Source organism: Kineococcus sp. NBC_00420 (assembly GCF_036021035.1).
In the GTDB taxonomy this organism is placed as follows: Bacteria; Actinomycetota; Actinomycetes; order Actinomycetales; family Kineococcaceae; genus Kineococcus.
The window spans coordinates 5,336,525-5,394,195 of the sequence record NZ_CP107930.1 but is presented as its reverse complement, the minus strand read 5'-3'; the positions used below and the strand labels follow the sequence as shown (position 1 = coordinate 5,394,195).

At 69.1% G+C, this 57,671-nt stretch carries 48 protein-coding genes and 2 pseudogenes (2 of these 50 running past the window's edge); 22 read left to right on the top strand and 28 right to left on the bottom strand.

Annotated features, from left to right (window positions below; translation table 11 throughout):
- The 9 genes from OG218_RS26305 to OG218_RS26265 all read right to left on the bottom strand — a co-directional run.
- Positions 1-292, bottom strand: the 5' end (the start) of a protein-coding gene (locus tag OG218_RS26305; protein WP_328296176.1) for an ABC transporter permease. It extends 737 nt beyond the left edge of the window; only the first 292 of its 1,029 coding nucleotides appear in the window; the start codon lies at positions 290-292; the stop codon falls past the left edge of the window.
- Positions 289-1,224, bottom strand: a complete 936-nt coding sequence (locus OG218_RS26300) for an ABC transporter permease (protein ID WP_328296175.1) — start codon at positions 1,222-1,224, stop codon at positions 289-291. Before OG218_RS26300 ends, OG218_RS26305 begins: the two co-directional genes overlap by 4 nt.
- The gene (locus OG218_RS26295) at positions 1,217-1,876 is read right to left on the bottom strand and encodes a UbiX family flavin prenyltransferase (RefSeq protein WP_328296174.1); all 660 of its coding nucleotides are present in this window, start codon (positions 1,874-1,876) and stop codon (positions 1,217-1,219) included. Before OG218_RS26295 ends, OG218_RS26300 begins: the two co-directional genes overlap by 8 nt.
- On the bottom strand, positions 1,873-3,120 hold the full coding sequence (locus OG218_RS26290; protein WP_328296173.1) for a M20 family metallo-hydrolase: 1,248 nt from the start codon (positions 3,118-3,120) through the stop codon (positions 1,873-1,875). The genes OG218_RS26295 and OG218_RS26290 overlap by 4 nt, the downstream gene beginning before the upstream one ends.
- Positions 3,117-4,526, bottom strand: a complete 1,410-nt coding sequence (locus OG218_RS26285; protein ID WP_328296172.1) for a UbiD family decarboxylase — start codon at positions 4,524-4,526, stop codon at positions 3,117-3,119. Before OG218_RS26285 ends, OG218_RS26290 begins: the two co-directional genes overlap by 4 nt.
- Complete coding sequence (locus OG218_RS26280) at positions 4,526-5,893, bottom strand: dihydroorotase (protein ID WP_328296171.1); 1,368 nt, start codon at positions 5,891-5,893, stop codon at positions 4,526-4,528. The genes OG218_RS26285 and OG218_RS26280 overlap by 1 nt, the downstream gene beginning before the upstream one ends.
- The gene (locus OG218_RS26275; RefSeq protein ID WP_328296170.1) at positions 5,890-7,548 is read right to left on the bottom strand and encodes an HAL/PAL/TAL family ammonia-lyase; all 1,659 of its coding nucleotides are present in this window, start codon (positions 7,546-7,548) and stop codon (positions 5,890-5,892) included. The genes OG218_RS26280 and OG218_RS26275 overlap by 4 nt, the downstream gene beginning before the upstream one ends.
- Positions 7,549-7,612: 64 nt before the next feature.
- The gene (locus OG218_RS26270; RefSeq protein WP_328296169.1) at positions 7,613-8,536 is read right to left on the bottom strand and encodes an isocitrate lyase/PEP mutase family protein; all 924 of its coding nucleotides are present in this window, start codon (positions 8,534-8,536) and stop codon (positions 7,613-7,615) included.
- Between the two features lie 4 nt (positions 8,537-8,540).
- Positions 8,541-10,193 (bottom strand): peptide ABC transporter substrate-binding protein, encoded by a 1,653-nt coding sequence (locus OG218_RS26265; RefSeq protein ID WP_328296168.1) that lies wholly within the window; start codon positions 10,191-10,193, stop codon positions 8,541-8,543.
- 243 nt (positions 10,194-10,436) lie between these two features.
- On the opposite strand from OG218_RS26265, the gene OG218_RS26260 reads away from it, so the two are divergent.
- Positions 10,437-11,003, top strand: coding sequence for an Lrp/AsnC family transcriptional regulator (locus tag OG218_RS26260; protein ID WP_328296167.1), 567 nt, complete (start codon positions 10,437-10,439; stop codon positions 11,001-11,003).
- A 6-nt stretch (positions 11,004-11,009) separates the two neighbouring features.
- Here OG218_RS26260 and OG218_RS26255 read toward each other — a convergent pair whose 3' ends face one another.
- Positions 11,010-12,149, bottom strand: a complete 1,140-nt coding sequence (locus OG218_RS26255) for a dipeptidase (RefSeq protein WP_328296166.1) — start codon at positions 12,147-12,149, stop codon at positions 11,010-11,012.
- 277 nt (positions 12,150-12,426) lie between these two features.
- Between OG218_RS26255 and OG218_RS26750 the strand changes: the two genes are divergently transcribed.
- From OG218_RS26750 to OG218_RS26225, 6 genes are all read left to right on the top strand, one after another.
- Complete coding sequence (locus OG218_RS26750; RefSeq protein WP_442906430.1) at positions 12,427-12,945, top strand: Lsr2 dimerization domain-containing protein; 519 nt, start codon at positions 12,427-12,429, stop codon at positions 12,943-12,945.
- A gap of 298 nt (positions 12,946-13,243) precedes the next feature.
- Positions 13,244-14,806, top strand: a complete 1,563-nt coding sequence (gene istA / locus OG218_RS26245) for an IS21 family transposase (RefSeq protein ID WP_328296164.1) — start codon at positions 13,244-13,246, stop codon at positions 14,804-14,806.
- A 71-nt stretch (positions 14,807-14,877) separates the two neighbouring features.
- Positions 14,878-15,702 (top strand): IS21-like element helper ATPase IstB, encoded by an 825-nt coding sequence (gene istB / locus OG218_RS26240; RefSeq protein WP_442906566.1) that lies wholly within the window; start codon positions 14,878-14,880, stop codon positions 15,700-15,702.
- A gap of 199 nt (positions 15,703-15,901) precedes the next feature.
- The gene (locus OG218_RS26235; RefSeq protein WP_328296162.1) at positions 15,902-16,390 is read left to right on the top strand and encodes a hypothetical protein; all 489 of its coding nucleotides are present in this window, start codon (positions 15,902-15,904) and stop codon (positions 16,388-16,390) included.
- 257 nt (positions 16,391-16,647) lie between these two features.
- Complete coding sequence (locus tag OG218_RS26230; protein WP_328296161.1) at positions 16,648-17,013, top strand: hypothetical protein; 366 nt, start codon at positions 16,648-16,650, stop codon at positions 17,011-17,013.
- 408 nt (positions 17,014-17,421) lie between these two features.
- Complete coding sequence (locus OG218_RS26225; protein ID WP_328296160.1) at positions 17,422-18,600, top strand: PDDEXK nuclease domain-containing protein; 1,179 nt, start codon at positions 17,422-17,424, stop codon at positions 18,598-18,600.
- A 588-nt stretch (positions 18,601-19,188) separates the two neighbouring features.
- On the opposite strand, the gene OG218_RS26220 is transcribed toward OG218_RS26225, so the two are convergent.
- The gene (locus OG218_RS26220; protein ID WP_328296159.1) at positions 19,189-20,682 is read right to left on the bottom strand and encodes an IS1380 family transposase; all 1,494 of its coding nucleotides are present in this window, start codon (positions 20,680-20,682) and stop codon (positions 19,189-19,191) included.
- A 198-nt stretch (positions 20,683-20,880) separates the two neighbouring features.
- Between OG218_RS26220 and OG218_RS26215 the strand changes: the two genes are divergently transcribed.
- The 6 genes from OG218_RS26215 (at position 20,881) to OG218_RS26190 (ending at position 30,716) form a co-directional block, all read left to right on the top strand.
- Complete coding sequence (locus OG218_RS26215) at positions 20,881-22,317, top strand: SWIM zinc finger family protein (protein WP_328296158.1); 1,437 nt, start codon at positions 20,881-20,883, stop codon at positions 22,315-22,317.
- Positions 22,314-24,011 (top strand): DUF5691 domain-containing protein, encoded by a 1,698-nt coding sequence (locus OG218_RS26210; protein ID WP_328296157.1) that lies wholly within the window; start codon positions 22,314-22,316, stop codon positions 24,009-24,011. The genes OG218_RS26215 and OG218_RS26210 overlap by 4 nt, the downstream gene beginning before the upstream one ends.
- Entirely contained in the window at positions 24,008-25,117 is a 1,110-nt protein-coding gene (locus OG218_RS26205) for an ATP-binding protein (RefSeq protein ID WP_328296156.1), read from the top strand. The genes OG218_RS26210 and OG218_RS26205 overlap by 4 nt, the downstream gene beginning before the upstream one ends.
- Positions 25,118-25,284: 167 nt before the next feature.
- Positions 25,285-27,654: a DUF5682 family protein gene (locus OG218_RS26200; protein WP_442906565.1), complete on the top strand. Its 2,370-nt coding sequence runs from the start codon at positions 25,285-25,287 to the stop codon at positions 27,652-27,654.
- The gene (locus tag OG218_RS26195) at positions 27,651-28,937 is read left to right on the top strand and encodes a VWA domain-containing protein (protein WP_328296154.1); all 1,287 of its coding nucleotides are present in this window, start codon (positions 27,651-27,653) and stop codon (positions 28,935-28,937) included. Before OG218_RS26200 ends, OG218_RS26195 begins: the two co-directional genes overlap by 4 nt.
- Before the next feature lie 63 nt (positions 28,938-29,000).
- Positions 29,001-30,716, top strand: a complete 1,716-nt coding sequence (locus OG218_RS26190) for an IS1182 family transposase (RefSeq protein ID WP_328296153.1) — start codon at positions 29,001-29,003, stop codon at positions 30,714-30,716.
- A 524-nt stretch (positions 30,717-31,240) separates the two neighbouring features.
- Here OG218_RS26190 and OG218_RS26185 read toward each other — a convergent pair.
- From OG218_RS26185 to OG218_RS26170, 4 genes are read right to left on the bottom strand one after another with little or no spacing between them, the layout of a single operon-like run.
- Positions 31,241-33,334, bottom strand: a complete 2,094-nt coding sequence (locus OG218_RS26185) for a beta-galactosidase (protein WP_328296152.1) — start codon at positions 33,332-33,334, stop codon at positions 31,241-31,243.
- The gene (locus OG218_RS26180; protein ID WP_328296151.1) at positions 33,331-34,227 is read right to left on the bottom strand and encodes a carbohydrate ABC transporter permease; all 897 of its coding nucleotides are present in this window, start codon (positions 34,225-34,227) and stop codon (positions 33,331-33,333) included. Before OG218_RS26180 ends, OG218_RS26185 begins: the two co-directional genes overlap by 4 nt.
- Positions 34,227-35,177: a carbohydrate ABC transporter permease gene (locus OG218_RS26175; protein ID WP_328296150.1), complete on the bottom strand. Its 951-nt coding sequence runs from the start codon at positions 35,175-35,177 to the stop codon at positions 34,227-34,229. The genes OG218_RS26180 and OG218_RS26175 overlap by 1 nt, the downstream gene beginning before the upstream one ends.
- Positions 35,177-36,475: an ABC transporter substrate-binding protein gene (locus OG218_RS26170; protein WP_328296149.1), complete on the bottom strand. Its 1,299-nt coding sequence runs from the start codon at positions 36,473-36,475 to the stop codon at positions 35,177-35,179. Before OG218_RS26170 ends, OG218_RS26175 begins: the two co-directional genes overlap by 1 nt.
- Positions 36,476-36,681: 206 nt before the next feature.
- Between OG218_RS26170 and OG218_RS26165 the strand changes: the two genes are divergently transcribed.
- Positions 36,682-37,692, top strand: a complete 1,011-nt coding sequence (locus tag OG218_RS26165) for a LacI family DNA-binding transcriptional regulator (protein WP_328296148.1) — start codon at positions 36,682-36,684, stop codon at positions 37,690-37,692.
- Between the two features lie 183 nt (positions 37,693-37,875).
- On the opposite strand, the gene OG218_RS26160 is transcribed toward OG218_RS26165, so the two are convergent.
- From OG218_RS26160 to OG218_RS26150, 3 genes are all read right to left on the bottom strand, one after another.
- A complete protein-coding gene (locus OG218_RS26160; protein ID WP_328296147.1) occupies positions 37,876-39,162 on the bottom strand; it encodes a tyrosine-type recombinase/integrase in 1,287 nt (428 codons plus the stop codon).
- Positions 39,159-40,253 (bottom strand): tyrosine-type recombinase/integrase, encoded by a 1,095-nt coding sequence (locus OG218_RS26155; protein ID WP_328296146.1) that lies wholly within the window; start codon positions 40,251-40,253, stop codon positions 39,159-39,161. The genes OG218_RS26160 and OG218_RS26155 overlap by 4 nt, the downstream gene beginning before the upstream one ends.
- A gap of 201 nt (positions 40,254-40,454) precedes the next feature.
- A complete protein-coding gene (locus OG218_RS26150) occupies positions 40,455-41,126 on the bottom strand; it encodes a TetR/AcrR family transcriptional regulator (protein WP_328296145.1) in 672 nt (223 codons plus the stop codon).
- Between the two features lie 86 nt (positions 41,127-41,212).
- On the opposite strand from OG218_RS26150, the gene OG218_RS26145 reads away from it, so the two are divergent.
- On the top strand, positions 41,213-41,998 hold the full coding sequence (locus tag OG218_RS26145) for an SDR family NAD(P)-dependent oxidoreductase (protein WP_328296144.1): 786 nt from the start codon (positions 41,213-41,215) through the stop codon (positions 41,996-41,998).
- 127 nt (positions 41,999-42,125) lie between these two features.
- On the opposite strand, the gene OG218_RS26140 is transcribed toward OG218_RS26145, so the two are convergent.
- Together OG218_RS26140 and OG218_RS26135 are read right to left on the bottom strand one after the other, a co-directional pair.
- Positions 42,126-42,716, bottom strand: coding sequence for a DUF2306 domain-containing protein (locus OG218_RS26140; RefSeq protein WP_328296143.1), 591 nt, complete (start codon positions 42,714-42,716; stop codon positions 42,126-42,128).
- Positions 42,717-43,353: 637 nt separating this feature from the next.
- Entirely contained in the window at positions 43,354-44,004 is a 651-nt protein-coding gene (locus OG218_RS26135) for a TetR/AcrR family transcriptional regulator (protein ID WP_328296142.1), read from the bottom strand.
- Between the two features lie 220 nt (positions 44,005-44,224).
- On the opposite strand from OG218_RS26135, the gene OG218_RS26130 reads away from it, so the two are divergent.
- The gene (locus OG218_RS26130; protein ID WP_442906564.1) at positions 44,225-45,355 is read left to right on the top strand and encodes an FAD-dependent monooxygenase; all 1,131 of its coding nucleotides are present in this window, start codon (positions 44,225-44,227) and stop codon (positions 45,353-45,355) included.
- 605 nt (positions 45,356-45,960) lie between these two features.
- Here the strand turns inward: OG218_RS26130 and OG218_RS26125 are convergent.
- The gene (locus tag OG218_RS26125) at positions 45,961-46,401 is read right to left on the bottom strand and encodes a hypothetical protein (RefSeq protein WP_328296140.1); all 441 of its coding nucleotides are present in this window, start codon (positions 46,399-46,401) and stop codon (positions 45,961-45,963) included.
- Between the two features lie 175 nt (positions 46,402-46,576).
- Between OG218_RS26125 and OG218_RS26120 the strand changes: the two genes are divergently transcribed.
- The 5 genes and pseudogenes from OG218_RS26120 to OG218_RS26100 all read left to right on the top strand — a co-directional run.
- A complete protein-coding gene (locus tag OG218_RS26120) occupies positions 46,577-47,059 on the top strand; it encodes a GNAT family N-acetyltransferase (RefSeq protein ID WP_328296139.1) in 483 nt (160 codons plus the stop codon).
- A 168-nt stretch (positions 47,060-47,227) separates the two neighbouring features.
- Entirely contained in the window at positions 47,228-47,647 is a 420-nt protein-coding gene (locus tag OG218_RS26115; RefSeq protein ID WP_328296138.1) for a hypothetical protein, read from the top strand.
- Between the two features lie 216 nt (positions 47,648-47,863).
- Positions 47,864-48,358 carry a WapI family immunity protein gene (locus OG218_RS26110; protein WP_328296137.1) on the top strand — a complete coding sequence of 165 codons (495 nt, stop codon included), beginning with the start codon at positions 47,864-47,866 and terminating at the stop codon, positions 48,356-48,358.
- A gap of 140 nt (positions 48,359-48,498) precedes the next feature.
- Positions 48,499-49,791 carry an ISL3 family transposase gene (locus tag OG218_RS26105; protein ID WP_328296136.1) on the top strand — a complete coding sequence of 431 codons (1,293 nt, stop codon included), beginning with the start codon at positions 48,499-48,501 and terminating at the stop codon, positions 49,789-49,791.
- A 141-nt stretch (positions 49,792-49,932) separates the two neighbouring features.
- Positions 49,933-50,434 (top strand): annotated as a pseudogene (locus tag OG218_RS26100) (IS5 family transposase); the annotation flags it as partial.
- Between the two features lie 66 nt (positions 50,435-50,500).
- Here the strand turns inward: OG218_RS26100 and OG218_RS26095 are convergent.
- The 7 genes and pseudogenes from OG218_RS26095 to OG218_RS26065 form a co-directional block, all read right to left on the bottom strand.
- Positions 50,501-50,941, bottom strand: coding sequence for a hypothetical protein (locus tag OG218_RS26095; RefSeq protein WP_328296134.1), 441 nt, complete (start codon positions 50,939-50,941; stop codon positions 50,501-50,503).
- A 155-nt stretch (positions 50,942-51,096) separates the two neighbouring features.
- Positions 51,097-52,361 (bottom strand): annotated as a pseudogene (locus tag OG218_RS26090) (IS256 family transposase).
- A gap of 247 nt (positions 52,362-52,608) precedes the next feature.
- Entirely contained in the window at positions 52,609-53,412 is an 804-nt protein-coding gene (locus OG218_RS26085) for a nitroreductase family protein (RefSeq protein WP_328296133.1), read from the bottom strand.
- Between the two features lie 6 nt (positions 53,413-53,418).
- Positions 53,419-53,730, bottom strand: coding sequence for a hypothetical protein (locus tag OG218_RS26080; RefSeq protein ID WP_328296132.1), 312 nt, complete (start codon positions 53,728-53,730; stop codon positions 53,419-53,421).
- A gap of 34 nt (positions 53,731-53,764) precedes the next feature.
- Complete coding sequence (locus OG218_RS26075; RefSeq protein WP_328296131.1) at positions 53,765-53,941, bottom strand: DUF1059 domain-containing protein; 177 nt, start codon at positions 53,939-53,941, stop codon at positions 53,765-53,767.
- A 159-nt stretch (positions 53,942-54,100) separates the two neighbouring features.
- Entirely contained in the window at positions 54,101-55,117 is a 1,017-nt protein-coding gene (locus OG218_RS26070) for a TerC family protein (protein WP_328296130.1), read from the bottom strand.
- Between the two features lie 146 nt (positions 55,118-55,263).
- Positions 55,264-56,445, bottom strand: coding sequence for a PucR family transcriptional regulator (locus OG218_RS26065; protein ID WP_328296129.1), 1,182 nt, complete (start codon positions 56,443-56,445; stop codon positions 55,264-55,266).
- A 228-nt stretch (positions 56,446-56,673) separates the two neighbouring features.
- Here OG218_RS26065 and OG218_RS26060 point away from each other — a divergent pair, with 228 nt between their 5' ends.
- Positions 56,674-57,671 carry the 5' portion of a M15 family metallopeptidase gene (locus OG218_RS26060; RefSeq protein ID WP_328296128.1) on the top strand. It continues 289 nt past the right edge of the window, so 998 of the gene's 1,287 nt are visible here — the first part of the coding sequence; it begins with the start codon at positions 56,674-56,676; its stop codon lies beyond the right edge, outside the window.

The window sequence follows — 57,671 nt, the reverse complement described above, 5'->3', positions numbered from 1 at the left end:
CCAGGAGGCCCACGTGCTCCAGCAACGGCCACTTTGGCGGGAGGTAGCGGAAGGCGACGTCTTGGCCGCCGCCGGCGATCGGCAGGAAGGGCACGACGACGGCGAGCAGCACAACGACCGCGACGATGACCCCAGCGACCATCGTCCGACGGTCACGGCGCAGCCGGTTCCACAGGTCACGGCCTGACCCCCGGGCGGGACGGGTCGAGATGATCTCGACCGAGGCCGTCGGGGCCGACGCGAAACGGAGCTTGGAGAGGTCTACGGGGGGAACGGAGGTCGTGTCGCTCACGAGGGGCTCCCGGCGAGTCGGATGCGCGGGTCGATGACGCCGTACAACACGTCCACGAGCAACATGGAACCCACGTAGACGACGCTGTAGACGAGGCTGATCGCGATGATGATGTTGTAGTCGACGTTCTGGATGGCGGTGAGCAGCAACTGTCCCAGCCCGGGTGCGCCAAAGATCTGTTCCACGACGACTGACCCTGTGATGAGCCCGACCAGTAGCGGTGAGAGCACCGTGATGATCGAGACCAGGGTGTTGCGTAGCGCGTGCGACCCGACGACCTTGGTGTCTCCTAGGCCCTTAGCCCGGGCCAGCAAGATGTAGTCGCTCTCGAGGCAGTCCAGCATCTCTGAGCGTGCGTAGCGGGCTGTTACGGCCATGACGTAGGCCGCTAGCGAGATGGTGGGCATGATGCTCGATTCGAACGGGTTCTGCGCCGAGTACCGGATGGGCAGCAGCTTGAGCTGAAAACCCACGACGTAGACCAGTACGAGCGCCAAGACGTAGGACGGGATGCTGAACGCGACGACGCTGAGGAACGTCGAGGCGTTGTCGATCCAGCCGCGCCGGCGCACAGCCGAGAGGATCCCCAGCAGCAGGCCGACGACGACGCCCAGGACGAGAGCCTGCAAACCGATCCGGATCGTCACGGGTAGCCGCGTGGTCAGCATGTCCGAGACGGCCATGTCGGGGATGATGTTGTAGGACACACCGAAGTCACCCTGCACGAGGTTCGCCAGGTACACCCCGAGGCGCACCAGGACGGGCTGGTCCAGGCCGTACTTGGCCGCCATCAGGCTCTTCTGGACCGGGTCTAGCTTCTCGGAGTTGAACGGTGAACCCGGCAGGAGTTCCAGCAGCCCGAACATCACGATCGCGACGACGAACACCGTCACGATCGCGCTGAGCAGTCGCCTGCCGACGTAGCTACCCACGGGACACGCCCTCCCCCGGACCCGACGCGGAGAGGTCCAGGGCTGGCGGGTTCGACCGGTCCGCGGGCAAGCCCTTCCACTGGTTCCCACGGAACTGCGTGAGCCCCACCCGGACCAGGGCACGTCGGGCCAGCCCGTCGATGATGTCGTTCACGGAACTCGGGCGGGTGTAGAACGCCGGTACCGGTGGCGCGATGATGCCACCGGCCTTCGCGACGGCGTCCATCGCAGCGATGTGCCCGCGGTGCAGGGGTGACTCGCGTACCATCAGCAGCAGCGGGGTCCCCTCCTTGAGGCACACGTCGGCCGCGCGGGCGATGAGGTTCTCCGAGACACCCGTGGCGATCGCCGACAGCGTCCGCACTGTGCAGGGCGCGACGAGCATGGCTGCGACGGGCGTGGACCCGGAGGCGATCGAGGCGCCGATGTGCGACGGGCGGTGCGCCACGTCGGCCATCGCCTCGACGTCGGACTGGCTGAGGTCGCACTCCTGCTGCAGGGTCATGGCCCCGGCCTTGGAGATGACGACGTGGCTGGTGATGCCCGGGTCCTGCCGCAGCAGGTCGAGCATCCGGACGCCGATCCCGACGCCGCTGGCGCCGGTGATGGCCACGACGACGCGGCTGGGGGGTTCTTGGCGGTTGAGGCTCATGAGAGTCCTTCCTGGTCGAGGTTCACCACGCTCTGGGCGAGGGCGTGCACGCCCACGGCGATCTGTTTGGAGTCCGTGAACTCCTCCGGGCAGTGGCTGCGGCCTCCTACCGAGGGGATGAAGATCATCCCGACCGGACCGAGCCTGGCCATCTGGACGCCGTCGTGGCCCGCGCCGGAGTAGAGCTGGGCGGCGGGATGGCCCAGCTGCCTGATCGACGTCCCGATGATCCCGGACAGCCGCGGGTCCATCGCGGTGGGGCGTTCCCACGGTGACCACTCGAGCGAGTGCGTCAGTCCACGGCGGGCGGACTGCGTCGCGGCGGCCTCGGCGATCTGCTCGCGGGCGAGGGTGAACCAGCCTTCGTCGGGGCTGCGGAACTCTGCGGTCAGCAACGCGCTCTCGGTGACGACCGAGGTCGCCTCGGGCGTGAACGTCACGGAACCGACAGTGCCGACAGCCTGCTCGGCGGAGGACGCGATCTCCTCGACAGCGAGCACGACCCCCGCGGCCGCGCAGCCCGCGTCGTGCCGGGAGGTCATCGGGGTGGTGCCGGCGTGGTCGCGCTGCCCGGAGAACAGCGCGCGGAACCGGGAGATCCCGCAGATCGAGGTGACGACCCCCAGCGGTAGACCCTGACGCTCCAGGACCGGACCCTGTTCGACGTGCAGTTCCAGGAAGCCCAGGACTTCGTCGTCGGCCCAGCGGGTCTGGTCCAGCTGCGGGTCCCAGCCAGCGGCGGAGAGTGTGTCGCCTAGCGTCCGGCCGCGGTCGTCGGTCGTGGCCAGGTGGCTCGCGGTGAGGGTCCCGGCCATCGCCCGGCTGCCCAGGCAGGACAGTTCGAAGCGGTTGACCTCCTCGTTGTAGAAGTCGACGATCTGCAGGTCGTGCTCGAGCTGGATCCCGGACTCGCGGATCAGCCGCACGACCTCGAGACCGCCCACGACGCCGACGATCCCGTCGTAGCGCCCGCCGCCGTCGACGGTGTCGGTGTGCGAGCCCACGACGATGGCCTTGCGCCGCGATCCCCTGCCGCGCAACGTGCCGATGACGTTACCGATGCCGTCGACGCGGACATCGAGGCCTTCGGCGCGCATCCGCTCGGCGACCCAGTACCGCGACTGGGTGTCGACCTCGGTCATCGCGACCCGGCTCCACCCGGGACGGGAGGAGTCAACGAGGTCGGCCAGGCCGTCCAGGTCCAGCACCAACCGCTCGACCTGCGGGAAGTGGACGTCGATCACAGGGTTCCTCCCCGTCCGGTCAGCGAACCGTGCAGCACCAGCGCCGGCGCGAGCTGCTGCGCGAGCCCGCGCGAGCGCAGCTCTTCGAGGACCCCCGCGGTCACGGCCGCCGGCGGGACCGCCAGCCGGGGGCCGACCGCCCGATCACCCGGTTTGACGGTGGCGTCCATCCCGACCTTCGTCACGGTTCCGCCCTCCTGCATGGGTACGTTGCGGTCGGTGGCGACGGCGTCGATGCGCACCAGGTCCCGGTCCCAGCGCATCCGGCTAGTGCGCGCCCAGTGCACGTGCACGTCGTCCCACACGTCGACGTCGGCGTCCACGACGGTGACCTGCTTGACCATGGACACCGCAGCGAAAACCCCCATCACGATGCGCCGGGGAAGGCCGGGACGGCCGCCCGCGATCGAGACGACGACGTCGACCCGCCCCCCGCCGGCGTGGGTGACGGCGACGTCGACGATCTCGCAGCCTGCCCCGCGCAGGGCGTGCTTGATCCCGGCCGCGATGGGGATTCCGGCGATGTAGCTGTGCTCGGAGGCGAGCCCTGGCAGGATCACCTGCATCGAGGCATCACGGCGCTTCGTCACCGCGGTGACCTCGAGCGTGCAGCCGTTGCCGTAGTCCTCGTACATCCCGTGGTACTCGTTCACCAGACCCTCGTGCACGACCTGATCGGGGTGGATCAACCCCTCGACGACGACCTCCGCATCGCCAGGGACGAGCACGTCGCTGGTCGTCGCCTTGACGACGCGGACCCTCTCGCCCAGCAGGTGCGACGCGTGCTCGAGCTCGTCGTCGCCCAGCCCCAGGTAGGTGCAGCTCGCCAGCTGGATCGCCGGGTGGACCCCGAAGGCCAGCGCCACCGGCAGCGCGCCCGCGGAACGGGACAGTGCAGTTAGGTGGTGGTTCGGGGCGATCCCGATGAAACCCGTCGTCGCTGTGAGCGGTTTGACCCGCGCGTAGCTGGCGTTGCGCATCCCCGAGACCGGGTCGTGAGCCAGGATCAACGCGGCCGTGACGTACCCGCCGGAGTCCTGCTCGAACCATCGCGGCGCGACGACCTGGTCCCAGACCGTCTCGGGTCCCAGCACGACCTCCTGTGCCGGGGCGTCCTTCACGACCTCGGGGGCCTGCCGCCCGGCGATCGCCGCGGTGATCTCGCTCAGCAGGTCGCCGACCTCGCAACCGACGGCGGCGGCCAGCCGTTCGCGGGAGTTCAACAAGTTGCCGACGACGGGCATCGGTGACCCGGTGACGTTCTCCACCCGGACGGCCGGTCCGCGGTCGAACAGGCCGAGTAGCGCCGACAGCTCGTACTCGGCGGAGACCGGGTGCCCGACGTCGACGAGTTCACCGCGTGCGCGCAGCGCCTCGACGAACCCGCGCATCGACTGGTCGGCCATCAGCGCAGACCCGCCACGAACTGCCCGTCGCCGGCCTTCGCCAGCAGGCCGTCGGCGTGGGAGTACACCGTGACGCCCCGGACGATCGTCTGCTCGACGCGGCCCTGGAACTGCAGGCCCTCGTACGGGCTCCAGGTCGCGCTCGAGTACATCCGGGTGTCGTCGACGACGGTGCGCTGTGCGGGGTCGACCACGACGAGGTCGGCGTCGAGACCGACGGCGATCGACCCCTTGCGGTGCTCCAGCCCGAACGCCTTCGCGGGATTCGTGGCCAGCACCTGCGCAGCAGTCAGTAGCGAGATCCGGCCACCGAAGTACCCGGCGCCCAGCACGATCGGCAGCAGGGTCTGCACCCCGGGCGCGCCGGAGGCGTTGTCGAAGATCACCGGAGCGGACTTCTTCGACAGCGGCCAGGGGGCGTGGTCGGAGGTGACCATCTCGACGCGCCCGTCGGCCAGCGCGCGCCACATCGCGGCGGCGCTCTCGGGGGTGCGCAAGGGAGGGTTGATCTTTCCCTTGGCGCCGAGGCGTTCCATGTCGTCCTCGGACAGCACGAGGTAGTGCGGGCAGGTCTCCACCGTGAAGTCCTGCCCTCGGGCTGCGTGCTCGCGGACGAGGTCGACGGTGGCGGGAAGCGAGGCGTGGAAGATGTGGAACTTCACCCCCACCGCGCTCGCGAGTTCGAGGCCGAGCGCGACGGAGGCGGTCTCGGACACCGGCGGGCGCGAACGCACGTGGTCGATCGGGGCGGTGCGCCCGGTGGCGATCGCCGACTTCACCAGTGCCCCGATGATCTCGCCGTCCTCGGCGTGCACGCCGACACGCACCCCCCGCTCGCGCAGGACGGCGAAGGCGTCGAGGAGTTCGTCGGAGGCGATGCGTGGGAAGCGGATCGGGTCGGTCTCGAACAGCGAGACCTTGAAGCCGCAGACCCCGGCGTCGACCATGCCGTCGATGTCGCGCACCCCGTCCAGGGGGCGGACGGTGCCGTGCAGGGAGACGTCGACGACAGCCTCGCCGGCAAGGCGTTCTCGTTTGGCCAGCACGGCCTCGGCGGTGTTGACCGGGGCGCCCGCGTCGTAGGGCATGTCGAGGATCGTCGTCACGCCCCCGGCGGCGGCGGCCGAGGTGGCGCCGATGAAGGTCTCGCCCGGGTCGGAGAAGGAGTGCACGTGCGCGTCCACGGCACCGGGCAGGACGAGCCTGCCGGGCGAGCCCACGACCGTCTTGGCCGCTTCCGCCGCCTGGAGCGCGGCGCGCCCGGACAGCACCTCGGTGATGCGGCCGTCGGCGACGACCACTGCCCCGTCGGTCAGGACCTCTGTGGGGGTGACGACGATCCCCCGGACGACGAGTTCGGGTGTCACAGGACCTCCCCAGTGGCGGCGGCGACCGCGTCGAGGACCGAGGCACCCGCGACGAACTGCTGCGCCTTCACCATCTGCTCGTTCTGGTAGACGTCCTCGCGGGTCATCGGGACGATGGCGCGGAAGGCGTCGTAGGCGGCCTGAGTCCCGGCGCCCAGAGCGTCTGTCCCGCTCAGGTGCGGGCTCGCCAGGTCGATGCCCTGGGTAGCGAGCATGAACTCGACGCCCAGGATGACCTGCGTGTTCTTGACGACGCTGCGCGCCTTGCGCGAGGAGAACGTGCACATCGAGACGTGGTCCTCCTGGTTCGCCTTCGTCGGCACCGAGTCGGCGACGGAGGGGAAGCACAAGACCTTGTTCTCGCTCGCGATGGCCGCAGCCGAGCAGTGCACGATCGAGAAGCCGGTGTTGAGGCCGAGCTGACCGCCGACGAGGTTCAGCGGCAGGCCGTAGCTGAGGTTCGGGTCGGTGAGGCGGAAGGAACGGCGCTCGGAGATCGCACCGATCTCGGACACCGCGATGGCGATGAGGTCGGCGGCCATGCCGATCGGCTCACCGTGGAAGTTCCCCCCGGAGAGGACCTCGAACCCACCCTCGCCGTCGGGCAGGACGAGCGGGTTGTCCGTCGCGGCGTTGGCCTCACGCACCAGCAGCACCTCGGCGAACTCCAGCGACTCACGGGTGGTGCCGTGGACCTGGGGGGCGCAGCGCAGCGAGTACGCGTCCTGGACGCGCGGCTTGTAGACCCCGCCGGGGCGGTTCTCGTCGGGCAACTGAACCGTGCGGGCCACCTCGGTGGTCCGTTCGCTGCTGGCGACGAACGCCCGCACGTTGCGGGACACCGTCACCTGCCCGGGAGCGTTGCGGGCGGTGTGGATGCGCTCGTCGAAGGCCGCGGTCTCACCGCGGACGGCCTCCAGCGACAGCGACAGCGCGACGTCGGCCTGCCGGGTCAGCTGCTTCGCGTCGTGCAGGGCGAGGGCTGCGGTGGCCAGCGAGATCGTCGACCCGTTGATGAGGGCCAAGACGTCCTTGGGGCCGAGGACGAACTCGGTCTCCAGACCGGCGAGCTCCAGAGCGCGGACGGCGGGCATGCGCTCCCCGCCGAAGAACGCCTCACCCTTCTCGTGCCCGACCATGACGCTTACTAGGTGCGCGAGCGGGGCCAGGTCTCCTGAGGCGCCGACGGAACCCTGCGAGGGGATGATCGGGACGATGCCCGCGTTGAGGATCGAGATCAGCCGGTCGAGACATTCGACGCGGACGCCGGAAAGACCCTTGGCCAAGGCGTTGGTGCGCAGCAGCAGCAGCGCGCGGGTCTCGTCGGCCGGCAGCGGTTCCCCGACGCCGGCGCAGTGGGAGTTGATGACCAGGTTCTGGAACCTCTGCTGGTCCTCGGGCGGGACCCGGACGTCCATCAACCGACCGAGGCCGGTGTTGATGCCGTAGATCGGAGGGGCGTCGTCGGTGAGCCAGTTGGCTTCGACGTAGTCACGGGCCTCCACCGTCAGTCTCCGCGACTCCTCGCCGAGGACGACGGTCGGGTACACGCCCTCGGCGTCGCCGCGGGCGACGTGCACGATTTTGTCGATGGTCATGGAGAAGCCGTCGATGTCGACGGTGTCGGTGCTGTTCTCGGCGAGGACGTCGGTCATGCGGGCAGAACCTCTCGTGGGACCCGCGCGGACGCGGGGTCGAACGTGCTGGTGGGGTGGGGTCTCAGCCCGCGTCGGGCGTGTGGACGGTGCGCGGGTCGTTGAAACGCACGTCCTTGCCGGTGAAGGTGGCCTCGAGGTCGAGGAGTTCCTGGGCGGCGAAGAAGGGCATGCCGCTGTGGCCGGGATACTCGTCGGCCATCATGCCGTTGGAGAAGGTGTTGCCCATCTCCGCACGGTTCGCGCGACCGGCTTCGATCATCCCGGCCATCGCGGCCTTCATCGTGAAGTGCATCGTCACGAGGGAGTAGCCCATCTCGTGCAACGCTGCGTAGTCCATCTTCTCCAGACCGCGCTTGGCGTTGATGTCGGCGAACATCTTCAGCCCGGGGACCCGTCGGGCGACCTCAGCGGCGTCCTGCGCCGTCGTGATGTTGACGATCGTGGAGGCGTGCGCGCCGAGTTCCTCGACGCAGAACCGCATGCGCTCGATCGCTTCATCCAAGTCCGCGGTGCCGAGGTTGCTGCGGGCGATGACCATGCAGTCGGTGCCTTCGACCGCCTTCACCGCAGCGCGGATCTTGGCGTAGTAGTCCTCGCGTGGGACGACGTTGTCGAGGGAGACGTCGCGGGCGTATCCCGGTTCGGCCTCGTCCTCCATGAGGACGCCCATCGCACCCGCCTTCGCCACCCGGCGTACGGTCTCGTAGGCCTGCAAGGCGGACCCCCCGAACCCGTCCTCGATGTCGACGGCGAGAGGGATCGGCGAGGTGTCGCAGATGCGTTCGACGGCCCAGAGGAGCTCCTCCAGGGAGAGCAACCCCATGTCGGGGATGCCCTTCATCGACATCGAGACCTCCGAGCCCGACAAGAGCATCGCGTCGAATCCGGACAGTTCGACGGCTCGGGCGGAGGAGCAGTCGTAGACGCACGGCGCCAGGACGGTACCGGCCTCCATGAGGCTGCGCAGGGTGGTTCGTGCGGTCATAGCTTCAGGCCTTCTTGGTCACGATGCGGTAGTTCCAGGTGAGGCTGACGTTGCGGACCTCCATGCCGTTCACGTTCGGATTCACCAGCATGGCAATCCCGTTCTGAACGGTCGGGATCACGCCGACGTCGCCGAGCAGGATCTTCTCCGCCTGGTGCAGGGAGTCCCAGCGGGCCTGCTGGTCAGAGAGGACCTCGGCGGTGCGGGCGCCCGCGACGATCGCGTCGTACTGCGCGTTCTGGTACCCGCCGAAGTCCCGGGCGGAGTCCGAACCCAGGAGTTCCAGGAACGCCATCGGGTCCTTGTAGTCCGGGCCCCAGCGGAACAGGTAGAGGTCGAAGTCGCCGTTACCAGCCGTCTCGTTGGCGGTCGCCTTCACCGCGCTGGTGAGTTCCACCTTCAGACCGGTGAGCACCTTCTCCCACTCAGCTGCGATGTACTCGGCCTGCGAGACCGATGCGTCGTCGTCCCAGTACAGCAGACGCAGCGTGAGCGAGGTCTGGCCCAGCGCCGCGAGACCCGCGGTCCAAGCAGCCTTCGCGGCGTCCAGGTCGAACTCGAGGAACGTTGCGCCGGTGTCTCGGAACTGCTTGCCGTCTGGGCCGGTGGCGAGGTTCTTGCCGACGAAGTAGTTCGCAGCCTCGGCACCATTGCGCAGGACGTCCTTCGCGACAGCGTCCTTGTCGAAGCTCGTCGCCAACGCAGTGCGGATGTCCTTGTTCGCCAACGCCGCGTTCGAGAAGTTCGGGTACATCCACCACATGTGGACCTCGAGGGCTGTGACGAGAGCGTCGGAGTCCGCGTAGCGGTCGATGAGACTTCCCGAGATCTCCACCCAGTCCAGTTCACCGGACTCCTGCAGCAGCGCGCCGGTCTGCGAGTCGGTGACCACGCGCCAGGTGAGGCCGCCAAGAGTTTCAGCGTCCTTGTTCCAGTAGGTCGTGTTCTTGACTGCGGTGAAGTTCTCCGCGAAGTCCCAGCTGTCCCACGTGAAGGGACCGTTGTAGATGGTCGAGTCCGGGTTGCTGCCGAAGTCGCTGCCGGCCTGTTCGGCGAACTTCTGGTTCACCGGTAGGAACGCGGGGCGGACCAGCAGAGCCTGGAAGTAGGGGACGTCCGCGGCAAGCTGCACCGTCAGGGTCTTGGCGTCGGTGGCGGTAACGCCGAGGGAGTTGAAGTCTGCACCCTCGTTGACGATCGCGTTCGCGTTGAGTATTCCGGCGGCCACGGCCTCGTTCGAGTTCGGTGCTGCGGTGGCGGGGTTCACCAGCCGCTTCCAGGAGTACTCGAAGTCGTGGGCGGTGACGGGGGTGCCGTTGCTCCACGTCGCGTCGCGGAGGGTGAAGGTGTAGGAGAGACCGTCGTCGGACTTGACGAACGACTCCGCCATCAGCGGGACGATCTCGTGGTCGGCGTCGAGGGTGTAGAGCCCGTCGTAGACCGCGGTGAGGACCTCGTTGGAGGTCCCGTCGTTGACCTTGTGGGGGTCGACGGACTGCAGGGGTACGAGCTTGCCGAGCAGCAGGGTGTGGCCTGCGGCGGCTGCACCGCCACCCTGGTCGCCGCTGTCACTCGCCCCCCCACAGGCGGCGAGGCCGGTTGTGGTGAACGTACCCGCCAGCAGTGCGGCGAACGTGCGCCTGCGAACCTTGTGCATCTGTGCGTTCCTCTCTCGTCGCGGCGGGACGTGCGTCGCCGGTGCGGGGGACGCAGCGCCACGAAGAGACGGGCGCCGACGTCGGTGGGGAGCTGCAGTGCGCCGGACTCGGACTCGATGGTCAACTTCAGTTCGGCGTCTTGGCCAGAATCATGCACGTACATTCACCAGGATGGCAAGTGTCTCGTAGGATGTTCGGCATCAGAGGATCAACCGCCGTTTGCATTCGAGGGAGTCTGTGACGTGAGCGACACGCCGAACATCGTGGGGCCGGCCCGCCTCGACGACGTGGACCGCGCTATCTTGGCGGTCCTGTCTCAGGACGGTCGGCTCTCGAACAAGGACCTGGCCGACCGGGTGGGCTTGGCCCCCTCGTCCTGTCTGTCCCGGGTGCGCAACCTCGTCGAGCTCGGCGTCATCTCCGGCTTTCACGCCGAGATCGACCCGCAACGCGTGGGGCACGGCATCAGGGCCATCCTGCGCATCAAGCTGCGTGAGCACTCCCGCGCCGAGAACGCGCGGTTCGCCAAGGTCATGACGAGCTTGCCGCAGGTGCTGAGCCTGTGGCTCGTGGCGGGTGAGGACGACTACCTCGCCGAAGTCGTCGCTGCGAGCCCGGACGCCCTGTCTGACTTCGTGCTCGACAACGTGACCAGCGACCCCGCCGTCGCCGACACGTACACCACGCTCGTGTTCAACCGTTGGCGCGGACCCGGCCCCGTCGCTGGACCCGGCCCCGTCGCTGGACCCGGCCCCGTCGCTGGACCCGGCCCCGTCGCTGGACCCGGCCCCGTCGCTGGACCCGCCTGAGCCCCATCAGTCCACCGACGTGCCGTCCTGCGCGGCCTCCAAGACCCGCAGCACGTTGCCGCTGGTCAGGCCGCGCAGGTCGGCGCCCGACCAGCCCTGATCGGCGAGCGCCTGCAGCAGCACGGGGTAGCAGGAAACGTCACCCAGACCGGCCGGGAGCTCGTCCACCCCGTCGAAGTCACCTCCAAGACCAAGGTGCTCGACCCCGACGACTTCCCGGGCGTGCTCGAGGTGGGCCACGACATCGTCCACGGTGGCGACGGGCCGGGGGTTGGCGCCCAGCCACGCGCGGTAGGGCTGGAGGGCTTCGGCGTCCCCCATGGGGTCGTAGGGGGCGCCTCTCAGCCCGAGGCGTTCCTGCTCGGCCGTGGTTGCGGCGCGGTGATCGGCGCAGGCCTGGTTCACGAAGGCCGGTACGAACGTCACCATGAGGACTCCCTCATTGCGCCGCAGGCGTTCGAGCACCGCGTCGGGGACGTTGCGCGGGTGGTCGGTGACACCGCGAGCGCTGGAGTGGGAGAAGATCACCGGCCGGGTCGTGACGTCCAGGGCGTCGTGCATGGTGCGCTCGTGGACGTGCGAGAGGTCGACGAGGACTCCGGTGCGGTTCATCTCGGCCACGACCTCGCGGCCGAACCCGGTGAGGCCGAAGTCGACGGGTTTTCCGGTGGCCGAGGCGGCCCATGGAGTGTTGTCGTTGTGGGTGAGCGTCATGTAGGCCAGACCCGCGCGGCGCAGTTCCCGCAGGACGCTCAGGGAACTCGCGATGCTTTGACCACCTTCGGCGCCCGGTAGCGAGGCAATGAGCCCGTCGGCCCAAGCTGTCCGGACGGCGGCTGCGGTCGGGCTCCATCGGAATACGTCGGGGTGGGCCAGGACAAGGCGGCGGACAACGTCGATCTGCTCGAACGTGGCGGTCACCGCGGTCGGGTGGTCCCACCGCGAGGGGACGAACACTGACCAGAACTGGGCTCCAAGGCCACCTGCTCGCAGGCGTGGAATGTCTGTCTGCAGCAATGGTTGGCCGGTTGCCAAGTCAGCGGCGGCGGGGTCCGAACCGTAGTCTTTGCGGATCTGCCAGGGCAGGTCGTTGTGGCCATCGAAGACGGGATAGGCGTTCAAGACGTCATCATGGAGATCAAACATAGGGGGAACGTACCCGCCGGGCCTGCGGCGTGGGGAGTACGGGCTCGAGACCGCCGGGACGATCTTGCGTCCAGCGACCGGTCAGACAGACGGTTTCGCGATGGAGGTTCCGCGACCGAGGGCAAGTCCCCCGGCCCGTTGCTGGGTACTGCGCTGCACTCTCTAGCGGGAAGCCCGCAAGGGGTGGGTCGAAACCTGAATCCCGGCCCGCCCCGCAGAGGCGGCCAATTACGGCCAGAAACTGTTAGAGACGTATCCAACTGCTGCGCGACTCCGGATGGATTTCCTGTCCGCTGATGCTCAGCTTCAATGCCTCGACATCTGTCACCATGCCCCTATGGCCACCCGCACCACCACGCAACTGATCGACGACGTCGACGGCACCAGTCCTGCCACCGGACGCATCGTCTTCACCCTCGAGGGCGCCGGCTACGAGATCGACCTCAGCACCGACCACGCGCGCCAACTCCGCGCTGGTCTCGACGTGTTCATCCAGCACGCCCGCCGCACCGGGAAGCAGACCGTCGGTCACCGCGACAATTACAAGCGCACCACCCTCACCCCTGATCACCGCATCATCCGTGCCTGGGCTCTGGACAACGGCCACACCGTCACCACCGGCGGCCCTATCAGCCCACCGTCCTGCGCGCCTACCAAGACGCCCACTGACCCTGGGGCGGGCCAGCGCCAGCCCCCGCCTGCGAGCGCCGGTGGGTGTGATGGTCCAGGGGGCTGGAGGTGTGGAGCGGGCCGACCCGGGAGAGCAGACGATGGTGGCGACCGGCCGGGTATGTGATCGCTACCTCGATCGCTGGGCGTTATCGATGAGCTGATCATCGACGAGGGGACTTCGTCGGCGACGACACGATTAATGACCTCAGACCGAAACCCGCGAGCTCAGATCCTGGCTCTGCCCCCCCGCTCCCGTTGTCCGTGGCCATGGAAAAGTCCCCACTGGTGGCCAGGTGAGGTCCCCACTGGTGGCCAGATAGAAGTCCCCACCCCCTCGCTCGTCGTGTCGAGCCGGAGTACGGGCCCTGGACGGTGACGGTGAAGGCGCCAACCACTCACCACCACCGCCCAGGGGTACTCCCATGTTGTCAGCGAGGGAACGCATGGACATCGTCGCCGCCTACCAGCAGGTCGGCACCTACCGCGGAGCCGCGCAACTCTGCGGCACCACCCACAAGACCGTCCGCCGCGTCATCGAAGCCGCCCAGACCGCCTTGGCCGGTGAACCGGTCCCACCTCGAGAGGCCAGGGCACGCAACTACGACGGGATCATCGACCTCGTCACCGAACGCGTCACGGCATCGAGGGGCAAGATCTCCGCGAAGCGGTTACTGCCGGTCGCGGTCACCGCCGGATATGCCGGTTCCGCCCGGAACTTCCGCCGCCTGGTTGCCGTGGAGAAGACCCGCTGGCGCAGCGAGAACCCCGGCCGTCAGCGCCGCCCGGCGGTCTGGACCCCAGGTGAGTACCTGGTCATCGACTGGGCCGGGACCGTCGGCGGACTGCACCTGTTCTGCGCGGTCCTGGCCTGGTCGAGGTTCCGGTTCGTCGCGTTCGCGCCCGATGAGAAGTCGACGACCACTCTTGCCTTGATCGGCGAGGCGTTCACCGCGGCCGGCGGGGTCCCCGACAAGGTCCTCGCGGATCGGATGGCGTGCCTGAAGGGCGGGGTCGTCGCGAACGTCGTCGTCCCGGCCCCGGCCTACGTCCGCTTCGCCGCGCACTACGGCTTCGCCCCGGACTTCTGCCACACGGCTGATCCCGCGTCGAAGGGGATCGTGGAGAACCTCGTCGGCTACGCCCAGCGGGACCTGCTCACCCCACTACTCACCGAGGCCGAAGTCACCGGGCGACCGGTGACCCTCGCGGCGGCGAACGAGGCCGCGAGGATCTGGATGGCGGAGGTCAACGGCACCCAGCATTCGGAGATCGCCGCCGTCCCGGCGGACCGGTTGGAGAGCGAGCGGGAACTGTTGGCGCCGTTGCCGTCGCTGCGCGCGAAGATCGGACCGGACCCCGTCACCCGCAAGGTCGACCGGCTCTCCTGCATCCGGTTCGGCTCGGCGCGCTACTCCGTCCCCAACCGGCTGCTCGGCAAGACGGTCTGGGTGATTCCCGATGGGGCGAGGTTGAACATCGTGGACGCCGTGAGCGGTGAAATCCTCGCCGACCACGCCCTGGTCGCACCCGGCGAGGTGTCGGTACTGGACACCCATTACGACGGGGCCCGCAAGCCACCGTCTCGTGGTCCCCGACCGAGAACGACTGTCGAGCAGCGTTTCTGCGCACTGGGTGAGGTCGCGGAGGAGTTCATCGTCGGTGCTGCCGCGATCGGTAACACCCGCCTCGCCTTCGAACTGGACATCCTGTTGGCCCTGGCCGCCGCGCACGGTCAGGAACGGTTCCTGCAGGCACTGCGGCGGGCGGTCGCGTTCAGACGGTTCCGCGCCGAGGACGTCCGCTCCATCCTCGCCGCCGGGACCGGTTCGGGGACGGCCGCGCCGACCCCCGTCCCGGCCGGCGAGGCGCTCGTTCTGGAACTGCCGACGGCTGCGACCCGGGACCTGGGCGCCTACCGCATCGAGAACTACGCCGAGAACTACGCCGAGAACGAAACGATCCCAGCCGTTGAGGAGCTCCCGTGAGCCCGACCACCAATCCAGCCAGCAGCAGTACGCCGAGGAGTAGAACTACGGCGGCGACAACCACGGCCACCATCCCTTCGAGAACGCGCAGCAGTGCTCCACCGGCGTCGCAGGCACCGGCCGCGCCGGAACTACCCGCTGACCTCGTCGCGGGGTTGAGGAGGTTGAAGTTGGCAACGATCCGCCGTCAGGCGCCGGAGGTCCTGGCGACGGCGAAGGTCCAGCGTTGGACGCCGGAGGAGACCCTGCGGGTCCTCATCGAGGCCGAGCTCGCCGCCCGCGACGCCTCCAACGCCGCGACCCGACTGAAGGCCGCGGGGTTTCCCGTCCTGAAGACGGTGGAGTCCTTCGACGTCGCCGCCTCGAGCATCCCCGCCGCGACGTTCGACTACCTCACCACCCTTGAGTGGATCCGCGCCCAGGCTAACCTGGCGTTGATCGGGCCGCCAGGGACCGGTAAGACCCACACCCTCATCGCCCTGGGTCATGCTGCCGTCGAGGCGGGGTTGAAGGTCAAGTACTGCACCGCCGCTGAGGCGGTCGAGAATCTTTACCGGGCGTTGGCCGACAACTCCGTCGGCCGCTCGATCGACGCCCTGCTGCGCAACGACCTGATCATCCTCGACGAGATCGGTTTCGCGCCGCTGGACGACACCGGCACCCAGTTGTTGTTCCGGTTGGTCGCGGCGGCCTACGAGCGGCGGTCGTTGGCGATCGCCTCGCACTGGCCCTTCGAGCAGTGGGGTCGGTTCCTGCCCGAGCAGACCACCGCCGCCTCGATTCTCGACCGACTCCTGCATCACGCGACGGTCGTGGTCACCAGCGGGGAGTCCTATCGGATGAGGCAGGCTCAGCAGGCCCGCGACGGTCGGAGGGAGGGCATCCCGGGCCGTTGATCATCGCGAGGGGGTGGAGACTTCGACTTGGCCATCAGTGGGGACCGCAACCTGGCCATTGACATCCCGTAGCTGGTGCTCTCAGCGTCGCCGTGTGGCAGGCTCAGCTCACAGCAAAGGCGACAGCTCGCCAACCCACCGGGTTCAACCCCGGGCAGGGAAGGTTCAGCTGGTACCGGGAGCAGGCAGGAGTCACGACGTGCCCCGCATCACCACCCGCGGTAGCCGCATCGATGCACGCCGCGCCACCACCGTCGGCCTGGCTTCCTTCGCCACCCTCACCCTCGTACCGCTGCTCGCCCACGCCAAGCCCAGCGAACGCGCCGTCCTGCTCCTGGCCGCTCTTCCTGCCGCTGCGCTCTTCGGCTACCTCGCCGGTTACGTGGCAGGATCGACCACCCACCTCGAGGCGGCTGCACTGCAGACTGGACAGGTCACCGACCGCCAGCTGAGTGCCGCTCAGCTTCAGGCTGCTCAACTTCAAGCTGCTCAGCCGTCTGCACCGGTCATCAGCATCGTCAGCGAACCCCTCCCCCGCCCCGGGACCGGCTCGCCCGTAGGCAGCGGCTACCTCGCCGCTCTCGCCCGCCCCCCCCGCCGGCCAGCCCGCAAGTCGGTCCGCAGGTCAGCAGCGAGACGGGCTCCACCTGGTGCCCGCCCCCGGCCGTGGAGCCTCCACCGCTCCTGAAGCTGCCACAGAGGCTGCTTCGAGCGGACTCAGCGGGCGAGATCCGCGCCTCACCCTCATCGTCACCCAGCACCCCGCCAGCTGACGCAACAGCACCCCAGCTCGGCCGTTGGTCTCAGCACGCGCAGCACACCCAGCACGCTTCAGTGAAGACGCCACGCCCGACAGAGCGCCCAAGCCGCGAGCACGACTCACGCCACTCGCGCACCCCCACACCTCGCCCCACCCCTTGGACTTCCCGCACCGGAGGACCCGCCATGACCCAGACCCCCACCCATCAGCCCGCGAGCGCCGACAGCACCCGGACCGGTGTCGGTACCGGCGGCCACAGCACCACCGGCCACGGCTTCAGCAACACCAGCTACGACACCGGCTACGACACTGAGCACCTCGCCACCCGCGCCGCCATGGCCCGCCAAACCAACGCCCACCGCGCCACCTACGCCGCCGAAGCACTGCACCGCCACGGCCAGATCAGCCACAGCGACGCCGACGACATGCAGCAAGCCCTCGTGGAACTCCTCAGCGACCTGCACCACCTCTGCGACGCCTGCGACCTCGACCTCGCTCCCCTCTTCGAAGCCGCTGGCCTCATCCACACCCGCGAAACCCAAGCTGCCTGACCGACTCCCTCCCCAAGGGCATTCCAGGGTCGTAGCCGCCAATAGCCGCACCAGCACGCAGCACCGCGTGCGGCACCTGCGCTGGACAAGGGGCCGCACATCGCGCGGGTCGCATGCCTGCCGGCGCACGCGGACCTCGTCCCCCACCCGCAGCACCCCACTGATGGCACCCCACTACGGCTCACCTCACGTCGCTACCCATACGTATCGCTGCTTGACAATCCAGCATGATCTTGGGATAATGACAACATCACCCCGGCAGTGGCTCATGGCCCGCGGGGTTTCTTTACGTCTAGCCCCGTTCAAGACGCCAGCCGAGCTGGTGACCGCTGCCGTAGACACAACGCCAGCGGATCAGCAGGTACATCACCACTGAAGGAATGTCGCAGGGTGCGAGAAGATCACCCCATGCGCACGCCGCCCGAGGATCAGCACCCACGCCACCCGCAGCAAGGCAGCGAGCAGACACGTGGCGCACCAGCAGGTGACCTCGAGCCCGTCGGCTACGCCCAACTCCTGGAGACCCTCAAAGAGCGCGTCCGCATCACCCAGGTCCGCGCCGCCCGCGCCGCCAACACCGAACTCCTACGCCTGTACTACTCCATCGGCCGCGACATCCTCGAGCGCCAAGACCACGCCGGCTGGGGCGGGAAGGTCATCGACCGCCTCGCCGCCGACCTGCGCGACGCCTTCCCCGACCTCCGCGGCTTCTCCGTGCGCAACCTGCACTACATGCGCGCCGTCGCCGCCGCCTGGCCCGAGGAGAGCGACTTTCTGCAGAGTCCGTCTGCAGAATTGACCTGGAGCCACGTCACCACCCTCATCACCCAACTCGACGACCAGCAGCTGCGCACCTGGTACGCCACCCACGCCGTGCAGCAACACTGGTCTCGCAACGTCCTGCAGCACCAGATCATGTCCCGCCTGCACACCCGCATCGGCGCCGCCCCCTCCAACTTCGCCGTCACCCTCCCCCCACCCGACTCCGACCTCGCCCAAGCCCTGACCCGCGATCCCTACGTCTTCGACCACCTCGCCCTCACCGGCCCCGTCAGCGAGAAACGCCTTGAGCAAGCGCTGATGGACAAGCTGCAAGCAACCCTAACCGCCTTCGGTCACGGCATGGCCTTCGTCGGGCGTCAGGTCCGCTTCACTCTGGGCAACGGTGCCGAGAGCGAAGAACTCATCGTTGACCTCCTCCTCTTCCACCTCACCCAACTACGCTACGTCGTCGTCGAACTGAAAGTCACCCCCTTCCAAGCCGGCATGGTCGGACAACTGGGCACCTACGTCGCCATGGTCGACGACCTCGTCCGCGACAACACCATCCACGCCCCCACCATCGGCATCCTCCTCGTCGCCGGACGCAGCGAGCAGATCGTGCGCTACGCCCTCTCCAGCACCGCCACCCCCCTAGCCGTCGCCGACTACACCTACGAAACCCTCCCCCCCGAAGCTCGCGCCGCACTACCCGACAGCGCCCAACTCCAAGCCCTCCTCGACGAAACCGTCCAACAAATCACCGAAGCCGACGGACTCATCGACGATGAGACCCATGACCAAACCAACGACCTCGAGGATTCCTGACGCGGAGCTGGCTGCTGAACGTTCTGCCCGTCGCAGGACTCGCAGGTCTCGCAGGTCTCGGTGAACATGACGGCACGGGCGGAGTTCCGAGCCGTCTTGGTCAACCCAGTGCAGCAGGCGCAGGCCTTCTAGGCCGAACGCCCCGGCGTTGACGTAGCACGTGAGCCGTGAGGCCTTTCCGTTGTCGTTCCCCGTCGATGTCGTTGACCGTCGAGTTGTTGCAGTTGCAACGGCGTCTCGCGTCTCGCGTCTCGCGTCTTGCGTGGATCGGTGGGTCTCGACGGCCACAACGGTTGCTCCTGAGCAAGACCTCACTCACTGCGCAGATGCTTGCTGTCGATCACGTACCGGTCATGTACCGGCGGCCTGCGAGCGCCGGCCCGTTCCGATGAACCCAGCGCTCGCCGCTATTGCTGCTGTCCCCCGTGGACTGAGCCTGGATCCACCACCGAATGACCGATGAGCTCGTGGTGACCTGCCGAAGGCAGGTCACCACGAGCAGGGCATCAGATAGCCGCCGACCGGGTGTTGGCTCTTCCACGGCGATTCCTGGTCGTGCCCTCTCGGGCGGTGGGCGTCGGGCACTGCTCAGATCCGGCGGGTCACGACCGGCTGATGCCGGTCGATTTCAACGATGGCGGCCAACACGTTCTCCAAGCCGGACTGCCAGGGCCAGCCGGACGGGGCGTGCAACCGCAGCCGCCGAGCCGAGAACGCGACCCGCGCCGGCAAGCTGATCAGCTTGCCCCGGATCGTCCCAGCACGTTCGCGACGGTGGGTCGTCCCCGCCAACGCGGCAATGGCTCGGGTCAGGTTGTGCGTGATCGCGGCCAACACCAACCAGGCAGCGTTGGCCTGGAACTTCCCCGACGGCAGATGCGCCAACGGCCCGTCCTTGGCCTCGGCGATCACCGACTCGATCACCGCGTGCGCGCGGTGATCTTTCTCCGCGACCAGCATCGGCAGCGGGGAGTCGGTGAACACCGCGTGATAGCGATAGGTCTCGAACAACTCACCCTGCCCCCGACCGAGAGCGGCGGGGTTCAACCGTTTGACGCGGCGGACGATCAACCGCGCCCTCACGTGCTCAGCCTTCCTGCGGCCGGTGAACGCGGTGTAGGTCGTCTCGGCGACCTCGGCATCAGAAACCCAGCGCCGGTCGTCTTCATCCCAGACCGCGTCGGTGTACTTGATCGGCGTCCAGGCATCGTCGGCGATGCCCGCGATCGCCCGCTGGACAGCGGGATTGCTGCGAGCGGTGAGGGAGAAGCGGGCCCGGCCGCGGCGGGCGGCGGCGATCACGGCGTGGTTGTAGTAGGCCGAATCGGCCCGCACGATCACCAACCCGCCACCGGTAGCCGCACCAGCACCAGCACCAGCACCAGCACCAGCACCAGCACCAGCACCAGCACCGGTGCCGGTGCGTTTGAGGGTCGCCAGGGTATCGCCCAGTAGTTTCGGCGCACCCTTAGCGCTGGCGACCGATCCCTTTCGCAAGCGGGTTCCCACGATCACCGGCGTGCTGGCCGGGGTGGTCGCGGTCACCAGCATCGCGTTCAGGCCTTTGACTTTCGAGTAGCCGTATCCGGCGCCCTGCTTGGCGTAGCCGTAGGTCTGGCGGATGGTGTCGTCGACATCGACGTAGAGGATCTGGTCGGCATCGGCCAGCAGCGGTGACCCAACCGCGGCGGTCGCGGTCTGCAGGCCGGTCAGGAACCGGGCCGCGACGGCGTCGAGTTGGCGGACGTGGCCGTGAGTGAAGGTCCGCAGGAACGTCCCCAAGGTCGAGGGGGCGCGGACGTCGTCGAACAGTTTCGTGTTCGCGCCGTGTCGCAGGACGTCCATGTCGTCGATGCTGTCGGCGCCGACCAACATCCCGGCGACCAGGCCGGTGGCCTTGGCCGCAGCGTTAGCCGACCCGGGCCCGGCGAGGGTGAGGTGCTGGCCGAGCAGGTCGTGCAGGCCCGCGGTCTGGGCCAGTTGCAGGGCCGGGGCCAGGCCGGCGTAGGCGATGAGGTTTGGGTCGTCGAAGGTGATCGAGGACGCCGCCGCGGTGGTGGGGAGGGCGTGCGAGACTTGCATTTGGCGGGTGTCTTCCTTGCTGCTGCGTTGGAACCGTAGAGAAGTCCCATCGTTGCAGGTCAGAAGCCACCCGCCGCCTCACGTACTGGCCCCCGCAGCATCACGGGACGGTGGATCCAGGCTGAGGTGGATGGACCTCGGCGATGCTGTGCTGGGGACGCCTGGCGACTGGGTGAACGTCCCCGAGGGACCCGGGTCGTGTCGGTGGCGGTCGATACCGTCGAAGACGTGATTGATCGCTGGAGCGTGGAGCAGGTGCTCGCGCTGGCTCCTGACGCCTCGAGTGCTGCCGCCGGCCGAAAGCTCGGCGTGCCCACTCCGTGGTCGCAGACGGGGGTCCTCAGCCCGGGTGAGGGGGTGGGCGGTGCGTTGTGGGGGTTGTGCCGGGGGTCGGGTGCGACGCCTTACCAGGCGATCGTGGACTTGTCTGGTCCGGCGTACAAGTGCTCCTGCCCGAGCCGCAAGTTCCCCTGCAAGCACGCCTTGGGCTTGCTCTTGCTGTGGGCCGAGGGAGCCGTTCCTGAAGAGAGCGCTCCCGCCACCTTCAGCCAGGCTTGGTTGTCGGCTCGAGCGGAGAAGGCCGCCCGTCCCACGGTTGTCGCCCACTCTGGAGGGCCGCCCGCGGACCCGGCCGCCGCCGCCCGCCGCGTTGAGCAACGTGCTGCCCGAACGTCTGCGGGGGTGGAGGAGCTGTCGCGTCGGCTTCATGATCAGATTCGTACCGGGTTGGCGGGCGCGGACCATGCCGGATACCAGCGCACCGACCCGGTCGCTGCGCGCTTGGTCGATGCGCAGGCCGGTGCGCTCGCTGGTGCCGTGCGCGGCTTGGCGCGAGTCGCGGTCAGCGGGGAGGGCTGGTCTTCACGCTTGTTGGAGGAGCTCGCGATGCTGCATCTGCTGGTCTCTGCTCATGGTCGTGTGGAGGCGTTGCCGGCGCCGTTGGCCGCTACCGTTCGCTCTCGCGTCGGTCATCCGGTGCGCACTGAGGATGTTCTCGCTGACGCTGCTGTGCGTGATCGGTGGAACGTGTTGAGCCTGCGTGACCAGGTGGAGGACCGGCTGGTCACCCGGCGGGTGCACCTTGCTGGTGAACGCACCGGGAGGACTGCGGTCGTGCTGTCCTTCGCCCCGCCGGGGCGTCCCTTGGATGCCTCGTTGGTGCCGGGCACCAGCGTCGAGGCTGATCTGCACTTCTACGCTGGTGGGTATCCGTTGCGTGCTGTCGTCGGAGCCCGCTACGGCGATCTCGGTCCCGTGGGTGCGGTCGCGGCGGAGTCGGTGGCCGTTGCGCATGCTCGCTGGGCCGGTGCGCTGGCTGCCGATCCGTGGCTGCTCGACATACCCGTCGTGCTCGCTGACGTCGTGCTGTCTGCCCCGGTAGCGACGAGGGGCACTGTGTCGATACCGACGAAGTCAATGTCGACGTCAACGTCGACGAAGGGCACCGCGTCGGCGACGGAGGGGTGGGCGTTGGTGGACGCCGCGGGGAACGCGGTGCCCCTCATCGACTCCGACGGGGTGTGGACGATGTTGGCGGTCACCGGGGCGGCCCCGTGCGTCGTGGCTGGGGACTGGAGTCCGGAAGGGTTGCGGCTCAACGCGGCCCTGACCGGCGACGGGCTGGTCCGACTGTGACGACGTCCACTTCCGGCGAGGCCGGCTGGAACGCCCTCGTCGGCACTGCCTTGCTGGGCACTGACCGCCGACCCGCCGACCTCACTGCGCTGCCTGCTCCTGCCGCTGCCGCGCTCACTGAGGTGCGCACCGCGGTGGGGGCGGTGGACGCGGCGACCACTCTGCTCGACGCGGCCGCCCTGCTGACGCTCTACCGCCGTGCGGGACGAGTTCCGTTGACCGATCGCACTCCGCTGGTTCCCGCGCCCGTCGACGGGGAGCGTCCCTTGCCGGCCGCGGCTGCCGCTCGGTTGGGTTCGCTGTTGGCTCGCCTCGGCCTCGGTACCCAGGGCGGCAGTACTAGTGGTGGCGGCGGTGGTGGTGGCGGTGCCCGGGCCGATGCCCTGCTGAGGACGTGGCTGCAACTCACGAGAGACGCCCGCTGCACCGTGCCCCCCGTGCGGCTGCCCGTCCTGCTCGACCTGGCCGTCCGTCGGCCTGAGATCGCCGCAGCCGTGGCTCCGGTGCTGGGCCCGCGCGGGTGGTGGCTGGCGGAGCAGCGCGCTGACTGGGCAGACGCCGTGGGCCCTCACCGCCCGTCCGGTACCCCCTCCCTGCACGGTGGGCCGGGACCCGACGAACTCGGCCAGCAGGACGACGAGCAGGAACTGGACGCGGCGTGGGAGCACGGCAGCGCCGCAGATCGCCGCGCGTGGCTGCAACAGCTGCGGCAACGGGACCCGGCCGCCGCCCGCACCGCGCTGCTGGCCCTGACCTGGCGCTCCGAACGCGCCGATGACCGGGCCGCCTTCATCGCGGCGTTGACCGCTGGACTCTCCCACGAGGACGAGGAACTACTCGAACGCGCCCGCGTCGACCGCAGCCAAGACGTGCGCCGCACCGCCGAAGGACTCCTCGCGCGGCTGCCCGAGGCCGCCTGGAGCAGGCAAGTCCACCGAGCCGCGCTAGCCGCCGTGCACCTGCAGCGGCAACGGTTGCGACGCATCCTCGTCGTCACCCTGCCCGACCCCGCCGATCCCGCCCTGCCGGTGATGAGCGCTGGAACCGCTCCTGCCGGCGTCGGCCCGGGCGTGTGGGCACTGCAGCACCTCATCGCGATCACTCCACCGTCGGCGTGGGAGGAGGCGCTCGGCGAGACCGTCGAAGGCTTGATCGTGCTGCCCGTCGACGGCGGCCTCGGCCGGGACCTGCATGCCGCCTGGGCCCAGGCCACCGTCCTGCACCGCGATGTGCGCTGGGCGCGGACGCTGCTCAACGCCAGCGTCGGTGCCAGCGCGGGATACGCCGCGGGGTACGCCGTGCAGCACGGCGCCGAACTGTTGGCGCTCCTACCGCAGGACGAGCGGGCCACCGCCGTGGCAGCGCTCGTCACCGCCGCCACACGCACCGGGACCGGCGACGACAGCACCGGTGACCGGGTCGGTGTAGCCGTCGCGGCCTGCCCGGGACCGTGGCCGCAGCTACTGGCTGACGCTGTGCTCGACTGGCTCGCCAAGGCGGCCCGCCGCAGTCGGTGGGTGAGGCACGACTTGCTGGAGCGGGCCGCGCACTGCCTGCCCGCCACCCTCTCCACCGCCGGTGCGGTCCGCGCCGTCGCCGAGAACTTGCAGGTCGACAATCCGTGGCGCCCTGCCCTGAGCGATGTCGCCGACACCGTGGCCGAACGCCACCAGATGCTTGAGGAGTTCCGTTGACCATCCCCACCGCCGGCAGCACCGGCCAAGAGGTTCTGCGCCCGCACGCCGAGCAGTCCTTCGCCGCCGAACTGGCTGCCCTCACCGCCGCCGACGACCGTCCCCGCCCGCCGGCCTGGCGGCTGTCGCCGTGGGCGGTGACCACCTACCTGCTCGGGGGAGTCCTGCCCGACGGCACGGTGATCAGCCCCAAGTACATCGGCCCCCGCCGCCTCGTCGAAGTCGCCGTCGCCACCCTGGCTACCGACCGGGCCCTGCTCCTGCTCGGCTCCCCCGGTACCGCCAAGACGTGGGTCTCAGAGCACCTGGCCGCCGCGATCAGTGGCCGCTCCACGCTGCTGGTCCAAGGCACCGCAGGTACCGCGGAAGAAGCCATCCGCTACGGCTGGAACTACGCCCGCCTGCTCGCCGAGGGGCCCAGCGCCGCCGCCCTGGTGCCCTCACCGGTGATGAACGCGATGGAGCAGGCCAGCATCGCCCGCATCGAGGAACTGACCCGCATTCCCTCCGACGTGCAGGACGCTTTGATCACCGTGCTCTCGGAGAAGACGCTGCCGGTCCCGGAGCTGGGGATCGAGGTCCAAGCCCGCCAGGGCTTCAACGTCATCGCCACCGCCAACGACCGTGACCGCGGCGTCAACGAGTTGTCCTCCGCGTTGCGCCGACGCTTCAACACCGTCGTTCTGCCCCTGCCGGCCAGCGAGGACGAGGAGGTCGACATCGTCACCCGCCGGGTCGCGCAACTCGGCGCCGCGCTCGAACTGCCCCCCGTGCCCCCGGCGGCTGAGGAGATCCGCCGCGTCGTCACCGTCTTCCGTGAGCTGCGCTCAGGGCAGACCAGCGACGGACGCACCCGTCTGAAGAGCCCCTCGGGAACCCTCTCGCCCGCCGAGGCCATCTCCGTGGTCACCCACGGCATCGCGCTGGCCGTGCACTTCGGCGATGGGCAACTGCGCCCCGACGACGTCGCCGCCGGCATCCTCGGCGCCGTGGTCAAAGACCCCGTCGCCGACCGGGCCGTCTGGACGGAGTACCTCGAGGCCGTCGTCCGCGAGCGCCGCGACTGGGCGCCCTTCTACCGCGCCTGCCGCGAGGTGAGCGGGTGAGCACGGGCACCCCTCGCGAGAGCGCGGGAGATGAAACCTCGGGACACGAAACCTCGGGACACGAAGGCGACGACGTCGAAGGATACGAGACCACCCCGGGCGTTGAAACCGGCGCAGTCCCCGATACCCACGCAGTCCCCGATACCGGGGCCGGTGTCAGCACCGATATCGGTGGGAATGCCGGTGGGGCTGCCGTCGTGGAGGTTCTCGGGGTGCGCCACCACGGTCCTGGTTCCGCGCGCGCGGTCCGGGCGGCGTTGGAACGGCTGCAGCCTGACGTCGTCCTCATCGAAGGTCCCGCCGACGCTGACCCGGTGGCCATCCTGGTCGCAGACCCCGGTCTCGTACCGCCCGTCGCGCTGCTCGCTCACGTCGCCGACACGCCCGGTATCGCAGCGTTCTGGCCGTTCGCGGTGTTCTCCCCCGAGTGGCAGGCTCTGGTGTGGGCGCGTGAGCACGCTGCGCCCGTTCGCTTCTGCGACCTGCCCTCCAGTGTCAGTCTCGCCCAACGCGACGAGGACACAGCAGAGGTCGAGACCGTCGAAACCCCTGAAGGTGCTGCAGACGCCGCACGCGCCGGGGACACGGCAGAGACTGCGGACACGGCAGAGCAGGAACCGGCAGAGCAGGAGCCAGGAGAAGATCCCCAGGGTGTTGACCACGACCCGTTGGGTGTGCGCCGGGACCCGTTGGCTGCCCTTGCCGCAGCGGGCGGCTACGACGATCCGGAACGCTGGTGGGAGGACGTCGTGGAGTCTCGCCTGAACACTCCGACCCCCTTCAGCGTCCTCACCGAGGCGATGGCCGAACTGCGCGCGGCCGCGCCTGCGCTACCTGCGAGGCAACAGTTGGTGGAAGAGCGCCGTGAGGCGCACATGCGCCAGGTGCTGCGCGGAGTCCTCAAGGACGGTGCGCAGCGGGTCGCTGTGGTCTGCGGCGCCTGGCACGCGCCCGCTCTGAGCGGGACGTTGCCTTCTGCTGCCTCCGATGCCCGCCTGCTGCGCGGTCTGCCCAAGCGACGGACTTCCGTGACGTGGGTGCCCTGGACGCATTCCCGCCTCGCGCACGCCTCCGGCTACGGTGCCGGCATCGCCTCCCCAGGCTGGTACCACCACCTCTTCACCGCCGTCGACGAGCCTGTCCCCCGCTGGTTGACGAAAGTCGCCGGCGTCCTGCGCGCAGAAGACCTCCCCGTCTCCAGCGCCCACGTCATCGAGGCCGTACGACTGGCTGACACCCTCGCGATCCTGCGCGGACGCCCGCTGGCCGGGCTGGCGGAAGTCACCGAGGCCACCCGCGCCGTCCTCGCCGAAGGCGACGACGCCGTACTCGCTCTCATCACCGACCGTCTGGTGGTGGGTGAGGCGATGGGTTGCGTCCCCGACGCCGCCCCGACGGTTCCCCTGGCCGCGGACCTGCGCGCGAGCGCCAAGCGGCTGCGGCTGGCGCAGGAACCTGGCGAGCGGGTACTGGAGCTGGACCTGCGCAAGGACACCGACGCCGCCCGCAGCCGACTGCTGCACCGGTTGAGTCTGCTCGACATCGGCTGGGGGGTGCCGACTCGATCGCAGGTCCGCAGCACCGGCACCTTCCGGGAAGCGTGGCGGCTGGCGTGGGTGCCGGAGCTGGCCGTCTCGGTCGTGGAAGCCTCACTGTGGGGAACCACGGTGGCGGCTGCGGCGAGCGCCAAGGCGGTGGCCGACGCCTCGAGGGCCTCCTTGCCTGCACTGACCGGACTGGTGGAGCGTTGCCTGCTGGCCGACCTTCCCGAGGCCCTGCCCGCGGTCGTCGCCGCGATCGACGAGCGTGCTGCCCTCGACCTCGACGTGGCGCACCTCATGGCCGCGTTGCCCGCGTTGGTACGTGCCGCCCGCTACAGCGACGTGCGCGGTACCCGTGCGAGCGCGTTGACCGCCGTCGCGAGCAGCCTGCTCGTGCGCACCTGCGCTGCGCTGCCCAGCGCTGTCACCAGCCTCGACGACGCCGGAGCCGGCGCACTGCGCGCGGACTTGGATGAGGTGCACGCGGCTGTGCTGCTGTGGGAGGACGGCGAGGCCGAGGACCGGTGGTTCAACGCGCTGGCCGGGCTGGCCGCCCGTGCCGAGGTTCACGGCCTGCTGACCGGTCGCGCCACCCGTTTGTTGCGCGACGCCGCCCGGCTGAGCCTGACCGAGTCCGCCCACCGGCTGCAGCGCGCGCTGTCGGTGGGTACCCCGGCTCCGGCTCAGGCAGCGTGGGTGGAGGGCTTCCTCGGTCGTGACGGGCTGCTGCTGGTTCACGACACCGACCTGCTCGCCCTGCTCGACGACTGGGTCTGCTCGCTGGCGCAGCGGGAGTTCATCGAGGTCTTGCCGTTGCTGCGGCGTACCTTCGGCGCCTACGACCGCGCTGAGCGCCGCAGCATCGGCGACGCCGTCACCCGCCGTGCCGCCGTCACGAGCAGCAGTTTCAGTTCCGGCGCGGTGGCCGTGGTTGATGATGCCCTCGCCTCACCTGTGCTGCGTACCGCGGTGCTGTTACTCGGAGGACAAGCATGAACATCAGCACCCCTGACAATCTCGCCAACAGCGTCCCTGACGCCACACAGAGCGCCACACAGGGCGCCACCCCCGGCGAGGGCCTCGCCCCGCTCGTGGATGAGGCCGGCCGCGCCCGACGCTGGCGCCTGCTGTTGGGGGACGCCGCTGAGGGCTGCGCCGCGCGCCTGAGCGGGTCAGACGCTGCGGTGGATGCCGCGTTGGCCGCCCTCTACGACATTCCCGCCACCTCACCTGGCGCGCGCTCCAGCGCGGGCGGGCGGCGCTCAGCTGGTCTGGGTGGTTCCGCTCCCAAGGTGGCGCGGTGGCTAGGCGACATCCGCACCTACTTCCCCTCCACCGTGGTGCACGTCATGCAGCGTGACGCCGTCGAGCGTTTGGACCTGACGCGGTTGCTGCTGGAGCCGGAACTGCTCGGTGCTGTTCAGCCCGATGTGAACCTCGTCGGCACCCTGCTCTCCCTGGGCCGCGTCCTGCCCGAGCGCACGAAGGAAACCGCCCGTCAGGTCGTGGCCGAGGTCGTGCGCCAGATCGAGGACCGCGTCGCTGAGCGCACCACCTCTGCGGTGACTGGAGCCCTCAACCGCGCTGCGCGCACCCACCGCCCCCGGTTGCACGACGTCGACTGGGCAGCCACGATCCGCGCCAACCTCGCCCACTACCTACCCGAGCACCGCACCGTGGTGCCCGAGCGGCTCATCGGCTACGGCCGCCGCCAGCAGGTCGTCGCCAAGGAAGTCATCCTGGAGATCGACCAGTCAGGCTCGATGGCGGAATCCGTTGTGTACGCCAGCGTGTTCGGCGCGGTACTGGCGAAGATGCGGACCCTGAAGACCACACTCATCGCCTTCGACACCGAAGTCGTCGACCTCACCGAATCCCTCGCCGACCCCGTCGACGTCCTCTTCGGTGTCCAGCTCGGTGGCGGAACCGACATCAACCGTGCCATCGCCTACGGGCAAGGCCGTATCACCCGCCCCGCCGACACCCTCTTCTTCCTCATCAGCGACCTCTACGAGGGTGGTGTTCGCGACGAAATGGTCAAGCGGATAGCCGCGATGAAGGCCGCCGGTGTCCAGGTGATCGTCCTGCTGGCTCTTTCTGACTCCGGTGCCCCCGCCTTCGACCGCGAGAACGCGGCCGCGCTCGCCGCGCTGGGCATTCCAGCGTTCGCCTGTACCCCAGATGCGTTCCCGGACCTGCTGTCGCTGGCGATGATCGGCGGTGACGTCAGCGCGTGGGCGCAACGAGAGATCGCGGCGGCCGCCGTCCCGCAGCGCTAGGAGACTGCTGAACAATCAGCGCGCCTGACCGGCGCCGCAGGCGCCGGTTGAGATCATGGAGCCGTGCAGGGTGAGGCTGATCGCCAACGACAACTGCTCGACGTAGAGTCAGTGGCAGGGCATCTCCTGCCCGAGAGCAGCATGTTCGCCTTCCTCGCCGAACACCGCACTCGGCTGTTCCCACCGGCCATGTTCGAGGACCTGTTCCCCACCCGCCTGGGCCGGCCTTCCCTGCCGCCGGAAGTCGTCGCCTGCGTGATCGTGTTGCAGACCCTGCACGGATTCTCTGACCGTGAAGCGGTGGAGGCGTTGACCTTCGACCTGCGGTGGAAGGCTGCCTGCGGTTACGCGATCGACGCCGCCGGGTTCCACCCCTCGGCGTTGACGTACTGGCGCCGCCGTCTGGGCGACAGTGATCGTCCGGAGCGGATCTTCGACGCCGTCCGCGACGTCATCACCGCCACCGGGGTCCTGCGGGGCAAGACCCGGCGGGCGCTGGACTCCACGATCCTCGACGACGCGGTCGCCCGCCAAGACACCGTGACGCAATTGATCGCCGCGATTCGCCGAGTCGGACGCGAGGTCCCCGACGCCGCCGGGCTGATCACGGACGTCTGCACCCGCCTGGGTGAGGTCTGCGGGCCGGACTGGGCCGGGCCCGGCGGCGGCTACACGCTCACGGCCAAGTCGGCGGGGAAACCGCCGATCGCTTGGGACGACCAGGACGCCCGGGACCTGCTGGTCTCGGCGTTGGTCGAGGACGCGTTGGCGTTGCTGGGCGCCCTCGATGAGGATCCCGGGTTGGAGGCGATCAGCGCCGCGGGCGGGAAGCCCGCCGAGGCCATCGCGCTGCTGGCCCTGGTCGCGGGGCAGGACGTGGAGCCGGCTGAGGACTCTGATGGGACCGACGGGCGGTGGCGCATCGCCCGCAAGACCGCCCCGGATCGGGTGATCTCCACCGTTGATGTCGAGACCCGGCACGCGCACAAGACCCAGCACCGCCGCCAGGACGGGTTCAAAGCCCATGTCGTGGTCGAGCCGGACACCGGGTTGATCACTGCGACGGCGTTGACGAAGGCGTCGGGGCCGGCGAACTCCGACGCCGCGGTCGGGATCACCCTCATCGGCGCAGACACCACCATCTCCTCCTGCGAGGGAGAACGCGTAAAGCCGCTGGAAGACAGCGAACCCGTTGTCGGGCAGCCCCTCGGGCTGGCTCAGGTGGGGGTCGAAGTGCTGGCTGACTCGGCCTATGCGACCGGACCGATGCTGCAGACCCTGACCGCAGGGGGCATGCGTGAGGTGATGAAGCCATGGCCGCACAAACCCGCGGTCGAGGGTGGTTTCAGCATCGACGACTTCGTTCCCGACCACGCCGCGGGAACCGGAGTGTCGACCTTGACCTGCCCGGCCGGGGTCACCCGGGTGATCTCCCCCTCGGGCACGGCGACCTTCGGCATCGCCTGTCGGGGTTGTCCCCTGCGGGCCCGCTGCACCACCGCCGCCTCGGGTCGCTCGGTCAACGTCCACCCCCAGGACGAACTCATGCGGACCCATCGGGCCCGGTTCGCCGATCCGGACTACCAAGCGACGTATCGCCGGCACCGCCCGATGGTCGAACGCAGCATCGCCTGGCTGACCCGGGCCAACCGGCGGGTCCGGTTCCGGGGCGTGATCAAGAACAATCAGTGGCTGCATCATCGGGTCGCGGCCTTGAATCTGCGCCGGATGCTGGCGCTGGGGCTGACTGTTCGAGACGGAGGTTGGGCGATCGTCTGAGAGGCAGGCGACGGGCCCCGTCCGCCCATCTTCGGGGCCCCAAGAGGCCTCAGATCGGCCACTGAGACCGCCGGCACCGGACCGAACCCGCCGATCGCGCCCGCAACGGCCCATGCGGGGAGGGCTTCAGCGGCGGCGCTGCCGCGCCGCTGCTTCCTGGAACGGCGCCTTGTTCAGCAGTCTCCTAGGCGACGGACGACGACTCAGCAGCTAGAACATCACCAACGTCTTGGGTGGTGCCACCAGCTGCTTCGGGTCCGGCGGCGAACTGCGGGAGCCGCACTTGGATCCGTCGTGGCATCTGCGCTTCGCCACGTCGGTCGACGCTGTTGCAGCGCACACCGGCTACCGCGGAGTGGACGTCGTCGCCGGCCTGACCGCGCCCATAGCGTGCTGAGCACACGCGTGGTCGGCGACGCCGTCAGGGCCCGAAGGGGAACGAGCAGGTCCTCAGGCGGATGTGGCACTGCATCGTCCGCTCCAGCCGAACGTGGGCCGACGACGCGCCGGGTGACCCGCGCCGATCACCCGGCCGGGACGACCTGCCACGACCCGGCCTCGTCCCGGACCCGGAGCACGGCCCAGCCCCGTGCCGCTACGTCGAGGCCGGCGTCGGCGGCGCTTCCCGTCGTGAGGTCGTGTCCGGGCCCGATGACCCGCACCGCGGCAGCGGAGTGGTTCAACACGAACAGGTAGTCCGCCCGAGCGCCCCGGCGGCGCACGACCTCCACGAGGGCTGGGCACCCCTCGACAACCCGGGAGACTCCCGCCTGCGCGCACAGTCCGCGGAGCCATCCCCGCAGGGAATCCTCGACCAGGAACGTCGAGACGTAGTGCGCGACCCCGCCACCCGTGACGCACCGCGTGAGGGCGGGAGCACCGTCGAGCTCCCCGCCCCGGTAGCGGGCCACCACCTCGGCGCCGTCGGGGTCGACGACCTCGCTCCACACGGTCCCGGTGAGCTCGAGGGTGCCGTCGTCCAGGGCGACGTGCTCTCCCGCAGCCAGGGGGTGCAGCTCTTCCACCCGCACGCCCAGCAGGTCCCGCAGGCGCCCGGGATACCCACCGGGTTGGACGTGCAGGTGCTCGTCGGCGTACCCGGTGAAGGGCCAGACGGCGAGGTGGCCACCGCTGCGCACATGGGCACCCAGGCGCTCCACCGCGGCGTCGCTGAGGGCGAACATGCTCGGTAGGAGGACCAGGCGGTAGCGGGACAGGTCCGCGTCCGGGGCGACGAAGTCCACCGCGAAACCCTCCTGCCACAGCGCACGGTGAGCGGCGCGCACGGTGGCGGAGTAGTCGAGGTCATCGCTGGGCAGCTGGGGAATATCCGTGGCCCACCAGCCCTCCGCGTGCCACACGATCGCCACGTCGGCGACCACCAACGGTCCAACGGCCGGGGGTTCAGCCACCTCCGCGATCGAGTGCAGCACGCGGCCGAGCTGCTCGAAGCCCCGGAAGGAGCGCGACTGCGGACCGGCGTGGGGGATCATCCCGCCGTGCCACGCCTCGGACCCGGCCAGCGGCGCGCGCCACTGGAAGAACAGCGCGCCCTGTGAACCCCGGGCGATGTAGGACAGGGAGTTGCGCACGACGCGGTCGGGTTCCTTGTGGGCGCGGCGGCCCGGCAGGGACGAGCTCGTGCTGCTCTGTTCCATGAGCAGCCACGGCCCCCCGCCGGACCAGGAGCGGGTGAGGTCCCCACCGTAAGCGGCGTGGGTTTCCCCGTCCGGACCCGTCGTGTCGAGGTAGTGGTCCACCGACACGAGGTCCAACTCGGCCGACCAGCTCCACTGCTCCAGGTGGTTCCAGGAAGGCAGCATGAAGTTGGTCGTGACGGGGGCGTGCGAAGCGGCGGCTCGGATGACGTCGCGCTGCTCGCGCAGCGCGTCCAGCATCTCGTCGGAGGAGAAACGCTTGAAGTCCAGCGCGTGCGTCGGGTTGGCCAGGTACTGCGTCCGCCGCGGCGGCAGGACGTCCTCCCAGGAGGAGTAGCCCTGCGACCAGAACGCGGTGTACCAGCGGCGGTTCAGCTCCTCCAGCGTCCCGTAGCGCCGCCGCAGCCAGCCCCGGAAGGCGACGGCCGCGTGCTCGCCGTGATCGAGCGTCCCGTACTCGTTGTGCACGTGCCAGGCAATGAGGGCCGGATGGTCGCCGTAGCGCACGGCCAGCTTCTCAGCGATCTCCCGGCACGCGTCGCGGTAGGCCGGCGCGCTCACCGCGTAGGTGTCACGGCTGCCGTGAACCAGGGCCCGCCCGTCTGCATCGACGGGCATCGCGTCGGGGTGAGCACGGGTGAACCACGGGGGCGGGGAAGCGGTCGGTGTCGCAAGGACGACGCCGATACCGCCCTCGTGCAGGGTCGCCAGGACGCGGTCCAACCAGCCGAAGTCGTAGCTCCCCTCCGAGGGCTCGAGCCGCGCCCAGGAGAACACCCCCACGGTGGCGGCGTTGACCCCCGCCCGCCGCATGAGCGCGACGTCCTGGGCCCACACCTCCTCCGGCCACTGCTCCGGGTTGTAATCGCCGCCGAACAGGAACCGCTCGGTGCCCAGCCGTGGCGCGGGCCGTGGTGCGGGCCCTGACGCGGACCGGCTGCTCTCGTGCCGCGACGTCATCCCTTCAACCCGCCGCTGATGAGGTCCATCCGCCAGAACCGTTGCAGGAAGAGCAGCATGGCGATCAGCGGCACGATCGACACGGCGGCACCGACGATGGCCAACGTGTACAGGGCCGGCTCGCCAGAGCCTTTCGCCAGCAGGGAGTACAGGCCCACCGTGAGCGGGTAGCGGCGCTCGTCGGAGAGCATCACGAAGGGCAGCAGGAAGTTGTTCCACGCGCCGACGAACTGCAGCATGAAGACGGTGACCATGCCGGGCAGCAGCATGGGCACCGCGACCGCGCGGAAGGTGCGCCACTCGCTCGCTCCGTCGATGCGCGCGGCCTCCACGACCTCATCGGGCACGGCGGCCAAGGCGTAGACCCGGCACAGGTAGATGCCGAAGGGCGAGATGATCGAGGGCAGCAGGACCGACCAGTAGCTGCCGGCGAGGCCGATCTTCGTCATGAGCAGGTACTGAGGAATGGCCAGCGTGATGCCGGGGAGCAGGACCCCGCCGAGGATCGCCAGGAAGATGGCATCCCGGCCCGGAAACCGGTACTTCGCCAGGGCGTAGCCCGCCATCGTCGAGACCAAGGTGGAGAGCACCGACCCGATCCCGGCGTACACGAGGCTGTTGAGGCTCCAGAGCAGGAACTGCCCGTCACCGTAGGCGAAGAGGGCGCGCAGGTTGTCCAACAGGCCCGTACCCGGGGCGAAGGTGAACGTCGAGAACAGCTCCCCAGGAGACTTGCTCGACGCGACGAGGACCCAGGCGACGGGGACGAGGCAGTAGACCGCCCCCAGCACGAGGATCGCGGTGGGCAGGACCTTGGCCTGCCGCGGTGGTCTCGCGGAGGCGTGGTGCGGCGCGTTCACGACAGGGCTGGCCGCGGAGTCCAGGGCGCTCATCAGGCGTCCCCGAAGGCGCGGCGCTGTGCGAGGCGCAGGAGGACGACGGAGACCACGAGGGTGCCCACCGCCAGCAGCACGGAGGCGGCCGCGGCGAGCGGTAGGTCGTCGCGGGTGAAGGCGTCGCGGTAGATGGTCATGAGGGGTACCCAGGTCTGGGAGATGGATGTCGTCATGGGACGCAACGTCGTGGGTTCGCCGTAGACCTGCAGGGTGCCGATGAGGGCGAAGAGCGCCGTCAACACGAGGGCCGGGGCGACGAGAGGCACCTTCACCCGCACGGCGATCTGCAGCTCCGAGGCGCCGTCGAGGCGGGCCGCCTCGTGCAGCTCAGCGGGGATCCCGCGCAGCGAGGTGTAGATGATGATCATGTTGAAACCGACCCCGCCCCAGATCGCGATGTTCGCGACCGAGCCGTACAGGGTCGAGCCGGACAGGAACGGAATCGCGCCCAGCCCGAGGGCCTGGGTGACGTCGCTGATCGGGCTCGTCGTCGGCAGGTAGAGGAAGCCCCAGAGCAGGGACGCGATCACGCCCGGCACGGCGTAGGGAATGAAGATGGCCGTGCGGGAGAAGCGCTTGGCGGTGGTCGTCGTGGCGTCCAGCAGCAGCGCGAACACCAGGGCGAGACCGAGGGTCAGGGGCACGGCGATCACGCCGTAAGCCAGCAGCCGCCCGAAGCCCTCGAGGAAGTCGGTGCTGGTCAGGGCGGTGGCGTAGTTGTCCAGCCCGATGAACGTCTCCTCGCGGCGCCCGAACGGCCCCGACCCGCTGACGCGCAACCCCCGCAGGCTCAGACAGACCGCGTAACCGATCGGCACGACGAGGAAGACGGCGAACAGCACGAGGGCGGGAGCGAGGAAGAGGTAGGGGGCGAGTGGACGGCGCCCGGGCCGGTCGGCCCCCGCCCGGACGTGAGGGCCGGCGCTCGTCGTGGTGGTGGAGCTCATCAGCCGGCGCTGACGGTGAAGCCGGACTTCTCCATGTCGGCCACGACCGCCTCCTGCACGGTGGCGAGCGCGTCGGTGAACGACGTTCGGTTGGTCACGGCGTCGTTGAACGCGTCCTGGAAGGCGCTGTTGGCCACGTTGACGTTCGGGCCCCAGCTCACCTCGGGGACCGTGTTGCTCGCGATCTGCTGCGCGACCTGCCAGTAGTCGGCCTGCTGCGGCGATTGGAGAGGGGGATCGCTCTTCAGCGTCAAGTCCTGACCGTTGAGCGATGCCGGGTACTGTCCCGCGCTGATCTGGGCCGCCGATCCCTCGGGACTCGTGTTGATCCACGCGGCGAACTCCGCGGCCTGCTTCGCGTGCTTCGACGACGTGGTGACGACCACGGCCGACCCGCCCTGGAACGACACCGCGGAGTCGCCCGCCTTCCACTGTGGGATGGGCGCCAGGGCCCAGTCCCCGGCCTGCTCGGGCACGACGCCGTTGATGACGCCGTTGGCCCACAGCGCCGCCGGCCAGGAGAGGACCTTGCCCGCGGCGAGCTTCGCGTTCCACTCCGGCGTGAGCAGGGGTTCGGCGTCGACGACCCCGCGATCGACCAGGTCCTGCCAGTACGCCGCGACCTCGCGGGAGGCGTCGTCGTCGATGTTCACCGTCCACTTCTCGCCGTCCACCGTCCACCACTGGGCACCCGCCTGCTGGGCCATGGCGGCGAAACCGCCGAACTCCGCCGGGGCGAACGTGGCGAGCGTGGACTCGGGGTCCGCGGTGCGCACCGCCTCGGCGGCCGTGGCGAACTCCTCCCAGGTCGTCGGCACCGCGATACCCAGCTCGGTGAACCGTTTCTGGTTGTAGGCCAGGGCCTGCGGGCCGACGTCCTGGGGGATCCCGTAGACGGCGCCGTCGAACTCGACCTGGCTCCACACGCCCGGGGTGAACTGCGCCTTCGCCTCGGAGGCGAAACTGCTGATGTCCGCGGCGACACCGCCGACGATCATCGCCGGGAGCGTGTCGTACTGCACCACGGCGACGTCGGGGGCGTTCTTCGCCCGAGTGGCCGTGAGCAGCTTCGCACTGGACTCCGTCGACCCGCCCGCGTCGGTCTTGCGGACCTGGACCTCGGGGTGGGCCTTGTTCCAGGCCTCGACCATGCCGTCCTGTGCCGTGCCCCACCCCCAGTAGTTCAAGGTGACGGGCCCGCCGTCGTCGCTGCTGCTGCTTTCGCCCTTCGAGCAGGCGTTGAGCGTGAGCGCCAAGCCTGCTGCGGCGGTGGCCGCCGCGAAGGTCCTCCTGCGCATGTCCGTCTCCTTCGACGTGGGGGGGGGGCCGTCCGCACTTCGTCGAAGCGCTTCGACAGCAGGTGCGGAAAGCTTCTTCGCCCTCACGCGCCGTTGTCAAGTACTCCCCCCCCGACGCTCCGGTCCTGTTTCGGCGCAGATGCCTCCTCAGCGCCCGGCGTCCGACAGGATGGGCCGGTCTCGGGTAGCGGTGATCAGGAGGTGGGATGGCGACGATCAGCGACGTCGCGCGGTCGGCGGGGGTCTCACTGAGCACGGTGTCCTACGTGCTGAGCGGCAAGCGCTCGATCTCCGAGCCCACCCGCACCCGCGTCCTGGACGCCGTCGCCCTCCTCGGCTACCGACCCAACGCAGGGGCCCGGGCGCTGGCGTCGGCCTCCAACCGCACGGGCGTCATCGGCCTCGTCGTCCCCCTGCACGAGGACGCCGACGTCAACGTGGTCATGCAGTTCGTGCGGGCGGTGACCACGACCGCCCGGCGCCACGAGGCCGACGTCCTCCTGCTCACCCAGGAAGACTCCGCGGGGCTGGAGCGGGTGACCGCCACCGCCTTGGTCGACGGGCTGATCGTCCTGGACATCGCGGTCGACGACCCCCGGATCGGGCTGCTCGCGGGCCTCGGGCGTCCGGCCGTGCTGATGGGCCTGCCCCGCGAGACCCAGGGGCTGTCCTGCGTGGACTTCGACTTCGCCCTCGCGGCCCGCACCGCCGTGGACCACCTGGCCCGGTTGGGGCACACCAGCATCGGCCTCGTCAGCTCGAGCACCTCATCGGTCCACCAGGCCGGCTACGCCGACCGCCTGCAGGCGAGCTTCCTCGATCAGGCCGCATCTGCGGGCCTGCGGGTCGCGACCCAGTCCTGCGACCCCACCGCGGAGGCCGCCCGGACCTGCCTGAACGGTCTGCGCGCACAGCAGCCCGATCTGACCGCGCTGGTGGTCCACCACGAGACGGCGCTGCCGCACCTGGTCTCGACCCTGGAGGAGCAGGGGGTGCGCATCCCCAGGGACCTGTCGCTGGTCAGCGTGGGCGCCACCGGTGCGGCCGCCGGGTTGCCGCAGCCGGTGGACGTGGTCGAGGTACCGATCAGCGAGATGGGCCGGGTCGCCGTCGAGATGCTCTCCGCGCGGATCGCCGGCGACGCGACCCCGGAGGTGCGACTACTGTCCTCCCCGCTGATCGCGCAGGGCGGAAGCGCGCCCCCACCGGCGTCCTGAGCATCGTGGGGTCCGGCCCGGTTCTGAGCATCGTGGGGTCCGGCCCGAGTGCTCAGCTTCCGGTGGCAACACCCAGCGCATCCTCGATGCGGGAGTACGACAACCTGCCCGCCTCTCGCTAAGGCGTCAGTGGCTGCGGTGTCACGGTCATCCCGCTTATGCAGGTGATCGGTGTCAAGGGGGTCAGGACGCGGGCTGGTCGAGGCCTCTGAGGAGGCCCGCGAAGAGCTGCTGACGCCCTTGTTGATCATGTTCGGCGGCGTGGTCGTACTGGGCCTGCAACGTCGGTCGGAAGGCGATCGAGGTCTGGAAGAACGTGCAGGTCTCGCAGACCGACTCGAAGGTGCAGTCCAGCGCCGGAGGTCGTGTGCAGAAGCCATTGCCCAGCATCCGCTGATGCATCTCGCGGTGCAGGCGGGCCATCTCCGGGCCGGCCGCGGAGGCCGGCAACGCAGTGTTCTCGCCGTCGAGGTTGTCGGGGTCGTGGGCGGCGTAGAGCGCTTCGACCTTCTCAGTGACGGCGAAGTACTCATCAGCGACGGTCCGATTCGCGATCTTGGCGTAGCGAAGGGTCATGTCCATCGAGTGATGCCCCAGCAGGGCAGCGATGGCTTCCAAACTCATGCCGCGGTTGATGGCCTGAGTGGCCAGGGTGTGGCGCATCTGATGGGGGTGGACGTGGCCGATGCCGGCGGCGGTGGCGACGTTGTTCAGGCAGCGGGTGACGCTGTAACGGTCCATGGGTGTGCCGTTCTCCCGCGGCAGCAGCAGCGGGTGGGCAGGGTCGACGAAGCGGTCACGGTAATCGGCGATGAGCTCGACCAGTTGAGGGTGCAGCGGGATGTAGCGATCGTCGAGGAGTTTGCCGACAGGAACGTGCAGCCAGTGCCCAGCCCCGATCTGGCGGACGGCGTCGCGGCGCAGACCGGTGAACTCCCCGACGCGCAGTCCGGTGCGGATCAGGACCTCGCAGATGACCCGCTCGAGCAGACGCGGTCGGGCGTGAGCAGCGCGCAGGAACTTCGCCGCCGCCGCATCGTCCAGGGCCTTCGGCAGGGGTTTCTCCTGCCGCGGCAGGTCACCGAAGAGGATGGGAACCGTGGGTGGGGCCTGCGGCCAGTCCCAGTCGCGGATGCGGATGAAGAAGGTGCGTAGGTTGCCCAGGCGGTGGGCGCGGGTGGCGGCGGTGACGGGTTTCCCGCGCTGGTTGGTGCGGGTGGCCAGCCAGGGCTTGTAGTCCTCGATGTGGACGCGACGAACGTCAGCCAAGCGGGTGATCTGAGGGTGTTCCTGGAACATGAACTGGGTGAAGCAGCGCAGCGCTATGTCGGAGTTACGGACACTGCCGGAGCGCAAGGTGGTGGCGATCTGCCTCAGGTAGGCGTGCATGGGAACGGTCAGCTCTGTTACGTCACCCATTGCCTCAGAGTCGATCTCGGCCCAGCTAAGGAAGCGGTCGGGTTGCTTCATCGCCGACCTCGCAGTCCCATGACCGTTGACGTGATCGGTGAGATGACCTCGGGAGTGGGTGGAGCAGTGCGGTGGCCAGCGAACGCTTGAGCATCGATGGCTTCGGCGGCGCGGCGATACTGCCCCGCCAGCCAGTCATCGCCGAGGTGGAGGTAGATGCGGGTGGATTCGATGGACGCGTGACCGGCCTGGGCCTGGATCGCTTCCAGGGCCATGCCCGCTTCGCGCAGCCGGGTCAGGCAGGTGTGACGCAACTGATGGCAGGTGACGTGCGCCAGGCCGGCGCGGCGCCGTGCTCCGTCGAGGACCTCGTCGAGTCCCGAGGCCGACAGTGGGTGCCCGCGGCGGGGACCCTTGAGAACGCAGAAGACGTGTCCGTGCCCCAACTGGTCGGCTTCGGCTGGGCGTTCGAGGCTGAGGTAGTCGCCGAGATGGGTGAAGAACCGCCTGGAGATCGGGATCTGGCGTTGGTGTCCGCCTTTGCCTTCGGCGATGAACACCCGCCGTGCCCCGACGTTCAGGTCCTCCAGGCGCAGGCGCAGGACCTCGCAGCGACGCAAACCCCCGAGCAGCATCGCGGCGACCATGGCGCGGTCGCGGTGGGTGCGGAGTGCTGTGGTGAGGGCGTCGGCTTCGTCGGGGTTGAGGATGACCGGCAGGGTCCGCGGGGAGCGGACCAGTGGGGTTCTCGATCCGCGACTGCCGCCAGGCCGGTCGTGGGGCTCGTCGTGTTCGCGCCGTGTCGGCAGGCCGAGGGGGACGGGGTTGGCGGTGATGTCGCCGCGGGCGAGGAGGAAGGTGTAGAAACCGTTGATGCTGGACAACCGGCGTCGAACGGTGCGGGCACTGACCCCTCCAGCAGCGTCGGCGTCGGCGACGACGGCGATCACCGGGCCGAGCACTTCCGCTGATCCTGTTCGCTGGGCGGTGATGAAACCCAGCACGTCGGCGGCGGTCACCTCCGCCGGGGTCTTGGCGATGAGGGTGAAGAAGACCTTCAGGTCGTAGCCGGCGGCCAGGACGCTGTTGGGTCGACAGCGGGCGGTGAGGAAGTCGAGGTAGGCGTCCAGCCAGGGCTCACCCAGGCGCACGGCGGGCAGTCCAGAGGGCGTTGAACCTTGGGTGAGTCGAAGATCCAGAACGGTCATGAGGGTGCCTCCACGCTGAGGACGTCGAGCCGGTGAGGCTCAGACCGGAGGTTAGCCCCCGATCACCCACATATCATCGCGGTGCGCGTGACGCCTGCTCATCCCCACCCGGCACGGACGATGGCACACGCTGGAACAGTTTCTTCAGACCGCGTAGCTGCGGATCAACTCGATGGTGGCGTCCAGGGCAGTCTCCAGCGGAATAGTGGTGCGGCGGGTCTGCGTCAACACCAGCCCCCCCTGCAGCGCGGCGAGCAGGGCCAAGGCCAGGCGGTCGGGGTCCGCGTCCTCACGCAACAGACCGCCCGCGCGCATCCGCCCGAGACCGTCACGCAGCGGCGCCTCCCACTGCTCGAAACCCTCCACCAGATCGGCCCGGGCATCGGGGTCGTGGTCGGCGACCTCAGCCGCGATCGAGCCGATCGGGCACCCACCGACGCAGTGGCGCGCACGCTGCAGGGTCACCAGGCGATCCCGCCACCGCCCCAGAGCCTCGAAGCTGTCCAGGGCATCCAGCTCCGGCTGCTGGGCGGCGAGGACCTGAGCGGTCTGGTGGGCGATGACCGCGCGCATGAGGGCGTGCTTGTCGGCGAAGTAGTGGTAGAGCTGCGAGGCGCTGACGCCCGCCTCCCGCTGGACGTCCTCGGTCCCGGTGCGGGTGACGCCGTGGGCGAAGACCAGGTCGGAGGCAGCTTCGACGATGCGCGCGCGGGTGGCCTCACCCTTGGCGGTGAGGCGGCGCTGCGGTGCGGTCCGAGACGAGGACGGGGTCCGAGACGAGGACGGGGTCCGAGACGAGGACGGGGTTGTGGGCACGGTGTGGAGCGTACCTGTTCTGGAGTTGTCTCTCCAGAAACAGATCGGCACTCTGGAGCAACCACTCCACTCTGGAAGGACCACCCATGACCACCTCCCCCAGCGACCACACCTCCCCCGCCGCCCGCACGTCCCTCATCGGTCGCACCGCACTCGTCACCGGCGCCACCAGCGGCATCGGGCGCGCCACCGCCCTGGCCCTGGCCGCACGCGGCGCACACGTCATCGTCTCCGGCCGCGACACCACCCGCGGGAACGCCACGGTCGCCGCGATCCGAGACGCCGGTGGCCGAGGCGACTTCGCCGCCGCCGACCTCACCGACGCGGCGAGCGCACGCGCCCTGGCCGAACGCGCGAGGGAGCTGGGCGGCGGTCACGTCGACGTCCTGGTCAACAGCGCCGGCATCTTCCCCTTCGGCCCGACCGCGGCCACGACCCCGGAAGAGGTTGAGGGCGTCCTCGCGGTCAACGTCACCGCGCCCTACTTCCTCGTGGCCGCCCTCGCCCCGGCCATGGCCGAGCGCGGACACGGCGCCATCGTCAACGTGACCACGATGGTCGCCGAGTTCGGCGCGGCCGGGATGGGCCTGTACGGCGCGAGCAAGGCGGCGCTGGTGCTGTTGACCAAGTCGTGGGCGGCGGAGTTCGGACCGGCCGGCGTGCGCGTCAACGCCGTCAGCCCCGGCCCGACCCGCACCGAGGGGACCGCGGCCATGGGCGAGGCCCTCGACCAGCTCGCCGCCGCGGGTCCGGCCGGGCGTCCGGGGCGCCCGGAGGAGATGGCCGAGGCGATCGTCTTCCTCGCCAGCGACGCCGCTGCCTTCGTGCACGGCGCGATCCTGCCCGTCGACGGTGGCCGCACCGCCGTCTGATCACCACTCGGCGCGGAGTTGTTGGACGGCGGTCTCGATGCCCATGGCGTCAGGACCGCTGTCGCAGCACCGCCCCGGTGCGGCACCACGAGCACCGCAGGGTCATCCCGCGGTGGGCGCGGGCGCACTACGAAGCGAGGCGGTCCCTGCGGGAAGGCTCAAGCCACACTGGGCGCCGCGAATCCAAGGCTGTGGGTGAGGGGCTGAGACGCAACGCGGGTAGACCGCGGCGTTCGATCGTGAACTCGCACACCACGAGGTTGGGCAGACACGCCAGGAACGGCAGCGGTGCGTAGGCAGCGACGCGAACCTCTTCGAAGGCCACCCCTGCCAGGACCTGCGGGATCGGCGGTGCTGACAACCACAAGGTCAGGGCCACACAGGTCAGGGCCACACAGGTCAGGGCCACACAGATCAGGGCCACACAGATCAGGGCCACACAGATCAGGGCCACACAGATCAGGGCCACACAGATCAGGGCCACACAGATCAGGGCCACACAGATCAGGGCCACACAGGTCAGGGCCACACAGGTCAGGGCCACACAGGTCAGGGCGAAGCCACGCATCATCCACGCCTGATGACCGGCGACGTCACAGCGGCAGATGGCGCGGTAACCGGTCACGGTGACGAGCACCCACAAGATGGCCAGGGATCCGAAGCCGAAGAAGCCCAGCAGCCCAATCGAGCTGAACAACGACATGACGAACGCGGCCACCCCACCGAGCAGATCAGGAGGCGAGCCCCAGTTGTGGGACCAAGGACAAGAAGCGGGCGCTCACCATCCACGAGACAGTGCCCACATGACGCCGCCCCCCTCGCCCGTCGCGGCTTCAGTGGACTCCTCGACACTTCTGACTACCCGTCAGCCTGAGGCCGTCGCAACGCGCGCTGTCACAGCCGAGCTGACAGCCCGTCCCGGAACGTCACCAGAGTCGGCGACCGGTGAAGACGAGGCGGTCGCCCAGTGGTGGACCCATCTCTCGTCCGTTCGCCAGCAGCAGCTGAGCAGCCTGAGCCCATCCGAACCCCTGCCCCGTTGGGCTGCGACTGAACTCTGGCGTGTCGGGGTGAACTGCCCCTTGGCGCTGTTGAACGAGCGCGGACGAATGGTGCGCCGAGCCTTGGTCCCGGCTGCTCTCGCACGATTGCTTCGTGACAACCAGCCTGATCCTGCGGCCCCTGACGCGAGATCTACTTTGAACCCCTGACCGAGTAGGCATCCACCTTGGCGCCCCGCGACGGGCCACCGACGGACACCACCCATCCTGGGTCTGGCCCTGCAGTCCTTCTTCGACCTGAGACGTCGGTGCGCTCCAAGCGGGGGGTCTGATGCAACCCTGAGAGACGACTGGCTATGAACCGTCCGCGGTGACCCTCGCCTTCGACGCGCGGAAGTTCTCCGCGGCATCGGTCAGCGCGACATCGGCATCAGCGTGCAACTCCCCAGCGATCGACCCCAGATCAGCCCCCGACAAGATCGCCGCACCGATCCGCTCAGTGACGGCCTGGATCACGGTGACGAGGACGCCGGCGTGGGCACGGGCGACGAGAGCGTTCAGCTCCGGATCGGTCTCAGCGATGGCTCCCGCGATCGCCTCAGCCTGGTCGTGGCGAAACCGCATCGCGTAGCGGCGCACATCCTCATTCGCCACCGACAGGGCGAGGTACTCACCCCGGGCGAGAGCAGGATCCGCCCGCACGAACTGGTCGATGTCCTCGTGCACCGAAGCGCGCAGAGCCTCCGCCGGAGTCAAGGCCACCTCCCGCTCGGCCACACAACGACGAGAACGCTCCAGCATCTCCTCGGCGAGGTCGAAGACGAGGTCGGGCTTGGTGGGGAAGTAGTTGTAGACGGTCTGATCCGCCACCCCCGCCGCGCTCGCCACGTCGGACACGGACACGGCGTCGTAGCCGCGTTCGGCGAACAACCGGGCTGCGACGTCAGCCAGGCGGTTGCGCGTCTCCCGCTTCTTGCGCTCTCGGCGGCCCATCAACTCGGTCACAGCCGCCATGCTCGCAGAAAGCTTGGGGTCACACCAACTTCGTGTTAGCGTCAAAGCATGGAGTCACTGCACTTTTGACTCTAACGGGCACGGCCGACGAGAGGGACACGTCATGGCGACGGTCACAACGCAGCAGGCGGAACAGGCACAGCAAGAGGAGCAGGCACAGCCAGAGGAGCCGGCGGAACACGGAGAGCAGGCGGAGCAGAGGCAGCGGGTCCTGATCTCAGGGGCGAGCTTCGCGGGCCTGAGCACGGCGATCTGGATGCAGCGCCTAGGCTACGACGTCACCATCGTCGAACGCGCCACAGGACTGAGGAAGGGCGGGACCCCCGTCGACCTGCGCAACGACACCATGGCCATCGCCGAACGCCTGGGCATCCTCGCAGCGGTGCAGGCCAAAGCACTCCCGCCACGCACCACCGAGTTCGCCGAGATCGACGGCGCCACCATCGCGCGGATGGAACCGGAGACCTCCGAAGACACCAACACCAACATCGTCATCGACGAGTACGAGATCCACCGCCGCGACGACGTCGAGATCCACCGCGACGACCTCCTCGCCATCCTGTTCGCTGCGCTCGGAGACACCGCCGAGGTGATCTTCGACGACTCCATCACCTCCCTCACCGACGTCCCCGAAGGCATCCGCGCGACCTTCCGCGACGCTGCCGCCCGCGACTTCGCGATGGTGCTGGGATGCGACGGCAACCATTCCGCCGTGCGCCGCCTTCACTTCGGCCCGGAGAGCGACTACAGCCACTTCCTGCACCACTACACCTCCGTCACCGTCGTGGACGGCGCGTTCATCCCGTCCTGGACCTCACGAATCCAGAACACCCCCGGCCGGACGCTGCTGCTGAACTCCTACCAGGACAGCACCGACGTCGTCCTCGTGTTCCACGCCGAGCAGGAGATCGGCTACGACTACCACGACCTCGAGGAGCAGAAGCAGATCATCCGCGAGGAGTTCGCCGGTGCCGGTGAGCCGTTCACCGACGTCGTCGACGCCGCCCTGAGCGCCGACAACTTCTACTTCGACAAGCTGAGCCAGATCCACCTGCCGCGGTGGTCATCGGGTCGGGTGGTGCTCGTCGGGGACGCCGCGTACTGCCCCTCACCGGCCGCCGGCATGGGCGGTTCGGTCGCGATCCTCGGCGCCACGGCCCTCTACGACGCCTTCGTGACCACCGGCGGCGACATCGAGCGCGCTTTCGTGGAGTACGAACGCAGCTTCCGTCCCGTCGCGGAGCGGATCCAGACCGAGACGGAGACGTTCGGCTTGCCCATGATCTTCCCCACGACCGCCGAAGCCATCGAGGCACGCAACGCCCAACTCCTCGAGCACTGATATCGCGCAGCCAGCAGGCCAAGCAGACGTGAGTCCTCCAGGCCCGCCGCAACAGTCGCAGGACGGGCAGAAGAGGCCGGCGCACGTCCGGAGAAGTGGGTCATGATCAAGCTGTCCGGGAACCGGGCCGCGCTCTGGATCCATCGATCCACGGGTCGCCGTCAGCTGTAGCGGTGGTTCTTCTCGGGGTGCGCCGCCTCACGGGAACATGCCCGGCCATTCATGGACTTGTGCCCGCACCGCCCATCCGTGGGTGCCCCCAGAGCGGCTGCCGCGGCGCCAGCCGGCTGTGCCGTACGAGCAGCCGGAGCCACTACCGGTTTCCCGTTGGCTGCTGCGCGGGGGCCGCTGTTGCGGGCGTAGTTGGCTTCGCGCATCGCCCGCTGGGCGTCGAGCTTGCTCATCGTCGGATCACACCGCGGAGCCTACGACGCACCACTCACACCAGCCTTCAGGCAGCGGTTCGACCCGTCGACCGAAGCCGACGGGTGGCGACCTCGCATACGATCGGTCTGGGGTCTGCTGCACTGATGGGTGGCAGCTACGTCACGCGGTCAAACCGACCGACGAGGCTCAACTGAAGTAGGGGCAACCCAATCCTCGCCCTACGACAACCACACCGCGACGAGCAGGAAGACGACGACCGCCGCCAGCGGCACCACGACGGCACCGATCACGTGACCAGCGTTCCTACCAGGCCGGCGCAACAGGGCGGCACTGACCAGTGCCGCACTCATGCTCAGCACCACCCCGATCGCGCCCCCGAAGAAACCGACGACCACGAAGGCCAGCAACACCACCCGCACCGGTATCGGCAGCGGGGCGGAGGCCAAAACGGTGCGCCCATCCAGCTCCACCGTGGGACTGAGCTGACGCCAACTGAAACCGGCCTGCACCTGATGACTACGGCCCTCCTCATCCACCAGGACGGGAGCTCCCCAACGATCGCGCGGCAGCTCCTGACCGTTGTGCATGACGCGAGGACGACGGGACCAGGCCTTCTCGACGACGAGATCCTTCCCGAGAACTGTCACAGGTGCGCCCACGATCCGACCCTGCCATACCTCGCAACGCCGAAGATGCCGGCTGAGATACCCACTAGGCCATCCAGGCGACGTCACGGTCATCCCACGATACGGGTGATCCCGGTGCTGGAGATGCCGCGACCATGGCGCATAAGTCGTGCGATTGTTGCGGAGCCATCTGGCTACCGTGCAGCAGGTGCCGACCCTACTGAGACGCTCTTTCACCCACGACGAGGCCCGCACCGTTGCCGCCTGGGCCTACCCTCCGCCCTTCGACCTCTACAACGTCGACCCCACCAACACCAACCTCTTCACCCACCGCGACCCCGACGGCAGCGGCTACTACCCCGCCACCAATGACGACGGCACGGTCATCGCCTTCTGCGTCTTCGGCCCCGAAGCCCGCGTCCACGGACAACAACCCCAAGCCGGAGTCCTCGACGTCGGCCTCGGCGTCCACCCCGACCTCACCAGCCGAGGCCTAGCGTCGGGACTCTTCGAGCAGGTCGCCGTCCTGGCCCGGGAACTCTTCCACCCCCACCAGCTGCGCACCGCCGTCGCCACCTTCAACGACCGCTCCCTCGTCCTGTGCCGCAAGGCCGGCTTCATCCCCGTCCAAGACTTCACCGGACCCGGTGACCGCCCCTTCCGCGAGCTCACCTGCGACCTCGCTCAGTGATGACCGGACACGAGCCCACCGACGCGAACCTGCTGAGGCCCATCCGGTCATCCCACGATGCGCGCGGTCGGCGACGTCGCGCTCACTAGTCAGACTGCAGACCGTACGCCAAGACCGTGCGCTCCACGGTGAGCAACAGCCCTGAGCCGCTCGGGGAAGATGACGGACATGCCCCTCCACGATCAGACTTACGCCTGGAACGACCTGCTAGGACGTCTGGTCGGGTTCCGCCTCTTCTCGGTCCAGTTCGTCATGGACTACGTCCAGCTCCGCTTCGACGGCCCGACACACGATGCCCCCGTCCTCAACTGCGACGTCATGCCCGTCGTAGAAGCAGCCGGCCGGCGGATCGTGCCCGGAGAGAGCGGCTACGCCGATGTCCTGGTCTCGCTCATAGCAGGGACCGTGACCGCGACGACGGAGGCGAGGGCCCAGGGACTGCGTCTGGAGCTCACCGGCGGAGCGATCGTCCTGCTGCCCACCCCGGACGAGATCGAGGGGCCAGAGATCGCCATGCTCTTCGGCTTCGAGGACAAGGGTTGGATGTGTTGGCGGCCCGGTGAGGAAGCCTTCGAGCACCTCACCTGATCTTCCGGTCTCACCACGAGCTGCGTTCCTTCGGCGTGCTCACGACTTCACGGTCATTCCGCTGACCAGAACACCATGGAGATCGGGGTACCAACGGGGGCGGTCCTTCGTCGCACCCTGGCCTCGCGGCGGCGCCCTGCAACGCCAGACGATCAATCAGGTCAGGAGGTCACCTCAGGCGGGTCCCTGCCAGCGTCGGTGCCAGACAATCATCGAGTGCACCTCACCTCCACCGACGGCGCCCTCTTCGAGTTGCGACCTACCGGCTACCAGTACCCAGCGCTCAACACTCCCGGCGACTGGGACGCGAACTGGCTCAACGTTCACGGGCAGGTACGCACAGCAGCCGGGGAGTCGTGGACGTTCCACGACCCCAGCCTCACCACCTGGGAAGCCCACGAACTGCACCGCTGGCTGCAGGCCGCCGCCGAAGGACGGATCGAGCCGACCGACAGCCCTGGTGAGGACGGCGAGCACCTACTCGCCTTCACGGAGCCGAACCTCGCCTTCAGCGTGGCCTCGGTGGTGGGTGAAGAAACCCTGCTGCGCGTCCACCTCTCGCTGGAGGCGGTGGCAGGCAAGCCCGGCTGGACGGCGCAGTCCAGACCCGACCTGTACGAGTACAGCGTTCCGTTCAGGCTCGACCGGAGGCGACTGCAGACGGCCGCAGCACAGTGGAGCGACGACATCGCGTCGTTCCCGCCGCGTTGACAACAGGGCTCTTGTGACACATGTATGAGCTCAGATTGGCTGTCCCGACGCCTCTGAGCAGCTGAGATGCAGGGCGCACGCCGTCCTGGTGGCTACGGTCCTGATTGTCGAGATCATGATCGTCACCACGGGAGAACGGCGTGCGCGGAGCCAGGATATGGGTTGAGCTGCTCGGACTGCAGCAGGCCGTCGTCGAAGACGTCGAGCTCGACGAGGACGCCGGGGTGCTCGTCGTGTCGGTGCGGGTGCCTAAGCGCGCCGCTAACCGGTGCGGGCGGTGTCGGCGGCCGTGCCGCCGCTTCGATGCCGGGCGCGGAGTCCGGCGGTGGCGGGCGCTGGACGTGGGCAGTGTGCGCGCGTTCGTCCAAGCGGCAGCGCCGCGGGTCCAGTGCCGAAGGCATGGAGTGGTGGTGGCTGCCGTGCCGTGGGCTCGTCACGACGCCGGTCACACTCTCGCCTTTGACGAGCAGGTCGCGTGGCTGGCGGTTCACACGTCCCGATCAGCTGTGGCGCAGTTGATGCGGGTGGCGTGGCGGACGGTTGGGGTGATCGTCGAGCGGGTCACGGCGGGCGCATTGACAGGGGCGGACCGGTTCGCGGGGCTGGCGCGGATCGGCATCGATGAGATCTCCTACAAACGCGGCCACAAGTACCTGACCATCGTGGTGGATCACGACACCGGGCGGTTGGTGTGGGCCGCGCCGGGGCGGGACAAGGAGACGCTGCGGGGGTTCTTCGACGCACTCGGTCCCGAGCGGTCGGCGTCGATCACGCACGTCTCCGCCGACGGTGCGAACTGGATCGCGACGGTTGTGGCGCAGCGGTGTGCGAACGCGGTGCGCTGTGCTGATCCGTTCCATGTCGTGCAGTGGGCGAGCAAGGCGTTGGACGAGGAGCGTCGGGGTTCGTGGAACCGGGCTCGAGGCGCGGTTGGTCGTGACCGATCGCTGGGTAGAGCGCCGGCGGCGACCGGGGGTGCGCGGTCGCTGAAGGGGGCGCGGTGGGCGTTGTGGAGGAACCCTGAAGACTTGAGCGAGAACCAGGCGGCGCAGTTGGGATGGATCGCGCGGACGGATCCGCGCCTGCATCGGGCGTACCTGTTGAAGGAGGGTCTGCGGATGGTTTTCCGGATCGCCCGTCAGGACGGTCCGGGCGCGGCGAGCCAGGCGTTAGATCGGTGGATCGGGTGGGCCCGGCGGTGTCGGATCCCGGCGTTTGTGGCTCTCTCGCGCAACATCATCAGGCACCGGCCGGCGATCGAGGCGACGTTCGAGCATGGCCTCTCGAATGGGTTGGTGGAGTCGATGAACACGAAGATCCGGGTCCTGACGCGGGTGGCGTTCGGGTTCCACTCTTCGGCACCGTTGGTGGGGTTGGCGATGCTGGCGTTGGGTGGGTTCTGCCCGCCGCTACCGGGGCGGGGAGGCCGGTGACGGCTTCACACATGTGTCAGGAGAGCCACTTTTCGATCATGACGACAGGGGCTTCGAGTCATACCGGGACCGCTGGCCTGCGCCCCCACCTTGGGGGCAAGAACAAGGTAACGGGGCTGTGCATCCTGGATCGAAGCCCTCGCGGTCGAGGGAGAGTACCTCGGGCGCTCCCGCGGAGGACTGACGTCCAAGCTGCACCTGGCCGTCGACGCGTCCGGGTTACCGCTCGCATTGATCCTCACTCCAGGTCGGGCCGGCGACAACCCGCAACTGCTGCCACTGCTGGACGCCTTGGCCGCGCTGCGCGGCAGTGGGTATGCGGACAACCGACGCCTGCACGTCGAGCGGGTCCATCGCCGACAAGGCCTACACCCACGCCCCCACACGCAAAGCACTGCGGCGCAGACGCATCAAAGCGACAATTCCGGAGAAGAGCGACCAGATCGCCCGGCGCAAAGCCAAGGGCTCCACCGGTGGACGGCCACCCGCCTTCGACTCCAAAATCTATCGTCAGCGCAACGTCGTCGAGCGCTGCATCAACCGACTCAAACAGTTCCGCGCCTTCGCCACCCGCTACGCCAAACGCGCTGCCTACTTCCGCAGCGAGGTGATCCTCGTTTGCATCATGCTGCACCTTCGATGAACCGCGCCACGACGTGAGTCGAACCACCATGGGATCGCGACGGAACTACGGCGGACTCGAGAAGGGTTACGTCCACCCGGTGCGTGTGTCAGGGATCTGCAGTCCCGGCCACCGGAAGTCGATGCTCACCAGCTTCCCCGCTGGCAGCGGCTGCAGCCGGAAAGTCCGTTCTGCGGTTCGCGTCGGGTCGTCGTCGGTCATGTACGAGCCGCCTTCACCGCCGGCCAGCAGGGGCAAGTCACTGGCCGATGGTGAGGAGTGTTCGCTACCACCGCTGGTGGGGGCTTGCCGCTGTAGTGAGGACACGTTGTCCACCGACTGCCCGTCAGAGAAGTTCAACGTCAGTCGTAGCCTCGCTGGGCCGCCTGGATCTTCGCCGAAAGCGCCAGCTTCATCGAACAGGTTAGAGGTGACGTCGTGCGTCGCTGAGCTGGTGTGACGAACGTTCAGCGTGAACGTGGCCTGCGCCGCTTCAACGGAGATCAGGTTTAGGTCGACGGTCGCCACCGGCGACGACCCGATGGTTAAGGACTTGAACATACGACCTCCACCCGTAGACGCACATCGAGGAGTGCTGACGAAGCTACTACTGCGCCAGTACCTCCCGAAGGTCAAGTCCATGGAGGTGGTGTACGACGTTCGCCGCGAGATGCTCCGTGTGATCAGGCCGTCAGGGCCTGCAGAGTGAGGTCGGAGTTCACCTCCGACGCGGTCTCGATGGTGTCGGCTCCGCCGGGCATCGCGATCAACCGACAACGGCCCAGCAGGTCCAGGCCGAGGTAGCGCCGGCCCTCGGTCCACTCATCGTCCTGCTCAGCCAAGACGGCCCCGACGAGGCGGATCAGGGAGTCGCGGTCGGGGAAGATAGCCACGACGTCGGTGCGGCGGCGGATCTCCCGATTCAACCGTTCCTGCGGGTTGTTCGACCAGACCTGACGCCAGACCTCCTTCGGGAACGCGGTGAACGCGAGAACGTCGGCGCGGGCCGCGTCCAGATGGGCGGCGACCTTCGGCAGTTTCTGCTCCACGGCGTCCAACAGGCGGTCGAATTGGGCGTGCAACGAGTCCGCGTCCGGCTGGTCGTAGACGCTGTGCAGCAACGTCTTCACCCAAGGCCACAACGTCTTCGGTGTAACCGACATGAGGTTCGCGGCGTAGTGCGTCCGGCACCACTGCCAGCTGGCGCCGGGCAGGGGCGCCCCGATCGCTGCGACCACGCCGGCGTGGGCGTCGGAGGTGATGAGTCGGACGCCGCTCAGGCCGCGGGCGGTGAGATCGCGGAAGAACCCAACCAGCCCGCGCTGTCCTCCGCGCTGGAGGTCTGCAGGCCGAGGATCTGGCGGTGACCGTCGGCGTCGAGCCCGACGGCGAGCATCGCGTGGACGTTGGCGACGCGGCCGTCCTAACGGACCTTCATCACCAGCGCATCGGCAGCGACGAACGTGTACGGACCAGCGTCAAGTCTCCTCGTGCGGAAGGCTTCGACCTGGACGTCGAGGTCCTTGGCCATCTCGCTGACCTGCGACTTCGACAACCTCGTGATCCCTAACGACTCGACGAGCTTCTCCATCCGCCTCGTCGAGACTCCCAGTAGGTAGGCGGTGGTAACGACGGTTGTCAGGGCCCGTTCAGCGCGGCGGCGTCGCTCCAGCAGCCAGTCCGGGAAGTACGACCCGGAACGCAGCTTCGGGATCGCGGCGTCAATCGTGCCGAGACGGGTGTCGAAGTCGCGGTGGCGGTAGCCGTTGCGGGAGTTCACCCGCTCCGGGCTCGTAGCGCCGTAGGCAGCTCCGCAGACGGCGTCGGCGTCAGCGGACATGAGTGTGTTGATGAAAGTTGACATCAGCTCGCGCAGCAGGTCTGGGCTCGCCTGCGCCAGCTGCTCGTCGACGAAGCGGGGAGGGTCCATCATGGGGTTGGCGGTCATCGCGTGGTCCTTCTTCGGTCTTGAGTGGGAACTCAGGTCGAAGCATCACGCGGTGGCCGCCTTCTACGTCTTAGCCACGCCCGTCATCGGGGGTGGTCGTACACCACTCTGGTGGACTCCACTTTCCCGAACGACGCACTCATGATCGCACAAGTGTTCGAAGGCGTCAGCGGTTGTTCTCCCACCGCATGCAAGCACGATCACGCCGACTCGATGTCAGCCGTCTTCTTGATCCGCAGGACACGCCCTACAGACCGCTCTCGGCGTCCCAGCCCTCCTGGGGCGTGCGGCAGTCCTCGCGGAAGACGAACTGCGACACCCGCCGCCGTTCGTGGCTCGACCAGTCGATCACCGGCCGACGGGCCTGCTCGGGGAGGTAGCCGATCCGGTAGACGGCCATCAGCTCGAGGTCGTCGGGGACCTTCAGCAGGTCCACCAGCGTCTCCCAGGCCCCGGGGACCTCCATGGGGAAGCTGACGAACTGGATCCCCAGACCGAGCTCCGTCGTGGAGAGCCAGACGTTCTCCATCGCCGCGCCCATCGAGAACAGCGAGTAGAAGCCGGACAACTCCCCCGGCCGGTACTCCGCGCGGTCCAGCATCACCCCCAGCAGCAGCGGGGAGCCGGCGACCAGGTCCCGGTTCTGGCGGCCGAGCTTGCGCGGGACCCCAAGCAGGTTCATCACGAACTGCCCGCGTCGGGTGAACACGCTGCGGGTGAAGGGGCGCAACGGCGCGGGGAGCTTGTCGAAGAGCATCCCCGAACGGCTGCTCTCCATCTCCGCGGCGCTGAAGCGGAAGTAGCGCTTGTAGCGCTCGAAGAACGTCCCGTTGCCCATGGCCGTCGTCATCGACGCGCCGCTGACCCGCGCGACCTCGGCGATGGTGTCGCGGGACTCGACCAGGACGAAGCGCCACGGCTGGCTGTTCAGCTGCGAGGGGGCCCGGGCGGCGACCTCCATGAGGATCCGCTGGTGCTCCGAGGTCACCGGGTCGGGCAGGAAGGCCCCGTTGGTGGTCCGTCGGGCGGCGATCGCCGCGCGCAGTTCCACGGCCGCTCAGCTCGCCAGGGCGGCGACGTAGGCGGGGGCGGCGCTGCCGGCGATGACGGGGTGCCAGCGCGTGCGGGCCGGTACCGCCGGGATCGCCAGCAGCGGGAGCGCCGCGGGGAGGAGGCGGAAGAAGGCCCGGTCGCGGCGCAGGGCGAGCTCGGCCCCGGCGGCGGCGGTGAGGACGGCGGTCGCGACGTAGACGGCGTGGTGCACCCAGCGGAACCCCGAGGTGTCCAGGACCCGGGTGGCGACGGCCGCGCCGAGGGCGCAGTTGGCGAGGTAGCTCGCGGCGGCGGCGGTCAACAGCGGGGTGCGCACGGGCGCAAGTGCACCACGCAGCGCCGGGCCGGGCTCAGCGGACCTCGCGGATGGCGAGCAGCACCTGCCCGACGAGTTCGGCCGGGACGTCGCGCAGCCCGTGGTCGTGGCGGGCGTGACCGGAGACCTCGTTGAGGATGGAGTCGCTGTCGTGGGCGGTGAAGGTGCGCGGGCACCCGGCGACGACGTCGCCGCAGGAGAACTGCTTCACGGTGGGAGGGCTCCATTCCTGACGCCGCTGGGCTCGACGGTCAGTCACTGTTGTCGGCGTGCACCGACTCCGACCTGAGCCCGGCGCGAGGAACCCCGCCCGGACGGCCGAACGCCCGCCCACCCGGGAGGGGTGGACGGGCGTTCGGGGCGTTGCGGTTCAGTGCTTGTCGACCGGCTCCCCCGCGGGTTCGTCGGTGGACTCGTCGGTGGACTCCGGGGTGGAGGCCCCGTCCACCGCGGCCGGCGCCGGGTGGCGCAGGCTGAGCACGATCGCCAGCGTCAGCGAGATCACGATGACGCCGAGGCTGACCCAGGTCGGGATGTGCGGGATCGAGGGGCTGATGACCTCGTGCCCGGCCTGGAAGAACAGCTTCACGCCGATGAAGGCGAGGATGAAGGCCAGCGCCTTGCTGAGCAGGTGGAAGCGCTCGAGCAGACCGGAGAGCAGGAAGAACAGCGCCCGCAGCCCCAGGATGGCGAAGGCGTTGGAGGAGAAGACGATGAACGGTTCGCTGGAGACCGCGAGCACGGCCGGGACGCTGTCGACGGCGAAGATCAGGTCGGCGGCCTCGATGGCCGCGACGACGGCGAGCAGCGGGGTGCCGTAGCGCTTGCCGGCTTCCTTGATGAAGAACTTCGTGCCGTGGTACTCGTCCTTCAGCGGGATGACCCGCTTGAGCATCCGGACACCGATGTTGTTGCTCTGGTCGCTCTCCTCGCCGTCGTCGCCCTTGAGCATCTTCCAGGCCGACCACAGCAGGATGGCGCCGAAGACGAAGAGGATGACGGTGAAGCGCTCGACGACCGCGACGCCGACGCCGAGGAAGATGGCGCGGAAGATCAGGGCGCCGAAGACCCCGAAGAAGAGGACCCGGTGCTGGTACTCGCGGGGGACCTTGAAGTACCCGAAGATCAGCGCGAACACGAAGAGGTTGTCGACGGAGAGGCTCTTCTCCAGCAACCAGGCCGTCGTGTACTGGGTACCGGCGTCGACGCCGTAGGCCCAGAAGATGATGCCGCCGAAGGCCAGCGCGATCGCGACCCAGACGGTGCTCCAGATGGCCGCCTCGCGAAAGCCGATGACGTGGGCTCCGCGGTGGGACAGCAGGTCGATCGCCAGCATGACGACGATGACCGCGCCGAGCGCGAGCCAGGCCCACAGGGGGACGTTCAACCCCAGGTCCACTGCGATCTCCCGGTGTGTGAGGGTTCGTGGCGACGTTTGCCGCTTTCACCCATGATGACTGCCGGTAGATGGCAAAGCGGAGTCGAGAATTGGACGAGTTGGCGACTCTTCCTTGCCGACATCCGGCAGAGTCGTCAGGCGCGTTCCCCCGGCCAGCCCAGTGCGCGGGCGGCGAGCACGGCCGCCTGCAGCCCGAAGCGGTGCTCGGCGCGGGTCGCATCGATCCCGGTGAGGTCGCGCACCCGGGCCAGGCGGTAGGTGACGGCCCGCACCGACAGGTGCAACCGCCGCGCGGTCTCGGTCGCGTTGCCGCCGGAGTCCAGGTACGCCTCCAGGGTCGCCAGGACGGGTTCCACTCCCCCACGCACCTGGCGCAGCGGGGCCAGCGTCGACTCGACGAGGTCCTGGGCGACGCCCGGGTCGCGCAGCAGGACCTCGTGGACGAGGAGGTCGGCCGCGTCGGCCACCGGGTCCCCCGCCCCGAGGCGGCGGCCGAGCTCCAGGGCGCGGCGGGCCTGCTCGAAGGAGCCGACGACACCCGCGGCCCCCGCGGCCGGACGTCCGACGCCGGCGCGCCAGGCGGTGCGGTCGGGGGGACCGAGGACGTCGCGCAACCGCAGGACGACCTCGTCGACCGCGGCCCGGTCGGGGGCGGCGAAGACGACGACGAGGGCGCCGTCCTTGGTCGCCACGAGCGGGTCGGCGTCGGCGACGCTGCCCTGCAGGCGGCGTTCGACGACAGCCAGCTGGGGGCTGCCGTCGCGGAAGGGGGTCTGCGCGCGGACGACGGCGACGGCGTGCGGGCCGGTCAGCTCGAGGCCGAAGCGCGGGGCGCGGCGCAGCAGGCCGCTGACGTCGGCAGTGCCGGCCAGCAGGTCGTCGACGAATTCCCGGCGGTCGGACTCCTCCCGGCGCACGAGCTGGCGACGGGCGAGCTGGTAGCCCTCGGTGAGCGAGGCGACGGCGTCGTCGGTGGCCCGCAGGACGACCTCTCCGGCGGTCACGACCCCGTCCGGGTCCGCGTGCGCGGCGGCGACGGGCGGGAGGTGCCGCCACAGCCGCCACGCGGCGGAGAGGTAGAGGTCGAGCAGGGCGCGCAACGCCACGCCCGAGGTCGCGGCCCCTTCCCCGACGCTGCGGTAGCGGGCGGTGCGCGCGGTGGAGAGCCGTCGTCCTTCGACGACGGCACCCCAGACGGCGTCGAGGAAGTCGCCGAGCAGGGCGGGGTCGATGCCGCCCGCGTCGTCGGCCGCGGCACGGGCCACGGCGTCCAGGACGTGGCCGTCGGGGTGAGTCTCGGGGTGGGGCGCTGGCACCGCCGGATGATGGCACCACGGCGTCTGGAACGATGCGGAACGTGACGAATCATCATCCCTCCGGGTTGTGATGCTGGTCACGTTCGTTGTCCACAGCTACGTGTGGGTCCTCGTGGTGCCGAGGTTGCGGACGGTAGTGTCCGGCCCGACGGTCCGCACCGGACCTCCACACGACTCCGACGCAGCCACACCGGGCCAGCGCCCCCGACCACACTGGACGTGCACGACGTGCTCTCACCGCAGGCCCGCCCCGCCCGCCGCTCGCAGCGACTGCGCGCGACCCTGCTCCTGGCCGGAGCGGTGGTCGGCAGCAGCTGCCTGAGCCTGGGCGTCGTCGCGCCCGCGACGGCGGTCACCGTCACGCCCGCCTCCATCACCCCCATCTCCGTCGGGACCGACACGCCCTCCCCGCAGCAGCTCGCCGAGGCGCAGCGCCAGGCCGCGGCGTCCGCGGCGCAGGCCGCGCAGGTGCAGTCCCAGCTCGACGCGGCGCAGTCGCAGTTGGACGCCCTCGCGAAGCAGGCCAGCACGGCCCTGGAGAACTTCCAGCAGGCCGACGAGGCACGGCGGGCCGCCGTGGACCAGGAGGCGGTCCAGCAGGAGCGGCTGCGCCAGGCCGAGATCACCCTGGCCGAGGGCAAGAAGGACCTGGGGCAGTGGGCGGCGTCGTCCTACCGCGGTGGTGCGGGTGGGTTGCGGGAGTACTCGGGTCTGGTCGACGTCCTACGGGGCGGAGCGACCGACGACACCGCCAGCGCCCTCGCCTCGGTGAAGCGCATCGGCGACGGCCGCAGCAACGCCGTCGAGGCCTACGAACAGGCCCAGCGCGACCAGATCGACGCCACCCAGAAGGCCGCCGCCGCCCGCCTGGAGGCGCAGACCCAGGCCGACATCGCCACCTCGGCCAAGCAGCAGGCCGACGGTCTGCTCGCCCAGCAGCGCACGCAGGTCGCCGCCCTCGCCGTCCTGCAGAGCACCGCCGCCGGCACGGCGAACTCCGACGCCGAACGCGCGGCCAACCTGGCCACCGCGAAGGCCCAGGCCGACGCGGCCCTCGCCGCCGCCTCCTCCGGTGGCTACGGCGCGGTCGGCGACTGCAATACCGACATCAGCCTCGCCGGGTACGCGAACGGGCTCATCCCCCGCAGTGCCCTGTGCCCGTTGGCGAGTGCACCGAACCACGTCCTGCGCTCCGACGCGGCGAACGCGTTCGCGGCGCTGAACAC

Excerpts from the sequence above, each read along its gene's own strand:
- OG218_RS26295 (WP_328296174.1), bottom strand. The coding sequence starts at position 1,876 with ATGAGCCTCAACCGCCAAGAACCCCCCAGCCGCGTCGTCGTGGCCATC.
- OG218_RS26285 (WP_328296172.1), bottom strand. The coding sequence starts at position 4,526 with ATGGCCGACCAGTCGATGCGCGGGTTCGTCGAGGCGCTGCGCGCACGC.
- OG218_RS26275 (WP_328296170.1), bottom strand. The coding sequence starts at position 7,548 with ATGACCGACGTCCTCGCCGAGAACAGCACCGACACCGTCGACATCGAC.
- OG218_RS26270 (WP_328296169.1), bottom strand. The coding sequence starts at position 8,536 with ATGACCGCACGAACCACCCTGCGCAGCCTCATGGAGGCCGGTACCGTC.
- OG218_RS26265 (WP_328296168.1), bottom strand. The coding sequence starts at position 10,193 with ATGCACAAGGTTCGCAGGCGCACGTTCGCCGCACTGCTGGCGGGTACG.
- OG218_RS26255 (WP_328296166.1), bottom strand. The coding sequence starts at position 12,149 with ATGTTTGATCTCCATGATGACGTCTTGAACGCCTATCCCGTCTTCGAT.
- OG218_RS26750 (WP_442906430.1), top strand. The coding sequence starts at position 12,427 with ATGGATTTCCTGTCCGCTGATGCTCAGCTTCAATGCCTCGACATCTGT.
- istA (WP_328296164.1), top strand. The coding sequence starts at position 13,244 with ATGTTGTCAGCGAGGGAACGCATGGACATCGTCGCCGCCTACCAGCAG.
- OG218_RS26230 (WP_328296161.1), top strand. The coding sequence starts at position 16,648 with ATGACCCAGACCCCCACCCATCAGCCCGCGAGCGCCGACAGCACCCGG.
- OG218_RS26225 (WP_328296160.1), top strand. The coding sequence starts at position 17,422 with ATGCGCACGCCGCCCGAGGATCAGCACCCACGCCACCCGCAGCAAGGC.
- OG218_RS26220 (WP_328296159.1), bottom strand. The coding sequence starts at position 20,682 with ATGCAAGTCTCGCACGCCCTCCCCACCACCGCGGCGGCGTCCTCGATC.
- OG218_RS26195 (WP_328296154.1), top strand. The coding sequence starts at position 27,651 with ATGAACATCAGCACCCCTGACAATCTCGCCAACAGCGTCCCTGACGCC.
- OG218_RS26185 (WP_328296152.1), bottom strand. The coding sequence starts at position 33,334 with ATGACGTCGCGGCACGAGAGCAGCCGGTCCGCGTCAGGGCCCGCACCA.
- OG218_RS26180 (WP_328296151.1), bottom strand. The coding sequence starts at position 34,227 with ATGAGCGCCCTGGACTCCGCGGCCAGCCCTGTCGTGAACGCGCCGCAC.
- OG218_RS26175 (WP_328296150.1), bottom strand. The coding sequence starts at position 35,177 with ATGAGCTCCACCACCACGACGAGCGCCGGCCCTCACGTCCGGGCGGGG.
- OG218_RS26170 (WP_328296149.1), bottom strand. The coding sequence starts at position 36,475 with ATGCGCAGGAGGACCTTCGCGGCGGCCACCGCCGCAGCAGGCTTGGCG.
- OG218_RS26165 (WP_328296148.1), top strand. The coding sequence starts at position 36,682 with ATGGCGACGATCAGCGACGTCGCGCGGTCGGCGGGGGTCTCACTGAGC.
- OG218_RS26160 (WP_328296147.1), bottom strand. The coding sequence starts at position 39,162 with ATGAAGCAACCCGACCGCTTCCTTAGCTGGGCCGAGATCGACTCTGAG.
- OG218_RS26145 (WP_328296144.1), top strand. The coding sequence starts at position 41,213 with ATGACCACCTCCCCCAGCGACCACACCTCCCCCGCCGCCCGCACGTCC.
- OG218_RS26115 (WP_328296138.1), top strand. The coding sequence starts at position 47,228 with ATGCCCCTCCACGATCAGACTTACGCCTGGAACGACCTGCTAGGACGT.